This window comes from Mycolicibacterium novocastrense, assembly GCF_001570485.1.
GTDB classification, from domain to species: domain Bacteria; phylum Actinomycetota; class Actinomycetes; order Mycobacteriales; family Mycobacteriaceae; genus Mycobacterium; species Mycobacterium novocastrense.
In genome coordinates, this window is the sequence record NZ_BCTA01000051.1 from 1 (window position 1) to 56,576 (window position 56,576).

Annotated in this window: 55 protein-coding genes and 1 pseudogene (1 of these 56 running past the window's edge); 25 read left to right on the forward strand and 31 right to left on the reverse strand. The window is 68.0% G+C overall.

The window, feature by feature from the left end:
- Positions 1-200: 200 nt before the first annotated feature.
- The 9 genes from RMCN_RS18735 to RMCN_RS18775 form a co-directional block, all read right to left on the reverse strand.
- Positions 201-2,237, reverse strand: a complete 2,037-nt coding sequence (locus RMCN_RS18735; protein WP_067392346.1) for a substrate-binding domain-containing protein — start codon at positions 2,235-2,237, stop codon at positions 201-203.
- 37 nt (positions 2,238-2,274) lie between these two features.
- Positions 2,275-4,482 (reverse strand): malate synthase G, encoded by a 2,208-nt coding sequence (locus RMCN_RS18740; protein ID WP_064415250.1) that lies wholly within the window; start codon positions 4,480-4,482, stop codon positions 2,275-2,277.
- Between the two features lie 65 nt (positions 4,483-4,547).
- Entirely contained in the window at positions 4,548-5,444 is an 897-nt protein-coding gene (locus RMCN_RS18745) for a 3-methyladenine DNA glycosylase (RefSeq protein ID WP_084377573.1), read from the reverse strand.
- A complete protein-coding gene (locus RMCN_RS18750; RefSeq protein ID WP_064415235.1) occupies positions 5,437-6,489 on the reverse strand; it encodes a hemolysin family protein in 1,053 nt (350 codons plus the stop codon). The genes RMCN_RS18745 and RMCN_RS18750 overlap by 8 nt, the downstream gene beginning before the upstream one ends.
- Complete coding sequence (locus RMCN_RS18755) at positions 6,482-7,852, reverse strand: hemolysin family protein (RefSeq protein WP_064415234.1); 1,371 nt, start codon at positions 7,850-7,852, stop codon at positions 6,482-6,484. Before RMCN_RS18755 ends, RMCN_RS18750 begins: the two co-directional genes overlap by 8 nt.
- 196 nt (positions 7,853-8,048) lie before the next feature.
- Entirely contained in the window at positions 8,049-9,485 is a 1,437-nt protein-coding gene (locus RMCN_RS18760) for a GuaB1 family IMP dehydrogenase-related protein (protein ID WP_067392347.1), read from the reverse strand.
- 87 nt (positions 9,486-9,572) lie between these two features.
- Complete coding sequence (gene gndA / locus RMCN_RS18765) at positions 9,573-11,036, reverse strand: NADP-dependent phosphogluconate dehydrogenase (RefSeq protein WP_067392348.1); 1,464 nt, start codon at positions 11,034-11,036, stop codon at positions 9,573-9,575.
- Between the two features lie 56 nt (positions 11,037-11,092).
- The gene (locus RMCN_RS18770) at positions 11,093-12,034 is read right to left on the reverse strand and encodes a M56 family metallopeptidase (RefSeq protein WP_064415231.1); all 942 of its coding nucleotides are present in this window, start codon (positions 12,032-12,034) and stop codon (positions 11,093-11,095) included.
- Between the two features lie 14 nt (positions 12,035-12,048).
- A complete protein-coding gene (locus tag RMCN_RS18775; protein WP_064415230.1) occupies positions 12,049-12,465 on the reverse strand; it encodes a BlaI/MecI/CopY family transcriptional regulator in 417 nt (138 codons plus the stop codon).
- Positions 12,466-12,683: 218 nt separating this feature from the next.
- On the opposite strand from RMCN_RS18775, the gene RMCN_RS18780 reads away from it, so the two are divergent.
- On the forward strand, positions 12,684-13,460 hold the full coding sequence (locus RMCN_RS18780) for an iron reductase (protein ID WP_067392350.1): 777 nt from the start codon (positions 12,684-12,686) through the stop codon (positions 13,458-13,460).
- Positions 13,461-13,614: 154 nt separating this feature from the next.
- Here RMCN_RS18780 and RMCN_RS18785 read toward each other — a convergent pair whose 3' ends face one another.
- On the reverse strand, positions 13,615-14,007 hold the full coding sequence (locus tag RMCN_RS18785) for a rhodanese-like domain-containing protein (RefSeq protein ID WP_067392351.1): 393 nt from the start codon (positions 14,005-14,007) through the stop codon (positions 13,615-13,617).
- Positions 14,008-14,069: 62 nt separating this feature from the next.
- Between RMCN_RS18785 and RMCN_RS18790 the strand changes: the two genes are divergently transcribed.
- The 7 genes from RMCN_RS18790 to RMCN_RS18820 are packed head-to-tail and all read left to right on the forward strand — an operon-like array spanning position 14,070 to position 18,878.
- Positions 14,070-14,474: a PaaI family thioesterase gene (locus tag RMCN_RS18790; protein WP_064415227.1), complete on the forward strand. Its 405-nt coding sequence runs from the start codon at positions 14,070-14,072 to the stop codon at positions 14,472-14,474.
- Between the two features lie 50 nt (positions 14,475-14,524).
- Entirely contained in the window at positions 14,525-14,827 is a 303-nt protein-coding gene (locus RMCN_RS18795; RefSeq protein WP_064415226.1) for an urease subunit gamma, read from the forward strand.
- A gap of 8 nt (positions 14,828-14,835) precedes the next feature.
- Positions 14,836-15,150, forward strand: a complete 315-nt coding sequence (locus RMCN_RS18800; protein ID WP_064415248.1) for an urease subunit beta — start codon at positions 14,836-14,838, stop codon at positions 15,148-15,150.
- A gap of 28 nt (positions 15,151-15,178) precedes the next feature.
- Positions 15,179-16,912, forward strand: coding sequence for an urease subunit alpha (locus tag RMCN_RS18805; protein WP_064415225.1), 1,734 nt, complete (start codon positions 15,179-15,181; stop codon positions 16,910-16,912).
- A gap of 5 nt (positions 16,913-16,917) precedes the next feature.
- Positions 16,918-17,553, forward strand: a complete 636-nt coding sequence (locus RMCN_RS18810; RefSeq protein ID WP_064415224.1) for an urease accessory protein UreF — start codon at positions 16,918-16,920, stop codon at positions 17,551-17,553.
- A 24-nt stretch (positions 17,554-17,577) separates the two neighbouring features.
- On the forward strand, positions 17,578-18,252 hold the full coding sequence (gene ureG, locus RMCN_RS18815) for an urease accessory protein UreG (RefSeq protein WP_067392353.1): 675 nt from the start codon (positions 17,578-17,580) through the stop codon (positions 18,250-18,252).
- Positions 18,252-18,878, forward strand: coding sequence for an urease accessory protein UreD (locus RMCN_RS18820; protein WP_067392356.1), 627 nt, complete (start codon positions 18,252-18,254; stop codon positions 18,876-18,878). The genes ureG and RMCN_RS18820 overlap by 1 nt, the downstream gene beginning before the upstream one ends.
- Here the strand turns inward: RMCN_RS18820 and RMCN_RS18825 are convergent.
- The 3 genes from RMCN_RS18825 to RMCN_RS18835 form a co-directional block, all read right to left on the reverse strand.
- On the reverse strand, positions 18,875-20,248 hold the full coding sequence (locus RMCN_RS18825; RefSeq protein ID WP_064346378.1) for a type II NADH:quinone oxidoreductase Ndh: 1,374 nt from the start codon (positions 20,246-20,248) through the stop codon (positions 18,875-18,877). The genes RMCN_RS18820 and RMCN_RS18825 overlap by 4 nt on opposite strands.
- Positions 20,249-20,360: 112 nt before the next feature.
- Positions 20,361-21,290 carry an LLM class F420-dependent oxidoreductase gene (locus RMCN_RS18830; protein ID WP_067392359.1) on the reverse strand — a complete coding sequence of 310 codons (930 nt, stop codon included), beginning with the start codon at positions 21,288-21,290 and terminating at the stop codon, positions 20,361-20,363.
- Between the two features lie 65 nt (positions 21,291-21,355).
- Positions 21,356-22,027, reverse strand: coding sequence for an SDR family oxidoreductase (locus RMCN_RS18835; RefSeq protein WP_064415220.1), 672 nt, complete (start codon positions 22,025-22,027; stop codon positions 21,356-21,358).
- 137 nt (positions 22,028-22,164) lie between these two features.
- Between RMCN_RS18835 and RMCN_RS18840 the strand changes: the two genes are divergently transcribed.
- The 3 genes from RMCN_RS18840 to RMCN_RS18850 all read left to right on the forward strand — a co-directional run bounded on the left by RMCN_RS18840 (position 22,165) and on the right by RMCN_RS18850 (position 25,330).
- The gene (locus RMCN_RS18840; protein ID WP_067392361.1) at positions 22,165-22,968 is read left to right on the forward strand and encodes an ABC transporter permease; all 804 of its coding nucleotides are present in this window, start codon (positions 22,165-22,167) and stop codon (positions 22,966-22,968) included.
- The gene (locus tag RMCN_RS32115) at positions 22,965-24,017 is read left to right on the forward strand and encodes a sulfate/molybdate ABC transporter ATP-binding protein (RefSeq protein WP_067392457.1); all 1,053 of its coding nucleotides are present in this window, start codon (positions 22,965-22,967) and stop codon (positions 24,015-24,017) included. Before RMCN_RS18840 ends, RMCN_RS32115 begins: the two co-directional genes overlap by 4 nt.
- A 209-nt stretch (positions 24,018-24,226) precedes the next feature.
- Positions 24,227-25,330: an APA family fibronectin-binding glycoprotein gene (locus RMCN_RS18850; protein WP_067392364.1), complete on the forward strand. Its 1,104-nt coding sequence runs from the start codon at positions 24,227-24,229 to the stop codon at positions 25,328-25,330.
- Positions 25,331-25,404: 74 nt separating this feature from the next.
- On the opposite strand, the gene RMCN_RS18855 is transcribed toward RMCN_RS18850, so the two are convergent.
- Positions 25,405-25,650, reverse strand: a complete 246-nt coding sequence (locus RMCN_RS18855) for a CDGP domain-containing protein (RefSeq protein WP_067392460.1) — start codon at positions 25,648-25,650, stop codon at positions 25,405-25,407.
- Between the two features lie 272 nt (positions 25,651-25,922).
- On the opposite strand from RMCN_RS18855, the gene RMCN_RS18860 reads away from it, so the two are divergent.
- A complete protein-coding gene (locus RMCN_RS18860; protein WP_084377575.1) occupies positions 25,923-26,939 on the forward strand; it encodes a zinc-binding alcohol dehydrogenase family protein in 1,017 nt (338 codons plus the stop codon).
- On the opposite strand, the gene RMCN_RS18865 is transcribed toward RMCN_RS18860, so the two are convergent.
- Positions 26,936-27,412, reverse strand: a complete 477-nt coding sequence (locus RMCN_RS18865) for a hypothetical protein (RefSeq protein ID WP_110765881.1) — start codon at positions 27,410-27,412, stop codon at positions 26,936-26,938. The two genes, RMCN_RS18860 and RMCN_RS18865, sit on opposite strands and share 4 nt — an antisense overlap.
- Before the next feature lie 105 nt (positions 27,413-27,517).
- Here RMCN_RS18865 and RMCN_RS18870 point away from each other — a divergent pair, with 105 nt between their 5' ends.
- Positions 27,518-28,096: a CGNR zinc finger domain-containing protein gene (locus RMCN_RS18870; RefSeq protein WP_067392366.1), complete on the forward strand. Its 579-nt coding sequence runs from the start codon at positions 27,518-27,520 to the stop codon at positions 28,094-28,096.
- A gap of 2 nt (positions 28,097-28,098) precedes the next feature.
- On the opposite strand, the gene RMCN_RS18875 is transcribed toward RMCN_RS18870, so the two are convergent.
- Both RMCN_RS18875 and RMCN_RS18880 read right to left on the reverse strand, forming a co-directional pair.
- Positions 28,099-28,860, reverse strand: coding sequence for a CPBP family intramembrane glutamic endopeptidase (locus tag RMCN_RS18875; protein ID WP_067392369.1), 762 nt, complete (start codon positions 28,858-28,860; stop codon positions 28,099-28,101).
- 11 nt (positions 28,861-28,871) lie between these two features.
- Complete coding sequence (locus tag RMCN_RS18880) at positions 28,872-31,349, reverse strand: phosphoketolase family protein (protein ID WP_067392469.1); 2,478 nt, start codon at positions 31,347-31,349, stop codon at positions 28,872-28,874.
- An 82-nt stretch (positions 31,350-31,431) separates the two neighbouring features.
- Here RMCN_RS18880 and RMCN_RS18885 point away from each other — a divergent pair, with 82 nt between their 5' ends.
- From RMCN_RS18885 to RMCN_RS18895, 3 genes are read left to right on the forward strand one after another with little or no spacing between them, the layout of a single operon-like run.
- Positions 31,432-32,307: a TIGR03619 family F420-dependent LLM class oxidoreductase gene (locus RMCN_RS18885; RefSeq protein WP_064413133.1), complete on the forward strand. Its 876-nt coding sequence runs from the start codon at positions 31,432-31,434 to the stop codon at positions 32,305-32,307.
- A complete protein-coding gene (locus tag RMCN_RS18890) occupies positions 32,304-34,607 on the forward strand; it encodes a CaiB/BaiF CoA-transferase family protein (RefSeq protein ID WP_067392371.1) in 2,304 nt (767 codons plus the stop codon). Before RMCN_RS18885 ends, RMCN_RS18890 begins: the two co-directional genes overlap by 4 nt.
- Positions 34,607-36,076, forward strand: coding sequence for an acetyl-CoA acetyltransferase (locus RMCN_RS18895; RefSeq protein WP_067392374.1), 1,470 nt, complete (start codon positions 34,607-34,609; stop codon positions 36,074-36,076). The genes RMCN_RS18890 and RMCN_RS18895 overlap by 1 nt, the downstream gene beginning before the upstream one ends.
- A 46-nt stretch (positions 36,077-36,122) precedes the next feature.
- Here RMCN_RS18895 and RMCN_RS18900 read toward each other — a convergent pair whose 3' ends face one another.
- The 8 genes from RMCN_RS18900 to RMCN_RS18935 all read right to left on the reverse strand — a co-directional run bounded on the left by RMCN_RS18900 (position 36,123) and on the right by RMCN_RS18935 (position 44,318).
- Positions 36,123-36,920, reverse strand: coding sequence for an SDR family NAD(P)-dependent oxidoreductase (locus tag RMCN_RS18900; RefSeq protein ID WP_067392377.1), 798 nt, complete (start codon positions 36,918-36,920; stop codon positions 36,123-36,125).
- A gap of 18 nt (positions 36,921-36,938) precedes the next feature.
- Complete coding sequence (locus RMCN_RS18905; RefSeq protein WP_234787713.1) at positions 36,939-37,505, reverse strand: hypothetical protein; 567 nt, start codon at positions 37,503-37,505, stop codon at positions 36,939-36,941.
- A gap of 73 nt (positions 37,506-37,578) precedes the next feature.
- Positions 37,579-38,307 carry a DUF72 domain-containing protein gene (locus RMCN_RS18910; RefSeq protein WP_067392386.1) on the reverse strand — a complete coding sequence of 243 codons (729 nt, stop codon included), beginning with the start codon at positions 38,305-38,307 and terminating at the stop codon, positions 37,579-37,581.
- 4 nt (positions 38,308-38,311) lie between these two features.
- Complete coding sequence (locus tag RMCN_RS18915) at positions 38,312-38,959, reverse strand: HhH-GDP family DNA glycosylase (protein ID WP_067392391.1); 648 nt, start codon at positions 38,957-38,959, stop codon at positions 38,312-38,314.
- Complete coding sequence (locus tag RMCN_RS18920) at positions 38,940-39,311, reverse strand: TfoX/Sxy family protein (protein ID WP_064413250.1); 372 nt, start codon at positions 39,309-39,311, stop codon at positions 38,940-38,942. The genes RMCN_RS18915 and RMCN_RS18920 overlap by 20 nt, the downstream gene beginning before the upstream one ends.
- A 67-nt stretch (positions 39,312-39,378) precedes the next feature.
- Positions 39,379-41,703, reverse strand: a complete 2,325-nt coding sequence (gene lon, locus RMCN_RS18925; RefSeq protein WP_067392394.1) for an endopeptidase La — start codon at positions 41,701-41,703, stop codon at positions 39,379-39,381.
- Between the two features lie 161 nt (positions 41,704-41,864).
- Positions 41,865-42,869 carry an esterase family protein gene (locus tag RMCN_RS18930; RefSeq protein WP_064413141.1) on the reverse strand — a complete coding sequence of 335 codons (1,005 nt, stop codon included), beginning with the start codon at positions 42,867-42,869 and terminating at the stop codon, positions 41,865-41,867.
- 183 nt (positions 42,870-43,052) lie between these two features.
- Entirely contained in the window at positions 43,053-44,318 is a 1,266-nt protein-coding gene (locus RMCN_RS18935) for an alpha-hydroxy acid oxidase (RefSeq protein WP_067392472.1), read from the reverse strand.
- A gap of 76 nt (positions 44,319-44,394) precedes the next feature.
- Here RMCN_RS18935 and RMCN_RS18940 point away from each other — a divergent pair, with 76 nt between their 5' ends.
- Complete coding sequence (locus tag RMCN_RS18940; protein WP_064413142.1) at positions 44,395-44,856, forward strand: DUF1810 domain-containing protein; 462 nt, start codon at positions 44,395-44,397, stop codon at positions 44,854-44,856.
- Here the strand turns inward: RMCN_RS18940 and RMCN_RS18945 are convergent.
- From RMCN_RS18945 to RMCN_RS18955, 3 genes are read right to left on the reverse strand one after another with little or no spacing between them, the layout of a single operon-like run.
- A complete protein-coding gene (locus RMCN_RS18945) occupies positions 44,840-46,144 on the reverse strand; it encodes an alpha-amylase family protein (protein WP_067392397.1) in 1,305 nt (434 codons plus the stop codon). The genes RMCN_RS18940 and RMCN_RS18945 overlap by 17 nt on opposite strands.
- Positions 46,141-46,620 (reverse strand): nucleoside deaminase, encoded by a 480-nt coding sequence (locus RMCN_RS18950; protein WP_067392400.1) that lies wholly within the window; start codon positions 46,618-46,620, stop codon positions 46,141-46,143. The genes RMCN_RS18945 and RMCN_RS18950 overlap by 4 nt, the downstream gene beginning before the upstream one ends.
- A 17-nt stretch (positions 46,621-46,637) precedes the next feature.
- The gene (locus tag RMCN_RS18955; RefSeq protein WP_067392476.1) at positions 46,638-48,320 is read right to left on the reverse strand and encodes a tetratricopeptide repeat protein; all 1,683 of its coding nucleotides are present in this window, start codon (positions 48,318-48,320) and stop codon (positions 46,638-46,640) included.
- A 183-nt stretch (positions 48,321-48,503) separates the two neighbouring features.
- Here RMCN_RS18955 and RMCN_RS18960 point away from each other — a divergent pair, with 183 nt between their 5' ends.
- Positions 48,504-49,130, forward strand: a complete 627-nt coding sequence (locus tag RMCN_RS18960) for a PaaI family thioesterase (RefSeq protein ID WP_064413145.1) — start codon at positions 48,504-48,506, stop codon at positions 49,128-49,130.
- Here the strand turns inward: RMCN_RS18960 and RMCN_RS18965 are convergent.
- Positions 49,102-51,048, reverse strand: a complete 1,947-nt coding sequence (locus RMCN_RS18965; protein WP_110765883.1) for an FUSC family protein — start codon at positions 51,046-51,048, stop codon at positions 49,102-49,104. The two genes, RMCN_RS18960 and RMCN_RS18965, sit on opposite strands and share 29 nt — an antisense overlap.
- A gap of 432 nt (positions 51,049-51,480) precedes the next feature.
- Between RMCN_RS18965 and RMCN_RS18970 the strand changes: the two genes are divergently transcribed.
- From RMCN_RS18970 to RMCN_RS18990, 6 genes and pseudogenes are all read left to right on the forward strand, one after another.
- Positions 51,481-52,317 (forward strand): SH3-like domain-containing protein, encoded by an 837-nt coding sequence (locus RMCN_RS18970; RefSeq protein WP_067392403.1) that lies wholly within the window; start codon positions 51,481-51,483, stop codon positions 52,315-52,317.
- Positions 52,314-53,027, forward strand: coding sequence for a thiocyanate hydrolase subunit gamma (scnC, locus tag RMCN_RS18975; protein ID WP_067392405.1), 714 nt, complete (start codon positions 52,314-52,316; stop codon positions 53,025-53,027). The genes RMCN_RS18970 and scnC overlap by 4 nt, the downstream gene beginning before the upstream one ends.
- On the forward strand, positions 53,024-53,392 hold the full coding sequence (locus RMCN_RS18980) for a thiocyanate hydrolase (RefSeq protein ID WP_067392408.1): 369 nt from the start codon (positions 53,024-53,026) through the stop codon (positions 53,390-53,392). The genes scnC and RMCN_RS18980 overlap by 4 nt, the downstream gene beginning before the upstream one ends.
- 26 nt (positions 53,393-53,418) lie before the next feature.
- Positions 53,419-54,144, forward strand: coding sequence for an EthD domain-containing protein (locus RMCN_RS18985; protein WP_067392413.1), 726 nt, complete (start codon positions 53,419-53,421; stop codon positions 54,142-54,144).
- Between the two features lie 22 nt (positions 54,145-54,166).
- Positions 54,167-54,271, forward strand: a pseudogene (locus tag RMCN_RS31255) (pyridoxamine 5'-phosphate oxidase); the annotation flags it as partial.
- A 16-nt stretch (positions 54,272-54,287) separates the two neighbouring features.
- Entirely contained in the window at positions 54,288-55,055 is a 768-nt protein-coding gene (locus tag RMCN_RS18990) for an enoyl-CoA hydratase/isomerase family protein (protein ID WP_067392418.1), read from the forward strand.
- Here RMCN_RS18990 and RMCN_RS18995 read toward each other — a convergent pair.
- Entirely contained in the window at positions 55,033-55,260 is a 228-nt protein-coding gene (locus RMCN_RS18995) for a (2Fe-2S)-binding protein (protein ID WP_067392422.1), read from the reverse strand. The genes RMCN_RS18990 and RMCN_RS18995 overlap by 23 nt on opposite strands.
- A gap of 9 nt (positions 55,261-55,269) precedes the next feature.
- Entirely contained in the window at positions 55,270-55,902 is a 633-nt protein-coding gene (locus RMCN_RS19000) for a fatty-acid--CoA ligase (RefSeq protein ID WP_067392425.1), read from the reverse strand.
- Positions 55,903-56,143: 241 nt separating this feature from the next.
- On the opposite strand from RMCN_RS19000, the gene bfr reads away from it, so the two are divergent.
- Positions 56,144-56,576, forward strand: the 5' portion of a protein-coding gene (gene bfr / locus RMCN_RS19005; protein WP_064346351.1) for a bacterioferritin. It continues 53 nt past the right edge of the window; 433 of the gene's 486 nt are visible here — the first part of the coding sequence; the start codon lies at positions 56,144-56,146; its stop codon lies beyond the right edge, outside the window.

Consider the following 56,576-nt stretch of genomic DNA (forward strand, 5'->3'; position numbering starts at 1 on the left):
CTGCAACGCATCCAAGACACCCTCAACACTCGGCCCCGACCCACCCTGAACCTCGACACCCCCGCCGACCGCCTCAACGCACTGATCACCCAAGCAGCATGAACCCCGATGTTGCACTCACCACTTGACTTCGGAGTCGAAAAGCGTGCCGGTAACCCACGTTCGGCGGATAGCGCGGCAGGCTGAGTCGGCTCGAACCGCTAACCGAGGAAGTTCGCGATCGCGGCCGTCAGCTCGGGGGAGTCGGAGCTGGCGAGGTTCTGGTAGCTGCCGCCGCTGATCTCGGCCACCGCCTCCCACGTCGCACGATCGGAGTCCGGACCGAAGTCGATGACATTGACGGCCACCGGCCTGGCCTCGTCGAACGCGCCGCGGATGTACTGCTGCAACCCTTCTCCGTTGAGGGTCTGGTCGGTGTGCGGCCCGGTGGTGATCACGAGTACCGAATTCTGCTGCCCCTCACGGAAATTCGCCATCGCTTCGGTGTAGACCAGCCGCAGCGTGGTGAACGAGACCGCGCCCCCGCCGGAGGCGGACTGTTCGTCCAGCGCCGCCGTCAACGCCGCCGACCGGGGCTGGCCGTCGACCTGATCGCTCAGCGGTCCGGTGCTCACCTCCGACCGGCCCGCGGTGCCGTCGAACGTCCACAGCCCCACCGCCGACGAGGCCGGTAACGCCTGCAAACGGGCGTTGAGCGCGGCAACGACGTTCTGCAGCCGGCTTCGTCCGCCTTCGTCGGTGGGCATCGACTGGTCGAGCATGATCGTCACCGCCGGGTTGGCCGCCGGGGCGGTCAACGCGTCGGCCAGCAGCGCGCGTGTCTGCTCGTCGCCCACCGACAGCGGAGCAGGCACCGGCCCGATGTCCACGACGTCGCTGTCGGGCAACGTCCCCTCCGGGGTGCGGAAACCGGCCTTGGCCAGTTCCGCGAGTTGTTCGGGCTTGCGCATGAACCGGGCGAATTCGCTGGCGGCGCTCTTCTGCTCCTGCGACAGCCAATCGCCCGACACCAACACGGTCGGGTAATCGGCCACCGGCGCGGGGCCGGGCGGCAGCCATCCCGAGACCACACCCGCCGCATTCTGCAGACCGGTGCTGCGCTGATACAGCTGCTGTTCGGTGATCGCGACGGCATGCACGGGGGCCGCCGCCGGATCGGACGCGTTGACCAGCGCGTCGAACGCGGTAGAGGTCTTCTTGTCCGCCAGCTGGGGTTGACCCGCCACCACCGTGTTCACCGCGCGGGTGCCGTCACTGGCCGGCGCGCCGGCCGGTACCGACGCGGCCGCGATCGCCTCCGCGGCCAGGTACGACGCATCGCTGTCGCCGCTCAGCGGCAGCACCAGCCGCAACGAGCCCCAACCGGGCAGATTCAGCCCGTCCAACGACGAGGGATTGCTCTGCAAAGCCGGCAGGGTCGACCAGCTCTGTTGTGCCAGAGCGTTCTTCAACTCTGGTCGAACGGCCAGCATCACCGGTGACGTGGCCAGCGACCGGCTGTCGATGATGGTTTGCGCTCCCGACGAGGCCTCGAGCCGGGCCGCCGACACCGAGCTGCCCGGAACCCACAGCGCGGGGCGATCACCCAACTCCTGGGGCCAGGACTCGATGAAGCCGTTGACCACCTGATCGGATTCGGCGGGTTTGACGCCGATCTTCACGCATTTGTCGGCCACCGGGGCGGCGGTCTCGTTGTACCGGTTGGCCAGCGACTGGATCGGTTCGGCGATGTTCGGGTCGGCCACCACCGCGACCGACAGCTCACCGTCGACGCACCGCGCGGCCGCTTGATCGGTGCGGTCGGACAACGCGTCACCGAAGAACCGCCACAGGATGACCGCGCCGACGAGCACCACGACCGCGACCAGGGCCGCGATGACGCCGACGCTGACGCCGCGTCTGCCCGGGGTCACCGCTCGATGGCTACCGGTCCACTCGCCGCCCTCCCACTCGCCGCTGTGCTGCGGACCCGAGCGCGGCGGGGGAGTCGACCCACCGCTTCCGTGATCCGCGTAGTCGGGCTCGTGATCCGAGTAGCGCGGGTCTTCGGGGCCATCCGCATAGTCGCGACGGTCGACATCGCCGTACTCGGAGCCGTAGCCCGCGTCATGAGGTCCGGGCCCCGGTTCCGGACGGTCGCCGAGGTAGGCGAAGCGTTCGGTCTGCGACTCGTCGTGACGGTCGCCGAAATCGCCGCCTGCCGAATCTTCGGGATCCGGTTTACTGTGCCTGCCCACTTCCGCCCTCTACTTGCGACGCCGACCGGTCACCGGATCACGCACCGCCGTGTGCGGCCTTGTATTCGCGGCGGCGGCGGTGCAGGATCGGCTCGGTGTAGCCGTTCGGCTGTTCGGCGCCCGAGAGGATCAACTCCTGCGCGGCCTGGAACGCGATGTTGTGGTCCGGATCCGTTGCCATCGGCTTGAATTCGGGATCCTGCTCGTTCTGCTTGTCGACGATCGCGGCCATGCGCTTGAGGCTGGCCACCACGTCGTCGGGTGTGATGACGCCGTGGCGCAGCCAGTTCGCCAGCAGCTGGCTCGAGATACGCAGCGTCGCACGGTCTTCCATCAGCGCAACGTTGTGGATGTCGGGCACCTTCGAGCAGCCGACACCCGCATCGATCCAGCGCACCACGTATCCGAGGATCGACTGGCAGTTGTTGTCGACCTCTTCGCGGATCTCCTCGGGCGCCCACGCGAGCTCCTTGGCCAGCGGAACGGCCAGCAGCTGCTCGACGCTGGTGCGCTTCTGGCCTTCGAGGTCCTTGTGCACCGCGTACACGTCGACCTCGTGGTAGTGCATGGCATGCAGCGTCGCCGCGGTCGGCGACGGCACCCACGCGGTGGTGGCGCCGGCCTTGGGCTGGCCGATTTTCTGCTCGACCATGTCGGCCATCAGGTCGGTCATCGCCCACATGCCCTTGCCGATCTGGGCCTTGCCGGAGAAACCGGTGGCCAGACCGATGTCGACGTTCTGGTCTTCGTAGGCCTGGATCCACTGCGTGCTCTTCATCGCGCCCTTGCGGATCATCGGGCCGGCTTCCATCGAGGTGTGGATCTCGTCGCCGGTGCGGTCGAGGAAACCGGTGTTGATGAACACCACCCGGTCGGCGGCGGCCTTGATGCAGGCCTTCAGGTTGACGGTGGTGCGGCGCTCCTCGTCCATGATGCCGACCTTGAGGGTGTTGGCCGGCAGCCCGAGCACATCCTCGACGCGGCTGAACAACTCGACCGTGTAGGCCACCTCGTCGGGGCCGTGCATCTTGGGCTTGACGATGTACACCGAGCCGGTGCGGCTGTTGACCAACGGGCCGTTGCCGTCGCCCGACTTGAGGCCGTGGATCGCGATGAGGCTGGTGAACAGCGCATCCTGGATGCCCTCGAACACTTCGACCTCTTCGCCGTTGCCGTCTGTCCGCACGATTGCGTCGTTGGTCATCAGGTGACCGACGTTGCGCACGAACAACAGGCTGCGGCCGGGCAGGGTCAGCTCGCCTTCGCCGTCCGGGGTGGTGTAGGTGCGGTCCTCGTTGAGCTTGCGGGTGAAGGTCTCACCGCCCTTGGTCACCTCTTCGGTGAGGTCACCGCGGTTGAGGCCAAGCCAGTTCCGGTACCCGAGCACCTTGTCGTCGGCGTCGACGGCAGCGACCGAGTCCTCGAAGTCCATGATCGTGGTGACCGCGGATTCCAGGACGACGTCCTTGATGCCCGCCGCGTCGGTCGAACCGACGGGCGACTGCGGGTCGACGAGGATTTCGACGTGTAATCCGTTGTTGCGCAACAGCACCGACCACTGCGGCGAGCCGAGCTCTCCGGTGTAACCGACGAACTGCTCGGGCGCGGCCAGCCCGACCGAGTTGCCGTCGCCGAGGTCGACGAGGAGCTGACGGTCGTCGATTCGCAGACCGGTCGCCTCACTCCAGGAGCCGGACGCCAACGGTGCGGCGCCGTCGAGGAATCGACGGGCGTAGGCGATGACCTTGTCGCCACGAACCTTGTTGTAGCTGCCGCCCTTCTCGGCGCCGTCGTCCTCGGAGATCACGTCGGTGCCGTAGAGCGCGTCGTAGAGCGAACCCCAGCGGGCGTTCGCGGCGTTCAGCGCGAAGCGGGCGTTGAGGATCGGCACCACCAGCTGAGGTCCGGCGGTCGTGGTGATCTCGTCGTCGACGCCGGCGGTCGTGATCGTGAAGTCGTCGGGCTCGGGGAGCAGGTACCCGATCTCGGTGAGGAAGGCCTTGTACGCGTCGTGGTCGAGCGGCTCGATGACCCGCTGCCGGTGCCACTTGTCGATGCGGGCCTGCAGGTCGTCGCGCCTGGCCAGCAGTTCTTCGTTCTTGGGCGTCAGATCGGCGACGACCTTGTCCACGCCGGACCAAAAGGTGTCGGGGTCGATGTCAGTGCCGGGCAACGCCTCGTTGTTGATGAAGTCGTACAGCACCCGGGCCACGCGCAGGTTCCCCACCGTCACGCGATCGGTCATCATTCCTCCTAGAACTGTCGTCCCAGCTTACCCAGCGGTAACCCGGCTTTTCCGCAACCGGCTGGTCAGCCGTCCCGGAGAACCGCGGTCAGAAGCCGTTCGCACTGATCGGCGAGGGCGGCCCGCAGCGGCGCCGCCCGCTCCGCGATGGTCTGCTGGATCCGCACGTATTCGGCACGACCGGCCGGTGTCTCGATCGCGATCGGCTCGAATCCGTATTCGCGGAGATCATAGGGGCTGGCGCGCATGTCGAGTTCGCGGGCTTCGGCGGCCAGCTCGAGGCAGTCCATCACGAACTCGGATTCGACGAGCGGGCCGAGCTTGAAAGACCACTTGTACAGATCCATCGCGGCGTGCAAACAGCCGGGTTGTTCCGTGGCGACCTGGTTCTGCCGGGTCAGCTGTTCGGCGTTACGCGCGACGGCGGGCTCGGTGAAAAACCGGAACGCGTCGAAGTGACTGCAGCGCAAAGGCATCGACTCGACGACCGCGTCGGTGCCGGCGGCGCCGAGCCGTAGCGGCACCCGGTCGTGGCGCACCGTGGGCGACCGGTAGACCATCGCCCACTCGTGCAGCCCGAAACAGTTCAGCCGGGCCGGGCGCGCCGCTGTCGCCCGCAACAGGCGGCCGACGAACCGCACGGTGTCGACGCGCGCAGTCAGGTACTCGCGGCTGACCACCACACCGTCGGAGTCAGCGGCGTACCCCGTTCGGCCCAGGAAGCGCCGCGCGCCGCCGCCGGCCAAGGCGACCCCGAAGCCGGGGTGCCACACCCGCAGCCTGCCGGGCCGAAGGCTGTAATAGGTGAACAGGAAGTCCCAGACCGGGTGCTTCTCACCACACCGGGCCCGGCGACGATGCGGTGCGCAGAACGCGTCGACGCGGCGCTGATGCGCCCGCTCACGGGCGCTCCAATCCGACTCGCCGAGCACGATCACTGTGCGCACGGCGACGTCAGACACGGTGGGTCCCGTCGCGCACGGTGCCCACCAGGTCTTCGACGAGGTCCTCGAGCGCCACCATCGCCTCGACGCTGCCGTCGGGTGCAGTCACCAGCGCCAGGTGGCTGTTGGTGCGCCGCAGCCGCGACAACGCGTCGGGCAACGGCAGCGACGCCGGCACCACCGGCAGTGGGCGCACCATCGAGAGGTCCAGCACGGCGTCGGGGTCGTTGACGAACGCCAGCACGTCCTTGATGTGCAGATACCCCAGGTAGGTTCCGGACGCGTCGGTGATGGGGAAGCGTGAGTAACCCGTCTCGGCCAGCGCGTCTTCGACGGCACCCACCGTCGGCCCCGCCCCTTCGCGGGCCACGGACACCGTTCTGATGTCGCGCAGCGGGAATGCGACGTCCTTGACCGCGCGGTCGCGGATCTGCAGGGCGCGGGTGAGCCTGCTGTGTTCCTCGGGATCGAGCAGGCCCTCGGACAGCGATTCGGCGATCATCTCCGACAGCTCCACCGTCGACACGGTGACGTCGAGTTCATCCTTGGGCTCCACCCGGAACATCCGCAGGACGACGTTGGCGCACCAGTTGTAGAACGCGATCAGGGGCCGGGCCATGCGGATCCACACCAGATAGGTCGGTATCAGCAGCATGGCCGCCGACTCCGGGCCGGCGATCGCGATGTTCTTGGGCACCATCTCGCCGAGCAACACGTGCAGGACGACCACGATGGCCAGTGCGACGACGAAGGACACCGAGTGCAGCACCGCATCGGGCACGCCCACGGCGTCGAACGGCTTCTCCAACAGATGCGCGACGGCGGGTTCGCCGACGCGACCGAGCAGGATCGAGCAGATCGTGATGCCCAGCTGAGCGCCCGCGAGCATCAGCGACAGATGTTCACCGGCGCGGATAACGGTGACGGCGCTCTTCTTGCCCTGTTCGGCCAACGCCTCCAGCCGGTCGCGCCGCGCGGAGATCAATGCGAACTCCGACGCGACGAAGAAGGCGTTGACGGCCAGCAGCAGCACCGTCAGCAGCACACCGAAGAGGTCACCCATCGGCGCTTCTCCCGTCGGCCTCGCCGCTGCGGCCCAGTTCGGTCAACTCGAGCAGGTCGATGCGGCGCCCGTCCATCCGCAGCACGGTGGCCAGCCAGCGGTTCGGGTTCTCCAGCGGACCGTCGGGGTCGAACGCTTCGAGCTCGACCGATTCCCCCTCGTCGGGGATGTGCCCGAGCTTTTCGAGGACCAGGCCGCCGATCGTCTCGTAGTCGCCCTCGGGTGCGCGGAACGCCGTGGCGCTCGCAACCTCGTCGATGCGCAGTAGGCCCGATATCTGCCAGCCACGGCCCGCGGGCACCACGTCGGGCGCCTCGTCGTCGTGCTCGTCGCGGACGTCGCCGACGATCTCCTCGATCAGGTCCTCCACGGTGACCATGCCCGCGGTCCCGCCGTATTCGTCGACCACCAGCGCGGTCTGCAGGCCGTTGGCGCGGATCTGGGTCATCACGGTGTCGCCGTCCAGAGTCGAGGGCACCTTGGCGACCGGCAGCGCCAGCGTGGCCAGGCGGGTGGTCGCGCGTTCGTCGATCGGCACCTCGAACACCTGCTTGACGTGCGCGATTCCGATCGTCTCGTCGAGGTCTCCGCGGATGATGGGGAACCGTGAGTATCCCGTCCTGATCGCGGCGGTGACCAGGTCGGCGACCGTCGCATCGGCGTCGAGGGCCTCGATCTTCTGCCGGGGTGTCATGAGCTCCTCGGCGGAACGGTCCCCGAACCGCAGCGACCGGTCGACCAACACCGCGGTGACGGGGTCCAGTGCGCCGCTGCGGGCCGAACTGCGCACCAGCGACACCAGTTCCTGCGGGGACCGTGCCGAGCGCAGCTCCTCGGCGGGCTCGATGCCGAGGCGGCGCAGGATCATGTTGGCGGTCCCGTTGGTCAGCCGGATCAGCGGGGTGAACAGCGCGGAGAACAGCAGTTGCGGTCCGGCCGACCAGCGCGCCGTCGGCACTGGCCGCGCGACGGCGAGGTTCTTGGGCACCAGCTCGCCGAACACCATCGAGATCGAGGTGGCGATCGCGATCGCCAGAACCAGCGCCAGCCCGCCGGTGTAGCCCGGGGGAATCCCGATCGCGTCCAGGCCGGGGTGGATCAACCGCGCGACGACGGGTTCGGCCAGGTAACCGGTCGCCAGCGTGGTGATCGAGATGCCCACCTGGGCGCCGGACAGCTGGAACGACAGCGTCCGGTGCGCCCGCTGAACCATCTTGTCGCGCCGGTGGCCGCTGCGTGCGTTGCCGTCCACGGTGATGCGCTCGAGTGCGGTCAGCGAGAACTCGGCGGCGACGAACACCGCGGTCCCCGCCGTCAGCAACACGATTGCGAGCAGAGACAGCAACGTCGAAGCGACGCTCATCGGGGTGTCCCCGCGCAGGTGCCGGACCTGTTGTCCGGCCGTCTAGAGGAAGGCTCGGCGTCGGGGGGCTCGGGCCGCTCGGTCCGGTAGGCCCCCTCCGTAACCCGGGCCTCGACGGGTGCCTGCGGCACGGGATCCCTTTCGCGTAGAGGACTGAAGGAAACCCATGGTAACGGGTGATCTTGCGAGGGAGGGATCACCAGCCCGTGGGCAGCGGATGCCCCTCGGCGAAGCCCGCGGCCGACTGCACGCCGAGCACCACCTTCTCGTGCAGTTCGGTCAGATTCGCGGCACCGACGTAGGTGCAGGTGCTGCGCACCCCGGAGGTGATGTGGTCGAGCAGGTCCTCGACGCCTCCGCGGGACGGATCCAGACCCATCCGCGACGTCGAGATGCCCTCTTCGAACAGCGCCTTGCGGGCCCGGTCGAACGACCCGTCACCGGCGGTGCGTGCGGCCACAGCGCGTTTGGACGCCATCCCGTAGCTCTCCTTGAACGGCCGGTTGTCGCGATCGCGCATCAGGTCGCCGGGGGACTCGTAGGTGCCCGCGAACCAGGAGCCGATCATCACGTTGGACGCGCCCGCGGCCAATGCCAGTGCGACATCCCGCGGATGCCGGATACCGCCGTCCGCCCACACATGAGCGCCCAATTGCCTTGCCGCGGCGGCACATTCGACAACCGCGGAGAACTGGGGCCGCCCAACGCCGGTCATCATGCGGGTGGTGCACATCGCGCCCGGTCCGACCCCGACCTTCACGATCGACGCGCCTGCGCTGAGCAGGTCCCTGGTGCCGTCGGCGGAGACCACGTTGCCCGCGGCCAGCGGCAGCCCGAGGTCCAACGAGGAGACCGCCTCGATCGCGTCGAGCATCTTCACCTGGTGTCCGTGGGCGGTGTCGATCACCAGCAGGTCCACACCGACCTCGGCCAGGCTGCGGGCCTTGGCGCCGACATCGCCGTTGATCCCCACCGCGGCCGCGATCCGCAGCCGGCCCCGGTCGTCGACCGCGGGTGTGTAGATGCCCGCCCGGACCGCGCCGGTCCGCGTCAGCACGCCCGCCAGCGTTCCGTCGCTCTCGGTGAGCACCGCCACGTCGACCGGCGCGTGCTCGAGCAGGTCGAACACCTTGCGGGGCTCGGTGCCCACCGGCGCGGTGACGAAGTCCGAGACCGCGACGTCCCGCACCCGGGTGAACCGGTCGACGCCCTCGCAGTTCGCCTCGGTCACCAGGCCGATCGGCCGGCCCTCGAAGACGACGACCGCGGCGCCATGGGCGCGTTTGTGGATCAGGGCGGTCGCATCCGACACCGAGTCGTCGGGGGAGAGCACCACGGGGGTGTCGACGACCAGATCGCGGCTCTTGACGAAGTCGACGGTCTGTTGCACCGCGGAGATCGGCAGATCCTGCGGCAGCACGACGATGCCGCCGCGGCGGGCCACGGTCTCGGCCATCCGGCGGCCGGCGACGGCGGTCATGTTCGCGACCACGACCGGGATCGTGGTGCCCGAGCCGTCGGCGGTCGACAGATCGACGTCCATCCGTGATTGCACATCGGAGCGTCCGGGGACGACGAAGACGTCGTTGTAGGTCAGGTCATATGCGGGTTTGTGCCCGTCGAGAAATCGCATGTCGGCTCAAGTCTAGTTGTCGCCGAGACCGCACAGAGATCGCGATTGAGCCCGATACCGCGATCTGTGCGCAGTCTCGACGAGGGCTCAGGCCTCGACTTCGCTGAGGTCCCCGCTCCACAGCGTGTGGAACCGTTCGGCGGGGTCGGTGTCGATGCGCCCGTAGGTGTGCGCACCGAAATAGTCACGCAGGCCCTGGGTGAGCGCGGCCGGCAGGCGCTCCTGGCGCAATCCGTCGTAGTAGGACAGCGCCGAGGAGAAGCCGGGAATCGGGATGCCCAGTTCGGTGGCCGTGACGACGACGCGGCGCCAGCTGTCGATCGCCGCCTCGATCGCGCTGCGGAAGTACGGCGCGACGATCAGCGTCGGCAGGTCGGGGTTCTCGTCGAACGCGTCCTTGATGCGGTTGAGGAACTTGGCCCGGATGATGCAGCCGCCGCGCCAGATCGTGGCCAGGTCGCCGGGTGTGATGTTCCAGTTGTACTCGGCGCTGCCGGCCTGGATCTGGTTGAACCCCTGCGCGTAGGCGATGATTTTCGACGCGTACAGCGCCTGGCGGACGTCCTCCGTGAATTTCTGGGCGTCGCTGGGCTTTTCACCGAGGTCGCCGGAGGCCAGGCCGGTCGTGGCCTTGCGCTGGGTCACCGATCCGGACAGGGCGCGGGCGAACACGGCCTCGGCGATACCGGTCACCGGGACGCCGAGATCGAGCGCCGATTTCACCGTCCAGCGTCCGGTGCCCTTCTGCTCGGCCTCGTCGAGGATGACGTCGACGAGCGGTTTACCGGTCTTGGCGTCGGTCTGGCGCAACACCTTCGCGGTGATCTCGACCAGGAAGCTGTCCAGGTCGCCGGAGTTCCATTCGTCGAAGACGTCGGCGATCTCGCCCGCCGACTTGCCGAGCCCGTCGCGCAGCAGTTGGTAGGCCTCGCCGATCAACTGCATATCGGAGTATTCGATGCCGTTGTGCACCATCTTCACGAAGTGGCCCGCGCCGTCGGGACCGATGTGGGTGCAGCACGGGACGCCGTCGACGTGCGCCGAGACCTCCTCGAGCAGCGGGCCCAGCGATTTGTAGGACTCGGCCGGGCCGCCGGGCATGATCGACGGACCGTTGAGCGCGCCCTCCTCGCCGCCCGAGATGCCGGCGCCCACGAAGTGCAGGCCGCGTTCGCGCATCGCCTTCTCGCGGCGGATCGTGTCGGTGTAGAGCGCGTTGCCGCCGTCGATGATGATGTCGCCTTCCTCCATCGCGTCGGCGAGTTCGTTGATCACCGCGTCGGTGGGGTCGCCGGCCTTGACCATGATCAGCACACGGCGCGGCTTCTCGAGCGCGTCGAGGAATTCGGCGATGGTCTCGCTGCGCACGAACTTTCCCTCGGAGCCGTGCTGTTGCAGCAGCGCGTCGGTCTTGGCGATCGAGCGGTTGTGCAGCGCGACGGTGTACCCGTGCCGGGCGAAGTTGCGGGCGATGTTCGATCCCATGACGGCAAGCCCGGTCACCCCGATCTGAGCGGTACCGGTGGTGGATGCGGAAGCGTCAGAGCTCATACGGGCAGCCTTTCGTTGTTTTGTTGTGTGAACGCCTCATTCGCGCGGCTTGTCGCTTAGGCGCTGAACAGCCGCTGCAGTTCGGTCAGCCACGGCAGCACCACCGCGACGGTCGGCACCACGAGCACCGCCGCCGCGGCCGCGTACGCGCCTGCGGCCAGCGCCAGGCTGTTGGGCCGGCCCCCGAGCCGGCGCACCCGCAGCACGGTGGTCGGGCCGCCCGCGGCCAGCGCACCCGATGGCGTCCGGCCGGCCGCGCACGCGACGAGTGCGCGGGCCAGGGGAGTGGGACCGGCGATGCGGACCGCCGCGTCGTCGGCCAGCATCTCGACCAGCAGCCTCACCGCGTGCAGGGCGCTTCCGCTTCGGACGAAGCGCGGGAACGCGGCATTCACCGCGGTGAACATCTCCAGCACGAGATCGTGCCGGGCGCGCAGGTGCGCGCGTTCGTGAGTGAGGATCGCGGCGATCTCGTTGTCCGCCAACGTCGTCAGCGCGCCCTCGCTGACCACGACGCGGCTGCGCACACCCGGCAGGCAGTACGCGAGCGGCTGGTCCACGTTCAGGATGCGAAGTCCGCCACCGGCGTGGGCGTGGGCCCATTTCTGCGACTTGCCCACCAGGTCGACGACCATGCGGTGGTGGGCGCGACGGCGCCGTGTCGCGATGGCCACCTGCAGCACCGCCACGATCAGACGCGCACCGATCACCAGCGTCAGCGCGAAGACCACCACGTAGGCGATCCACACCGGCCAGCCCAGGACGGCGATCTCACTGGTGATGGTGGCGGTCGGCCGACCGTCGGGACCCGGCGCGAAAAGCCTGCTGGCGATGGCGATGCCGGCCGAGAAGGCCGACAGAACGGCGGCCAGCGCGATCGCCTGCCACAGCACGATGGCCGCTCGCGGTGCGCGGAACGGCCACGACGCGCGCGCCAGGAGGGCGGGCACCGGTCCCGACAGGACCAGCGCCAAGACGGTGAAGGCCAGCGCGGACACGCTGTCAGTCTCTCTCAGCCGGTACCCGAATTACCAGCGGGCGGCGCTACGCGAACCTTGCCTTCCAGTTCGGTCAGTGCACGCCGCAACGCCGCGGCTTCGTCTGCGCCGACCCGCTCGACGAAATGCACCAGCGCGGCTTCCCGGCTGCCCGAGTCGGCGGCCTGGTCGAGCGCGTCGACCATCAGGCCCGCGACGAGTTCATCGCGACCGTGGGTGGGTGCATAGCGGTGGGCGCGGTCATCGCGGTGCTGCACGACGAGGTTCTTCTTGGCCAGCCGCTGCAGCACGGTCATGATCGTGGTGTACGCCAAGTCGCGTTGGGCGGAGAGCGCCTCGTGAACTTGGCGCACGGTTTGGGGTTCGCGCGAAGACCACAGGTGATCCATCACCGCGCGCTCAAGTTCCCCTAAACGCGTCAACTTCGCCATGGTCCGTTCATCTCCCTAGAGCTATCGATCCAGCGTACTACGCCTTACTACGGTGCGTCGTATTTCGCCTGGTGGACAAGCCGGCATCGTCGCCGGCTCGGGCCTGCCTCCGTGGTCACCGCCCTTTCGAGGGATGGTGTGAAAGCAGTCACAGGGTCTGGTCGTCGTGACGCGCCTGGCTATAGTAAGCCTTACCTAACTTGAATATGGGAGGCCCTATGACGGTATTGGTCGACGATCCGCTCATCGCGAGCATGGCGATCCACCGGACGCTGCCGCTGCATGAGTCGAGTCGGCGGCTCCGTGAGCTCTACCCCGAGTGTCCACGGGTCTACGGCGTCGCGGTGATGCGGGATCTGTCCCGGCGGCGGTGGTGGCCGCTGGCCGATGCGTTGACCACGGACCGCCTGCAGACGATGTTCGATCTGGCCGCCGAGGAGACCGACAGCCGCGCGGCGGTGGCGCACCAGTTGGCGGCCACCCTCGCCCACGTGGTCGTCGGACGCGTCGTACCGCTGGTCGTACTCGAAGGGCGCGCATGGGATACCGGTCTGGAGAACCTGTGGGTGCACGTCGACTCCGAAGGTGCGATCGACTGGGTCGGCGTCGTCGACCCGACGCTGCGGGCCCTTCCCGACGATCCGTACTTCAATTGCAGGGCAAACCGCGCCGGACGCTCGACGCGCGACGGCATCGTGGCGCTGCCAAGCGAGGCGGCGTTGACGACGTGGGTCGCGCACCGCAGCCACCGTGCGCTGGCGCCGCTGTACGCCAAGCTGGCCGACATCAGCGGGGGCGCGATGTCGGTCCCCTCGATGTGGCACGTCGTGGGCGGCGCGGTCGTCAGCGCCGCCACCCAGGTACCGCTCCTTGCCGGATCCAGCGAGTGGACGAGCATGCGGCGCGGGCAGGCCGTGCTCGATGCGCTCGTCGGCTTCGGGCTTCCGGTCCGCGGCACCTCGCGGTCAACCCCGGGGAAGGTCTTGCTTAATTAGGCAAGCCTTGCCTATGCTCTTGACCAGAGAGTGACACGAACCACCGGACCGCGCCGGAGTCCTGAGGGCTGCAGAGACCCCCGGTCCACACGGAGGACGGGCCCCGCACCATTGGTGCGGGGCCCGTCCGCATGTGTGCCGATTTCCAGATACGTCAGGTGTTTTCGCTGCCGGCCTGTTCGACGGCGCCACCGCTGTCGGCCCACTCGCCGAACGCTCCGAGGTTGTACACCTCCTGATACCCGAGCTCCTTGAGCGCCTGACCCGAGAGCGCCGAGCGCCCACCGGAGGCGCAGTACACGATCACCGGCTTGTCCTTGGAGAAGTTCTGGTCGTGGTACGGCGACTCCGGGTCGGCACGGAACTCGAGCATGCCGCGGGTGACGTGGACGGCGCCCGCCACCTTGCCGCTCTTGTCCAGTTCGGGGGCGTCGCGGACGTCGACGACCAACGCGCCCCTGGCGATCAGATCCTTCGCCTCGTCGTGGGAGATCTTCGGCACCACGGCATTGGCGGCTTCAACGAGTTCTTTCGCGGTCTTGGCCATGGCTGACCTAACTCCGCGCACCCGGCGCGGTCACGGCGTCGGACAGCGTGTAGACACGTTCCGTGACTTCCGACCTGCCTTCCGACCTGGGTAAGGGCTTCGACACCGAACTCGGCCTGACCTATCTCGAACTCGGTCCCGACGGCGGCCGGGCACAGCTGACGGTCACGGACAAGCTGCTGCAGCCGTACGGCATCGTGCACGGCGGTGTGTACTGCTCGATCGTGGAGAGCCTGGCCAGCGTGTCCGCCGCGGTCTGGCTCGCCGACAACGGTGGCGGGAACGTCGTCGGCGTCAACAACAACACCGACTTCCTGCGGGCCATCTCCTCGGGAACCGTCACCGCGGTGTCCACACCGATCCACCGCGGCCGGCGTCAGCAGCTGTGGCAGATCACCGTCACCGACGACGACGACCGGCTCGTCGCGCGCGGACAGGTGCGGCTGCAGAACATGCCCGCGGAGTAACAGGTCGCGTGCGCTGCTGATCGCCGCGCTCCGTGGCAATATCGCCCACTATGCGTTTATCCCCGCATGAGCAGGACCGCCTGCTGATGTCCTACGCGGCCGAGCTCGCCCGGCGCCGGAAGGGCCGTGGCTTGAAGCTCAACCACCCCGAAGCGGTCGCGCTGATCACCGACCACCTCCTCGAGGGCGCCCGCGACGGCCGCACGGTCGCCGAGCTCATGGCCAGTGGCCGCGAGGTTCTGCGCCGCGAGGACGTCATGGAGGGCGTACCCGAAATGCTCGAGGACGTCCAGGTCGAGGCGACGTTCCCCGACGGCACCAAGCTCGTCACCGTCCACCATCCGATTCCGTGACCGGACCGATGGTGCCCGGCGAAATCCTGTACGGGGACGGCGAAATCGAGATCAACGCGGGCGCCGAGCGGCTCGCGATGGAGGTCCTCAACACCGGGGACCGACCGGTACAGGTCGGCAGCCACGTCCATCTGCCGCAGGCCAACGCCGCACTGTCCTTCGACCGCGCGGCCGCGCACGGCCACCGGCTCGACATCCCGGCGGGCACCGCGGTGCGGTTCGAACCCGGTGTCGCCCAGACTGTCTCGCTCGTCCCGCTCGGAGGCTCGCGCGAAGTGCACGGGTTGAACCTGTCCCCGCCCGGGCGGCTGGACCCGCGATGAGCACGTCCGCCGAGAGCAGAGGAGCCCGATGACCCGGTTGCCACGCGCCAGGTACGGCGCCCTGTTCGGGCCGACCACCGGCGATCGGATCCGACTGGCCGACACTGGCCTGTTCATCGAGATCACCGAGGACCGCAGCGGCGGACCCGAACTCGCCGGGGACGAGGCGGTCTTCGGCGGGGGCAAGGTGCTGCGCGAATCGATGGGGCAGGGACGTGCGACACGCGCCGACGGGGCGCCCGACACCGTCATCACCGGCGTGGCGATCCTGGACTACTGGGGAATCATCAAGGCCGACATCGGCATTCGTGATGGCCGCATCAGCGCGATCGGCAAGGCCGGCAACCCCGACATCATGTCGGGCGTCCATCCCGGCCTCGTGGTCGGGCCGTCGACCGAGGTCATCGGGGGCAACGGCCGGATCGTCACCGCCGGCGGCATCGACTGCCACGTGCACCTGATCTGCCCCCAGACGATGGCCGAAGCGCTCGGCGGCGGCATCACCACGATGATCGGCGGCGGTACCGGCCCGGCAGAGGGCAGTAAGGCCACCACCGTCACCCCCGGCGCATGGCACCTGGCCCGCATGCTCGAGTCGCTGGACTCCTGGCCGATGAACATCGCGCTGCTCGGCAAGGGCAACACGGTCAGCGCCGAGGCCATGTGGGAGCAATTGCGCGGGGGCGCTTCTGGATTCAAACTGCACGAAGACTGGGGCAGCACGCCCGCCGCGATCGACGCCTGCCTCACGGTGGCCGACGCGTCGGGCGTACAGGTCGCCCTGCATTCGGACACCCTCAACGAGGCGGGCTTCGTAGAGGACACCGTCGGCGCGATCGCCGGCCGGTCGATTCACGCCTACCACACCGAGGGCGCCGGTGGCGGGCACGCTCCCGACATCATCACCATCGCCGCACACCCGCACGTGCTGCCCAGTTCGACCAATCCGACGCGGCCGCACACGGTCAACACGCTCGACGAGCACCTCGACATGCTGATGGTGTGCCACCACCTCAACCCCAGCGTCCCCGAGGATCTCGCGTTCGCCGAGAGCCGCATCCGGCCGTCGACCATTGCCGCCGAGGACCTGCTGCACGACATCGGGGCGATCTCGATGATCGGCAGCGACGCCCAGGCGATGGGCCGCATCGGCGAAGTGGTCATCCGCACCTGGCAGACCGCGCACGTCATGAAACGCAGACGCGGCGCACTGGAGGGCGACACCACGGGGGCCAGGGCCGCCGACAACAACCGCGCGCGACGCTATGTCGCCAAGTACACGATCTGCCCGGCGATCGCGCACGGCCTCGACGCCGAGATCGGATCGATCGAGGTGGGCAAGCTCGCCGATCTGGTGCTGTGGGAGCCCGCATTCTTCGGTGTGCGGCCGCACGCAGTGCTCAAGGGCGGCATGATCGCCTGGGCCGCAATGGGAGACGCCAACGCGTCGATCCCGACCCCGCAACCGGTGCTGCCGCGCCCCATGTTCGGCGCGGCGCCGTCGGCGGCCGCCGCCACGTCGGTGCACTTCGTTTCTCAGCAGGCCGTCGACGACGGACTGGCCGACCGCATCGATGTGAAACGCCGCCTCGTGCCGGTCAAGGATGTTCGCAACGTCGGTAAGGCCGATATGCCGCTCAACGACGCGCTGCCACGCATCGAAGTCGATCCCGACACCTTCACCGTTCGCATCGACGGAGACGTCTGGCAGGAGCAACCTGCGGCCGAATTGCCGATGGCACAACGATATTTCCTGTTCTGAACCCGATGACGAATCTGACCTCACTCCTCGCACTGGCCGACTCGCGGTTACCGACCGGCGGGCACGTGCACTCCGGCGGCGTCGAGGAGGCGGTCACCAGCGGACTGGTCGCCGACGTGACCACGCTGCGCGCGTATCTGCGCCGACGCATCCGAACCCAGGGCCTCGTCACCGCATCATTGGCCGCCGCGGTGCACACCGGGACACTCGGACCCTCCCAGGCCGACCACGAAACCGATGCCCGCACACCGGCGCCCGCCGCCCGCCAGGCGTCGCGCGCCCAGGGGCGAGGCCTGGTTCGGCTGTCCCGCCGGGTGTGGCCCGACGAAGACTGGAGCGCACTCGGCGCGACCCCGCACCTCGCGGTCGCGGCAGGATGGGCCGGGCGCGCGGCGGGGTTGACTGCGCAGCAGACCGCCCTCTCGGTGGTCTACACCACGATGACGGGTTCCGCGACGGCCGCGCAGCGCCTGCTCGCGCTCGATCCGGGTGACGTCGCCGCGCTCACCTTCGAGCTGTCGACGCTGTGTGACCTCACCGCGGCCTCGGCGGCAAAAGAACTGGCCGACCTGTCCGATCCCGTGCTCGACGTGCTGGCTCAGCGTCACAGCAGGCGTGAGCGCCCCTTGTTCGCCTCGTAGTCCGCGCCCCCCGAAAGGATCGTCATGCCACCGCATTTCACCGACGGCGAGCCACACCGCCATCTCGAGCGGCCCAAGCGCGCGCGACAGCCCGGGGAGCCGTTGCGCATCGGCGTCGGCGGTCCGGTGGGTTCGGGTAAGACCGCCCTGGTCGCTGCGTTGTGCCGGCAGCTGCGCGACGAGGTGTCGCTGGCCGTGCTGACCAACGACATCTACACCACCGAGGACGCGGACTTCCTACGGCGCCATGCCGTGCTGCCCGACGAGCGGATCGCCGCGGTGCAGACCGGCGGCTGCCCGCACACCGCGATCCGCGACGACATCACCGCCAACCTCGACGCCATCGACGACCTCATCGCCGGAAACGACCGGCTGGACCTCATCCTCGTCGAATCCGGGGGAGACAACCTGACGGCGACGTTCTCCTCAGGGCTGGTCGATGTCCAGATCTTCGTCGTCGATGTGGCCGGCGGCGACAAGGTTCCCCGCAAGGGCGGTCCCGGGGTGACCTACTCAGACCTGTTTGTGATCAACAAGACCGACCTCGCCCCACTGGTCGGAGCCGACCTCGACGTGATGCGGCGCGACGCGACGGCCGTGCGCGGTGAGCGCCCGTTCGTGATGATCTCGCTGACCGAGGACCCCGCGGCCTCCGCGGTGCTGGACTGGGTGCGCGCCCAACTCCGGGTGCCCGTCTAGTGCGATCCGAGGTCCTGATCGTCGCGCGGCGGGACCGCCGCCCGCGCATCGAATGCGCCGGCGGTCTGGCTGCCCGGCTCACCGGGCCCGACACGGTCCATCTCGTGTCGGCGGCGGCGACCCCGTTGGGTGGCGACGTGCTCCATTTCCGCGTCGTCGTCGAACCGGACGCTCGGCTGCGGATACGCACCGCCGCCGCGACCATGGCTCTGCCCGGTACGAAAACCCCTGAATCCCATGCGATCTGGGAGCTCGATGTGGCGGGCTTGCTGGACCTCGACCCGGAGCCCACGATCGTGGCCGCCGACTCACGCCACCACAGCTCGGTCCGCCTCGATCTCGGCGCATGCGGACGGGTCAGGATCCGCGAGCGGGTGCAGATCGGCAGATCCGATGAACGTGATGGGTTCTGGTCGGGATCGCTGCACGCCGACGTCGACGGCGCTCCACTGCTGCGGCACCGCATCGAGCTGGGCAGGGGATCGGTCACCGACGACGAGATCGGCGCGCCGATGGCGGCGATCAGCGAACTGAGCTACCCGGACGCCGACGTCGACACCACGGGTGAACCGCTGGCGCTGGCTGCGGGCGGCTGCCTTGCGACGTGGCAGGGCGCGCGACTCTAGCCTGCGACCTTCTCGGTGTCGCGTACGCCGGCCGCGATCTCCTCGAGCTCCTCGATTCGGGTGCGGGCGTAGGCCTGCTGCTCGGTGATCGTGAGGTTGCCGCGCTGCGTCGACAGGAACGTCACCGTCCACGACACCAGCGTGGTGAGCTTGCGCCGGAAGCCGACCAGATACACGAGGTGCAACACCAGCCAGGCCAGCCACGCGATGAAGCCACCGAACTCCAGCGGGCCGATCTTGGCGACCGCGGAGAACCGCGAGACCGTGGCCATCGAACCCTTGTCGAAGTATTGGAACGGTTCGCGCTGCGTGGGGTCGGCGCCCTTGAGCTCGGCCCTGATCGCGTTGGCGGCATACCGTCCACCCTGAATGGCGCCCTGCGCCTGCCCGGGTACGCCCTCCACATGGGCCATATCGCCCACCACGAACACGTTCGGATGGCCGGGCAGCGTCAGGTCCGGGTTCACCAGCACGCGCCCGGCCCGGTCGACCTCGCCCTCGGACTGCTCGGCGAGGTCCCGGCCCAGCGGGCTGGCCTGCACACCGGCCGACCACACCTTCGTCGCGGACTCGATACGCCGGATCGTGCCGTCGGAGTCCTTGACGGTGATGCCGTTGCGGTCGACGTCGGTGACCATGGCGCCGAGCTGGATGTCGACGCCCATCTTCTCCAGCCGGGCCTGCGCCTTCTTGCCGAGCTTTTCGCCCATCGGGGGCAAGACCGCGGGCGCGGCGTCGAGCAGGATCACCCGCGCGGTGGTCGAATCGATATGGCGGAACGCACCTTTGAGGGTGTGGTCCGCCAATTCGGCGATCTGTCCGGCCATTTCGACGCCGGTCGGACCCGCACCGACCACCGTGAACGTCAGCAGCTTCTCGCGCCGGGCCGGATCACTGGAACGCTCCGCCTGCTCGAACGCGCTGAGGATGCGCGCCCGCAGCTCCAGCGCGTCGTCGATGGACTTCATGCCCGGTGCCCACTCCGCGAAATGGTCGTTACCGAAGTAGGACTGGCCGGCGCCGGCGGCGACGATGAGCGTGTCGTAGGGGGTGACGTAGGTGTGGCCCAGCAGCTCCGACTTGACCGTCTGGTTGGCCAGGTCGATGTGGGTGACATCCCCGAGCAGCACCTGACAGTTCTTCTGCTTGCGCAGGATCATCCGCGTCGGGGGAGCGATCTCGCCGGAGGGGATGATGCCGGTGGCCACCTGGTACAGCAGCGGCTGGAAAAGATGGTGGGTGGTCTTGGCGATCAACTTGACGTCGACGTCGGCTCTCTTCAGCCTTTTGGCAGCGGTCAGCCCGCCGAACCCTGACCCGATGATGACGACCTTGTGCCGATCAGATGCAGTGGCTCCGGGATGGCTCATTCTGGGCTCCTCGACGGTGCTTCCACGTGCAGTTCACTACCCGTAACGGTAGTCGCCTGAACACCCGATCAGTGAACGGGTTCGCTGTGTTATATCCCACCCGGTGCAGCGATCACCCACCGAGCAGCGGTCGAAGCGCTTCGCCCACCGCGGTGACACGGCCGGGGTGGTAGCCGTCGAGGCTCGTCACCGGGCTCAAGATCACCCCGTCGACACCGGCGTCGAGGACCTTGGTCTTGATCTGCTCGGCGATCTGATCGGCACCGCCGAACACCGCTTGCTGTTTGAAGTCGTCCGGGATGACGTCGCCGGTGACGTTCTCGTCGATGATCGCGACGACGAGCATGCTGGTCTCCAGCGTCGCGGGGTCGCGGCCGATCTCCTCGCAGCGTTCCTTGACCACCTGTATCTTGCGCGGCAGCTCGTCGAAGCCCGCGATGATGTTGAGGTGGTCGAAGTGCCTGGCCGCCAGCGGGATCGTCTTCTTCTCGCCGCTGCCACCGATCATCAGCGGAATGTGGTCGCGGAACCGCGGTTCGGCCATGGCCTCTTTGGCGCGGTAGTACTTGCCCTCGACCGTCGGGCGCTCGCCGCGCAGCATCGGCAGGATGATCTCCAACGCCTCGCCGAGCTTGTTGAAGCGGTCGGTGAAGGTCCCGAACTCGTATCCGAGGCTGTCGTGTTCGAGCTCGTACCAACCGGTGCCGATGCCGAGGATGGCGCGTCCCTGGCTCATCACGTCCAGTGTGGTGATCGCCTTGGCCAGCAGCGTCGGATTGCGGTAGGTGTTGCCGGTCACGAGGGTCCCCAGCTGAACCCGCTCGGTGGCCGTCGCCAGACCGCCCAGCGCCGTGTACGCCTCGAGCATGGGCTGGTCCGGCGTGCCGAGTCCGGGCAATTGATAGAAGTGGTCCATCACGAAGACCGAGTCGAAACCGGCCGCCTCGGCCTCCTGCGCCTGCGCGATGACAGTGGGGAAGATCTCGGCCACGCCCGTGCCGTAGGAGAAGTTGGGGATCTGGAGCCCGAGTTTGATGGTCATGAGAGCACGTAACCACACCTAAGCGGAGCGGTCACCCCGTTTAGCTTCGGGCGAAAGGCGGAATATCAGCCGAAGTTTGCGAGCGCGCCCTTGCTGACATGCAGAACCTGGCCGGTGATGTGGCGCGCGGCCGGCGTGGTGAGGAACAAAGCGAGCCGCGCGATCTCGTCGGCGACCGGCGGAGGTGTGCGCGACAGGCCCTCGTACCCGGGCTCGGCGCTTCGGCCCGAGGCCACCGCATTGACGGTGATGCCGCGCGTGCCGAAGTACTCGGCCTGACCGGCGGTCCAGTCGGCGAGCGCAGCCTTGACCGCCGCGTCCGCGCTGCCGACGGCCGGGTTCTCGGGGACCACGTTGACGATCGAACCGCCCGATCGCAGATGGTCGCCGAGGATCTGCACCGTCAGCACGGCCGACACGACCGTCGAGTCCAGCGCCGCACGCCACGCCCTGGCCAGGTCGGACAGCGAATAAGTGCGGGGATCGCCGCCGTCCCACCCGGGGGCGGGCACGTTGACGATCGTGTCGAGGTGGTGCGGAAACTGCTGTCGGGCCGCTTCCAGGCTGTCGGGATCGGTGTTGTCGAGCACGATCGCGTCGACGTCGAGTTCCTTGGCGGCGACTTCGAGTTCGTCGCGGCGGGCGCCCACGATCACGACGCGGTGACCGGCGTCGCGGAAGCCTTCGGCGATCGTGCGGCCCAGATCGGTGTCACCTGCGGTGACGAGCACCTCCATCGCGAGGACCTCCCTGTCGTGTTCGACGCTGAACGCAGCGATCCTCCAAATGTTACTGGACAGTAGCTACAGCACGAAACCGGCGCGCAGGCGCATGTCCCATAGGGTTTGGCCTGTGAGGTGCGAGGCGGGGCGGGTTGAGTAACCCGGCTGGTCTTCCGCGCTGGCTGTATCTGCCCGCGGCGGTCGGCGCGCTGTTCGTCGCGGTGCCGCTCGCCGCGATCGCGGCCAGGGTCGACTGGCCGAACATCCTGCAGCTGATCAGCAGCGAGTCCTCGGTGAACGCGCTGCTGCTGAGCCTGCGTACGGCGACCGCGAGCACGGTGCTGTGTCTGATATTCGGCGTTCCGATGGCGCTGGTCCTCGCGCGCAGCGACAGCCGGGTGGTCCGGGCCGCGCGACCCCTGATCCTGTTGCCGCTCGTGCTGCCCCCGGTGGTCGGGGGGATCGCGCTGCTGTACGCATTCGGCCGCCTCGGTCTGATCGGCCAGTATCTGGACGCCGCGGGCGTGCAGATCGCGTTCACGACGACGGCGGTCGTGCTTGCTCAGACGTTCGTGTCGCTGCCGTTCCTGGTGATCGCGCTCGAAGGGGCCGCGCGTACGGCCGGGACCGGCTACGAGACGGTGGCCGCCACGCTCGGTGCCCGCCCGTCCCGGGTGTGGTGGCGCGTCACGCTTCCGCTGCTGACGCCCGGCCTGGTCTCCGGCGCGGTGCTGGCGTTCGCCCGATCCCTCGGCGAGTTCGGCGCGACGCTCACGTTCGCCGGCTCACGCGAGGGTGTTACCCGCACACTTCCGCTGGAGATCTACCTGCAGCGGGAGAGCGACCCCGACGCCGCGGTGGCGTTGTCGCTCCTGCTGGTGGTGGTGGCGGCCGTGGTGGTGCTGGGGTTGGGCACTCGACGGTTGCGCGGTGACAGCGCGTGGAGCGCGGCGTGACCGGCGTCAGCGTGCGCGCGGTCGTCGAACAGCGCGGCGTCGACGTCGCGTTCGACGTCGGCGCCGGCGAAGTGCTGGCCGTACTCGGCCCCAACGGTGCGGGCAAGTCGACGATTCTGCATGTCATCGCCGGACTGGTACGGCCCGACGACGGTCTCGTGCGGGTGGGCCCCCGGGTGCTCTCGGACACCGAAGCGGGTGTCCATGTGGCGACCCACGACCGCCGCGTCGGGCTCCTGATGCAGGATCCGCTGCTGTTTCCGCATCTCGACGTCGCCGCCAACGTCGCCTTCGCACCCGCAAGCAGGCGTCCCGAGCATTGGCTCGCGCAGGTCGACGCGACCGGCCTGGCCGACCGCAGGCCGCGTCAGCTGTCCGGGGGACAGGCGCAACGGGTCGCGCTGGCACGGGCGTTGGCCGCCGAACCCGACGTGCTGTTGCTCGACGAGCCGTTGGCCGGGCTCGACGTCGCGGCCGCCGCCGCGATGCGCAAGGTGCTGCGCGACGTGCTCACACGCGACGGTCGGTCCGCGGTGATGGTGACCCACGACGTGCTCGACGTGGTCACCCTCGCCGATCGGGTGCTGGTGCTCGAATCCGGTCGTATCGCCGAAATAGGTTCTGCTGCAACGGTGTTGGCTGCCCCGCGGAGCGATTTCGGCGCCCGGTTGGCCGGGGTCAACCTTGTTCGCGGGACGGCGGACGGCCACGGTGTGCTCACCACCCGGTGGGGCGCGGCATGGCATGCGAGCCCGGCGCCGGATACCGCGACCGCAGGGCCGGCGGTCGCCCTGTTTCACCCTGCAGCGGTTGCGGTGTACCGGGACCGGCCGCACGGCAGCCCCCGTAACACCGTCGAAGTCACCGTCGCTGAACTCGACGGCCGCGGAACCGCTATTCGGGTCCGGGCCGAGGAGCAGCCCGACGGCAGCCCGGGGCTCGCGGCCGACATCACCGCGGATTCCGCGACCGAGTTGAGGCTCGCCCCCGGGGAACGGGTGTTCTTCGCAGTGAAGGCACAGGAGGTCACGCTTCATCCGGCCCAGTAACGGTTACCGGAGCGGCTGCGAAAAACAAGCGAGTCACCGGCAGCGACAGCGGTTCGTCCATCCCGCGCCACGCGCGGGTACTGTGCTGTGTCAGCAAATCGTGGTGTCACTGCTATCAGCGCTTATCGTCTTCTCAGCTATGTCTTATTTATCCTCATTTTGAGCAATTCACACTTGCGTCACGGCGGTAACACGGTAGTTTCTTTTCCATGGATCAGCCGGATGCGTTTTCAGCCCCGCGCAGGGGGCTCTCCAGGACTTTGGCGGTTGCGGCGGCGACCGGGGCAACGGCCATAGCGCTCGCGCTCCCGACGGTGGCCCAGGCGCAGCCCGAGCCGACGCCTCCGCCGCCCCCGCCGCCGCCGACGGGGAACACCTTCCTGCAAGGTCCTCCGCCGCCTCCGGCACCAGGGGCGCCGGCACCCGCTCCGGCACCGGGTGCGCCCGCTCCTGCTCCCGCGCCCGGCGCGCCAGCCCCCGCCCCTGGGGATCCGAACGCAGCGGCGCCCGCACCCGGCGATCCGAACGCACCGGCCCCGGCGCCCGGCGATCCGAACGCTCCGGCCCCGGCGCCCGGCGACCCGGGCCGCGTGGACTCGGCCGCCGGTGGCCTCAGCTACGTCGTGCCCGCGGGGTGGAAAGTCGCGGACTCGACGCAGCTCTCCTACGGCCAGGTGTTGCTGACCAAGGACGCCCCCGAAGGCGCCGAGCCACCCAACGACACCAGCATCCTGCTCGGCCGCCTCGACCTCAAACTCTTCGCGGGCGCCGAGACGGACAACACGAAAGCCGCACAGCGGTTGTCCTCCGACATGGGCGAGTTCTTCATGCCGTTCCCCGGCACCCGGGTCAACCAGGAGACCGTCGAGCTCAACGCCGACGGCATGCCGGGCGTCGCGTCGTACTACGAGGTGAAGTTCACCGACACGAACAAGCCCAACGGCCAGATCTGGGCCGGCGTGGTGGGCAACCCGGTCGAACCCGGTACGCCGCGCGGTCAGCGCACACCTGAGCGGTGGTTCGTGGTCTGGCTCGGCACCGCGAACAACCCTGTGCCCAAGGAAGAAGCGGTGACGCTGGCCAATTCGATCCGGCCCTACACCCCACCCGCGGCCCCTGCGGCCCCGCCCGCGGATCCCAACGCGCCGGCACCCCCGCCCGCGGACCCCAACGCACCGCCTCCACCGCCGGCCGATCCCAACGCGCCGCCGCCTCCGCCCGCGGACCCCAACGCGCCTGCGCCGCGGCCCGCGGTCGGCGAGCCCGTCCCGGTCGCGCCGGAGAACGCGCCCGGGATGACGCCCCCGGCCTGACGTACAGCGAGAGCTTCCTCCACGGCATCAAGCCGTGGAGGAAGCTCTCGAATTCTTCTGCGCTGCCGCGCCTGTCAGGGGCCGACCCGCGGCGGGTTGGCGTTCGAAACGTTCACGATGAAACAGTTCGTGCCGCCGAATCCCATGGCGCCGGCGGTTTGGCACCGCTCGAAGTTGCCGTCGGCCCCCACCGGTCCGTCGCATATCGTGCCGCCGCCCCACGGCGTCCATCCGCCCTGACATCCGGCGTTGGCCGGAGCGGCGAAGGCGATGCCACGGGCCGCCAACGCTCCAACCGCCAGTGCAACAAGTGTTTTCATCTCTTCCACCCTCTCCTTCGCGGTACCGGTCGTCGGGTCCGGTACTGAGTCTTCGCCGTAGCCGTAGGACGGTTCGTCGTTATCTACAGGTTATGCCGTTGTTATCACAGAGGAATCGGGATTTCCCCTACAAGTGATCGGGCCGACGTACAGGGACGACGTGCCCGCCCACCACGTCTGTCCGCTTCGCCGCCGCGGGCGTTAGCGTTGTTCGCTGTCAGTGAAGACGCCCCGGGGTGGTGGCCCGGTCAGCGTGGGGCGACGATGTGGTGATGGATGTCTCCACCATGACCGCCTGGCAGGTGCAGCGCCCGGGTCCGATGACCACGCGGCCATTGGAACGCGTGCGGGTCGAGGTTCCGCGCCCGGGCGCCGGCGAGCTTGCGGTGGCGGTGCGGGCATGTGGCGTGTGCCGCACCGATCTTCACGTCGCCGAAGGCGATCTACCCGTGCATCGGCCCGCGGTCGTACCGGGCCACGAGGTGGTCGGCGAGGTCGTCGAGGTGGGGGAGGACGCGGGTACGGAGTTCTCGGTCGGTGACCGCGTCGGCATCGCCTGGCTGCGACATACGTGCGGGCGCTGCCGGTACTGCGTCAGGGGTGAGGAGAACCTGTGCCCGGAATCGCGTTACACGGGATGGGATGCCGACGGCGGGTACGCCGAATTCGCCACGGTCCCAGCGGCATACGCGCATCAGCTGCCCGCGGGCTACTCCGACACCGAGCTGGCGCCGCTGTTGTGCGCCGGAATCATCGGCTATCGCGCGCTGCTTCGCGCGGACCTACCGTCGGGCGGCCGGTTGGGCATATACGGCTTCGGCGGCAGCGCGCACCTGACCACCCAGGTGGCCGTCGCGCAGGGCGCCGAGGTTCACGTCATGACGCGCGGGGAGGCCGCGCGTGAGCTCGCACTGAGCCTGGGGGCGGCGTCGGCCCAGGGCGCGGATGAGCGTCCGCCCGTCGACCTCGATTCCGCGATCCTGTTCGCACCCGTCGGAGAGCTCGTCCTGCCGGCACTCGAAGCGCTCGATCGCGGTGGCACGCTTGCGATCGCGGGGATTCACCTCTCCGACATCCCGGTGCTGAACTACCAACGTCACCTCTTCCAAGAGCGTCAGGTCCGGTCGGTCACCGCCAACACTCGCGCCGACGCCCGAGCCTTCCTGGCTTTCGCCGGCGAACACCACATCGAGGTGACCAGCCCGCCATACCCGCTCGATCGGGCCGACGCCGCGCTGAGCGATCTAGCCTCCGGCCGGGTATCGGGGGCCGCCGTGCTGGTCGTCTAGAGCTCGGCCATCGCGGCGCCGAGCCGACCCACGAGATCCCCGCGGCCGTACCGGTATACGGGTCCTGCCCCGTCCGCCAGCAGTATGCGAAGCCGCGCCATACCTCGCGCCCCGACCGGCCGGGGAGAGTGCAGCCGCAGCGTTATCTCGTCGATCACGTCCTCGGCGGCGGCGATGTTCGGTACGTGCAACGGCACCCGTGAGGACATCAGCGGGCCGTGCCCGCGGGCATCTCGCACGATCCGCCGCAGTGCCCTGGCCACCGCCTCACGCTCGGCGGTGGACATCAGCCGGGCGCAGTGCGCGGCGTACGCGTCGCTCTGGGGTGCGACGCCGCCGACGGCCGCCATCCGGTCGAACTTGTTCGCTCTCAGCCGCGCCACCATCCGCGCCCGCCGAGACGGGGCCCCGCGCTCGCTTCCTATGCCCGCCGACGGCGGCAGCAGGGTGTGCGGCTTCGCGTTGTCCGACATATCAGTCCTCGATGACGATCGGATGTGTGACCATCGAAAACTTTATAACGGTCATGCATGACCGGTCAAATTGAAATACCGGTCATCGAAAGCTAGCCTCTCTATATGACTCGCACGCGGTGGCTCGGCGACCAGGAGACAAAACCGGCGCCACCGCGTCTCGCGCTGGTCCAAAGCCTGGTCAACACGGCGGAGTTGCCGTCGGGCCCGGACCGTTTGGCTGACCCGGACGACGCGCAGCCGTGGCTGCAAGACAGGGGACTACTGGCTCCCGGAGTGGGTGTCGAGGAGGCCGACCTCGAACTGCTGCGTGGCGTGCGCGAGGCCCTGCGCGCGATGCTGGTCCACAACGCCGGCGGTCCGCCGCCCAGCGCGGCGGCGTTGGCGCCGCTGCGGGCCGCAGCCGGTGGCCCCGCACGTGCCGAGGTCGACGATTCGGGGCGGATACGCCTCTCGGCGGTGGGCACCTCGTTGCGCGACCGCCTGACCGGACTCCTCCTGGTGATTCACGACGCGCAGCGCGACGGCACCTGGTCACTGTTGAAGGCGTGCGCCAACGAGGAGTGCCTGTGGGCGTTCTACGATCGCTCCCGCAACCACGGCGGAACCTGGTGCAGCATGGCGACCTGCGGTAACAAACTCAAGAATCGGGAGTTCCGCGCCCGCAAGCGCGCCTCGCACTGACGTCAGCTCAGGTGCCACACCAACGCGGCGGCCAGGGCGCCGAGCCCGTTCAGCGACCAGTGCAGCGCGATCGGCGCGATCAGGCTGCCGCTGCGGCGCCGCAGCCAGGTGAAAACGAAGCCCGCGAAGCCAGTGGCGACCACCGCCAACGTCACACCGGCAACGGTCCCCATCACACCCCCGCCGAAGATCCGGGTGAATCCGACGTTGCTTGCGGTCAGGCCCAGCGAGGTGGCGATGTGCCAGAGCCCGAACAACAACGAGCCGGCCGCGGCGACACCACGCCAGCCCCAGGCGCGGTCGAGCGCTCCGTGCAGCACCCCGCGAAATGCCAGTTCTTCGGGGATCACGGTCTGCAGCGGAATGATGACCATCGACGCGATGAGGGCGCCCGAGATCGTGGCGTAGTTGTTGTTCATGAACATCGGCCGCGTCCACGGCAGCAGCGCACCGATCGCGATGACCGACACCACCAACGCGACGGCGCCCAGCGCGTAACCGGTCCCTGACTTCCAGTGCTCGCGGCTCAGGCCCAGTTCGGCCCACCCCAGACCGCGCGAGCGCACCAGCGCCACCAGCAGCAGCGCCGCCGCCGGGACCGTCGCCACACTGGCCCACGGGGTGGTGAAGTGCGCGATCAGGTTCGTCAGCGCCAACACCACCACAACCACCGCGATGTCGACGTACGTGCGGAAGTGGTGCAGCGCGGAAAGCTGTTCGACCAGCGGATGCGGGCGCTCGGCTAGGGCGGCTTGGTCGGACACGAAAATCCAGTTTACCGGTCGTGTTCGCTGAGGGTGTCCTGCGACAGCGACGGCGCCTGGTAATCCGGGTCCCACGTCCACCCCGAGATCGCCGGATCGTCCTCGCCGTGCTCCCGGGTGTAGCGCCGGGCGGCGAGCCGGGCATCGGCCATCTCCTGACGCAGCCCGGCCACGCTGCTGCCCAGCCCGTCGACGCGGTCGATCACGTCCATGACCAGGTGGAACCGGTCCAGGTCGTTGAGCATCACCATGTCGAACGGGGTTGTCGTGGTACCGCGTTCCTTGAAGCCGCGCACATGTAGCTGGGCGTGGTTGGCGTGCCGGTAGGTCAGCCGGTGGATCAGCCAGGGATAGCCGTGGTAGGCGAAGATGATCGGCTTGTCCGTGGTGAAGATCGAGTCGAACTCGCGATCGGACAGGCCGTGCGGGTGCTCGGACTCCGGTTGTAGCCGCATGATGTCGACGACGTTGACCACCCGCACCTTCAGCTCGGGCAGCCGCCGGCGCAGGATGTCGGCGGCCGCAAGCGTTTCCAGGGTCGGGATGTCGCCGGCGCACGCGAGCACGACGTCGGGCTCCCCGGTCGTGTTGCTCGCCCACTCCCAGATCCCCAGGCCTCGGGTGCAGTGCGCGATCGCCGAATCCATGTCCAGGTAGTTCAGCGCCGGCTGCTTACCGGCGACGATCACGTTGACGTAGTGGCGGCTGCGCAGGCAGTGGTCGGCCACCGACAGCAGCGTGTTGGCGTCGGGCGGCAGGTACACCCGCACGACCTCCGGTCGCTTGTTGGCGACGTGGTCGATGAAACCGGGATCCTGGTGCGAGGCGCCGTTGTGGTCTTGCCGCCAAACATGAGATGTCAGAAGGTAATTCAGTGACGCGATCGGCGCCCGCCAGGACAGCTCCCGACTGCTGTTGAGCCACTTGGCGTGCTGGTTGAGCATCGAGTCGACGATGTGGATGAACGCCTCGTAACAGTTGAACAGCCCGTGTCGGCCCGTCAACAGGTAACCCTCGAGCCAGCCCTGGCAGAGGTGTTCGGACAGCACCTCCATCACCCGGCCCTCCGGACCGAGGTTCTCGTCGTCGGGGGTGACCTCGGCGAGCCACGCCTTGTCGGTCACCTCCAGGGTCGCCGACAGCCGGTTGGATGCGGTCTCGTCGGGACCCATCAACCGGAACCGGTCGGTATTACGCGCGATGACGTCGCGCAGAAAGGTCCCGAGCACCCGGGTCGCCTCGGCCGATTCCGAGGCGGGCTGGTCGACCGGGACCGCGTAGTCGGTGAACGGCGGCAGGTCCAGATCCCTGAGCAGCAGGCCGCCGTTGGCGTGCGGGTTGGCGCTCATCCGCCGCTGTCCGCGCGGGGCGATCGCGCGCAACTCGGGTCGTAGCGCGCCGTCGTCGTCGAACAGTTCCTCGGGTCGGTAGCTGCGCAGCCACTCCTCGAGCTGGGCACGGTGCTCGGGGTTGGTGTGGGTGCCCGACAACGGAACCTGATGGGACCGCCACGTGCCCTCGACCTTCTTGCCGTCGACCTCCCGGGGGCCGGTCCAGCCCTTCGGTGTCCTCAACACCAGCATCGGCCACACGGGCCGGAAGGTCTCACTCCTCGACGCGGCTGGTTCCTCGCCGCTTGATCGTCGTGCCACGGGCCTGCCCTGCTCACCGTCGAGGCGAGCGGCGCGCTGGATCGCGGCGATCTGGTCGAAGGCCTCGTCGAGGGCGGTCGCCAGTTGCTGATGCACGTTGGCCGGATCGTCCCCCGCCACCGTGATGGGCCGGTAACCGTAGCCGAACATCAGCGACTCGAGCTCTTCCTGCGGAATCCGCGCGAGGACCGTGGGGTTGGCGATCTTGTAGCTGTTCAGGTGCAGGATGGGCAGCACCGCACCGTCGGTGACCGGGTTGAGGAACTTGTTCGAATGCCAACTCGCCGCCAGCGGGCCGGTCTCGGCCTCGCCGTCGCCGATGACACAGGCCACCACCAGGTCCGGGTTGTCGAACGCGGCGCCGTAGGCGTGCACCAGCGCGTACCCCAACTCACCGCCCTCATGGATCGAACCGGGGGTCTCGGCGGCGACGTGGCTGGGGATACCCCCGGGAAAGGAGAACTGGCGGAACAGTTTTCGCATCCCGTCGGTGTCTTCGGAGATGGCCGAGTACACCTCGCTGTAGGTGCCTTCGAGATATGCGTTGGCGACCAGGCCCGGCCCACCGTGCCCCGGGCCGGTGATGTAGATGGCGTCGACGTCGCGGTCACGGATGACGCGGTTCAGGTGCGCGTAGACGAGATTGAGCCCCGGTGTGGTGCCCCAGTGGCCGAGCAGTCGGGGCTTGACGTGCTCCGGCGCCAGCGGCTCGCGCAGCAGCGGATTGTCCAGCAGATAGATCTGGCCGACGGACAGATAGTTGGCGGCGCGCCAGTAGGCGTCGATCAGGTCGAGTTCATCGGCGGACAGCGTTGGGGACAGGGCCTCGGCAGTCATCTGGCTCATCATCGTCGATACGGGCGAAGGGGTGCCACTCCTGTACCCGGTGCGCGTGAAGCTACCCATTAGCCTGTCTGGCGTGTTGGGATTCGCCGTGCCGCAGTTCGGGCCGTCCGCCCGGGCGGACCTCGCGCGCTACGCCGCCACCGCCGAAAACCTGGGCGCGGACAGTCTGTGGGTGGGAGACCGGCTGCTGACGGCGGTGCACCCCAGCATCGGATACGCGGGTCAAGACACCATTCCCGAGCAGTTCCGCGCGGCACTGGATCCGTTCATCGCGCTGGCGGTGGTGGCCGCCGCGACGTCACGCGTCCGGTTGGGCAGCAGCGTGTTCGTCGCACCGTGGTATCCGCCGGCGCAGCTGGGCCGGCAACTGACCGCCATCGATGTGGTCAGCGGGGGCAGGCTCGTTCCGGGTTTCGGCATCGGGTGGTCGCCGGAGGAGTTCTCGGCCGCCGGTGCCCCGTTTCGCGCCCGCGGAGCCCAACTGGACGAGGTGCTCGACGCCCTCGAGCAGCTGTGGACGACGAATCCGGTGGAACACGACGGCAAGCGGTGGTCGATCCCGCTGTCGTGGGTGGACCTCAAGCCGGTCCAGCAACCGCGCCCGCCGATTTATCTGGGCGGGTTCACTGGAGCGAGCCTGCGGCGCATCGGGAGGCGCGGCGACGGGTGGCTCCCGGCGGTGCTGGTGCCAGGCGGGGTCAGCCCCGAGTTCCTGGCGATGCAGCGCCGCACCATCGACGACGCCGCCCGCGAGGCCGGCCGGGATCCGTCGGCCATCCACACCTACGTACGGATCAACGTCGCCGGGGGCACACCGATCGACGCGGTCGCCGAGGCGGTGCGGACGCTGGCCGACGCCGGTTATCCCGATGTCTTCGTCGACCTGATGTATGTGGCCACCGACGCCGACGACCACCTGCGGTGGGTCGAGGGCCTCCTCGCGGCATGACCGAACCACTGCTGGCCTCCGTGCGGGTGCTCGACCTCGGCGGCGCCGAATCCGACACCGTGGGCCGGCTGTACGCCGACCTCGGGGCCGATGTGCTCAAGATCGAGCCCCCCGGCGGGCGGTCCGCCCGGCAGGCGTTGCCGACTGTGGCTCGAGCGAGTATCCCGTTCCGGTTGAACAACGCGAACAAGCGGTGCGCGGTTCTCGACCCGGCCGACCCCGACTGCCGTCGGACGCTGTTGGACCTGGCGAGCACCGCCGATATCGTCATCGACAGCGGAAGATCCGGCGGGACAGTCGAATTCGGAACATCGTGTGCTGCGCTGGCGCAACAGTTCAGCCACCTCGTGGTGCTGTCGGTCACGGACTTCGGCGCCGACGGGCCGTATGCCTGCTGGCAAGCCACCGATCCCGTGCTGTACGCGTTGTCGACCGCGCTGTCTCGTACCGGGCCGACCGCGGGCGCCCCGGTACTGCCGCCAGCCGGGCTGGCATCAGGAACCGCTGCGGCACAGGCGGCATGGGCGGCGCTGGCCGCCTACTACCGCCGGTTGCGCACCGGCACAGGCGAGTACATCGACTTCTCCCGGTTCGAGGCGGTACTTCAGTCGCTGGATCCGCCGTTCGGATCGGAGGGTCAGGCGGCTGTCGGCGTCAAGAAGACCACCGAAATCTGGCGCGGCAGGCCCCGTAACCAGAACATCTATCCGATCTTCGCCTGCAAGGACGGCCACGTGCGGATCTGCCTGCTGTCTCCGCGTCAGTGGCGGGGCATGCGCGCCTGGCTCGGGGAACCCGAGCGGTTCGCCGACCCCGAGTTCGATACGATCGCCGCGCGGTACGCGGCATCTGACGAACTCAACACGCTGATCGGCGATTTCGTCGCGACTCAGACCATGGAGGCCCTGGTCGCCGAGGGACAAGCGCGGGGGGTGCCCATCGCCGCCGTGCTCACCCCCACCGAGACGTTGGCCTCCGAGCACTTCGGTGCTGTCGGTGCGCTGACCACCGCCGAGTTCGCTCCGGGAGCGGATGTCGTCACGCCGGTGGGGCCGTTCGTCGTCGACGGGCACCATCGCGGCCTGAGGCGGTTGGCCCCAGATTCCGGCGCCGACGAACCTGTCTGGGCCACACCGTCATCGGTGGTCTCATCGCCGGACACCGCCGCATCGCAGCGTCCCTTCGACGGGATGCGCATCCTCGACCTCGGCGTCATCGTCGCCGGGGGCGAGCTCGGCAGGTTGTTCGCCGACCTCGGCGCCGAGGTGATCAAGATCGAGAGTGCCGCATACCCCGACGGGTTGCGCCAGGCGCCGCCCGGTCAGGTGATGAGCAGATCCTGGGCGCTGACCCACCGCAACGAGGAGAGCCTGGGAATCGACCTGCGGACCGCCGCGGGCGCCGGCCTGTTCTCCCGGCTGGTCACGGGCGCCGACGCGGTGTTCGCCAACTTCAAGCCGGGAACGCTTGCGTCGCTGGGGTTCTCCTACGACCGTCTGCGGGAACTGAATCCGCGCATCGTTCTCGCCGAGAGCAGCGCCTTCGGCGCAACCGGTCCGTGGAGCGGCCGCATGGGGTACGGGCCGCTGGTGCGCGCAACCACCGGGGTCACCTCGCTGTGGGCGTCTGCCGACGGCGGCTTCTACGATGCGACGACGATCTTCCCGGACCACGTGTCGGCGCGGCTCACCGCGATCGCCGCACTGGCTGCGCTGATCCGGCGCGACCGATCCGGAGAGCCCGCACACGTCCACGTCTCGCAGGCCGAGGCCGCAATCAGCCAACTGGCGACCCGTTATGTCGCCGAATCCGCGCGGGCGGCAGGCCTGCCTGTCGCCGACGACACCGCCGCACACCATGTGTATCCGTGCGCCGGCGACGACGAGTGGTGTGTGATCTCGCTGCGCTCCGAGGCCGACCACGCCGCGCTGGAATCGATCACCGGCGGCGACACCGCCGAATGGACCCGCACCCGCGACAAGACCACGGTGGCGCGCACGCTCCAAGATGCGGGAATCGCCGCCGCACCGATGAACCGTGCCGTCGATGTGCCCGACGACCCGCAGGTGCGTTACCGAAAGCTGTACTCCGACATGGTGCATCCACTTTTCGATGCGCCCATGCTCACCGAAACGGGGCCGGCGCCGTACACGAGTATTCCGCCCGCCCGGCTGAGGCCCGCGCCGATGCCGGGGCAGCAGACCCGTCGGATCTGCCGGCAGATCCTCGACATCTCCGCCGAGGAGACCGATCGGCTCATCGCCGAGGGCACGCTCTTCGCATACCGAGAAAGGCCGTGATGGAACCCAGGACTCCGGTGTTGGTTGGCTACGGACAAGTCAACCAGCGCGACGACAACCCCGACGTGTCGCCGATCGACCTGATGGTCGCCGCAGCACGCGAAGCTGCCGATCCCAGGGTCCTGGAGGCCGCGGACTCGGTTCGTGTGGTCAACCTTCTTTCGTGGCGGTTTCGCGATCCGGGATTGCTTCTCGCACAACGCCTCCACGCCGGCAACGCTGCGACCCGCTATACCGGGGTCGGCGGCAACACGCCGCAGTCGCTGGTCAACGAGGCGTGCCGAGACATCCAGAACGGTCGGGCCGAGGTGGTGCTGATCGCAGGCGGTGAGACCTGGCGCACCCGGAGTCGGCTGCGCGCCAAGGGAATCAAGCCGGACTGGCCGCGCCAGGACGAGTCCGTCCCGATGGCCCAGGGCGCCGACGAAGGCGTTCCCATGGCCGGTCCCGCCGAAATCAAGATCAACCTGGACCGGCCCGCCTTCGTCTACCCGATGTTCGAACAAGCCGTGCGGATCGCCGCGGGCCGGTCCGACGACGAGCACCGGCGCCGGATCGGTGAACTGTGGGCGCAATTCAGCACGGTCGCGGCGAGCAACCCGCACGCGTGGGTCCGGGACGCGTTGCCGGCCGAGGAGATCTGGCAGGCCGGTCCGAGCAACCGGATGATCAGCTGGCCCTACCCGAAGTTGATGAACTCCAACAACATGGTCGACCAGGCCGCGGTGCTGGTCCTCACCTCGGCCGAGAAGGCCACGCATCTGCAGATTCCCAGGGACCGCTGGGTGTTCCCGTACTCGGGCACCGACTCGCATGACACGTACGCGATCGGCGAGCGCGCGGAGTTCTACACGTCTCCCGCGATCCGGATCGGTGGGCGGCGGGCGCTGGAGCTGGCCGGGATCGGCGTCGACGATGTTGAACTCATCGACGTCTACTCGTGCTTCCCTTCGGCGGTTCAGGTGGCTGCCAACGAACTTGGCCTCCCGATCGGGGACCCTGCCAGACCGCTGACGGTGACCGGCGGGCTCACCTTCGCGGGCGGGCCGTGGAACAACTACGTGACCCACTCGATCGCGACCATGGCCGAGCGGCTCGTCGCCGCCCCCGGAACGCTCGGGCTGATCACCGCCAACGGCGGCTACCTCACCAAGCACAGCTTCGGGATCTACGGCGCCGAGCCGCCGCCACGCGAGTTCCGTTGGGAAGACGTGCAATCCGAAGTCGATAGGGAACCGACCCGGACGGCGCTGGTCGACTGGGCCGGGGTGGGCACCGTGGAGACGTGGACGACGCCGTTCGACCGCGAGGGCTCGCCGGAGAAGGCGTTCCTGGCGGTCCGCACGCCTGACGACTCCCGGGTCCTGGCGGTCATCCCCGATGCGGCCGCGGCGGCGGCGACGGTCGAGGAGGACATCGCGGGCGCCAAGGTCCAGGTCAACTCGAACGGTACGGCCGCAATACTGTAGGCGGTACGGCCGCAATACTGTAGACGGTACGGCCGCATTACTGTAGTCAGTCGAGTTCTGCCAGCAGCGCCTCGACACGCTGACGGGCGGCCGGCGCGGCGCCCGGTCCGACCACGGCATGTACCCTTCCTGCCTCCACGGCGGCGATCGCGGCGTCGGCCACCACGGCGGGGCTGATCGCACCGCGCATCGCGTCGTCGTCGCGGTCGTTGGGAATGCTGACCGCTCCCGGCGGGGTCAGGCTCGCCGAGTTGGGCCCAAGGGGCGTGTCGACCATGCCCGGGCACAGCACAGTGGCACCCAGATCGGTTGATACGGAACGCAGTTCGATGTCGAGCGTCTCTGTGAGCCCGACGACGGCGTGCATGGTCGCGTTGTACGGCGCGAGGTGGGGTAGCGGAATGAGCCCGCCGGCGGACGCGGTGTTGAGGAAGTGCCCGCAGCGTTGCGCGATGAACAGGGGAGTGAAGGCCTTCACCCCGTGCACGACACCCATCAGCTTGACGTCGATCAACCACCGCCACGTCTCGATGCTCTGCTCCCACGTCGGCGTCTGCTCGCACACCACTCCGGCGTTGTTGCACACCAGGTCGACGCGTCCGAATCGGTCCAGGGTGTGTGCCGCCAGCGCGTCGACCTCGGCCGCGTCACGCACGTCGACGCGCAGGCCGGTCACCGTCCCGGGGTGCGAGGACAGCGCCTCGATCGCTGGGGGTATCGCGTTCTCGCGGATGTCGGCGATCACCACGTCGACGCCGCGACGCGCCAGATGCGCGGCGAGCGCGAACCCGATTCCGCTGGTTCCGCCGGTGACGACGGCGACCTTTCCGGCCTCGATCCTCATGCGGGCCTGCCTTTCTGGCTACGGTGCGTTGGCCGGCACCTCGGTGTATCGCGGCGCAAAGCCGTCGGGGGCGAAGGTGAATCCGTTGCCGGTCGCCTCGCTCATGCACGAGACACCGGCCTCCTGCACATTGCAGCGGAACCCCGCGACAGCCAGAATCCGGTTGAACTCCAGCACCTTCGCGTCGTCGAGGACGAACTGCGGCTGTTCCAATGCGACGAAGCGGGGTTCACCGTTGCGCTCGATGACGATCGCGTTCGGCGCGGCCTGCTCACCGTCGTCGTTGTCCACTGTGTCCGGTTCACCGGTGATGTTCATGGAGGACTGCGGTGAGGTGGCCGATTGGCAGCCGGCCACCTCACGCGGCACGACGGCACACGCCCAGCGTCCGCTGGGGGTGGTGAAGTAGTACACGGCCGACCCGGCCGGATGAGCGACGTAGTCGAATGCGTCCACCAGGTGCTTGTTCGGCGGTGGAGGAGGCGGTTCGGAGGTTGTCGAGGTCGGCGACGCCACGAACGGTTCGTCGGTGGTGACGATCCGCTCGGCCGAGCAGCCCGCGACCAGGATCGCGACGGCCGACATCAGACAAAGGACACGCATCTCGGGTCCTAAGCGTGCCGGAACCGGTTTTCGTCCGCGCAGCGGGGTGGCGGATTCAGCCGGCCAGCATCGCCTTCAGCGTTTGCGCGTTCCACACCGCGTGCCCGCCCAGGTCGTTGTTGAAGTAAACGAGGATCCGCCTGCCTTCGGCCTCCCACGCCAGGATCCGATCGGCCCAGCGCCGCAATGCGTCGTCGGGGTAGGAGCCCGCGTACATCGAATCCTGGTCGGGTCCGTGCATCCGGATGTAGACCAGCTCGCTGGTCGCTCGCGGAACGCAGCGCAAGCCCGCACCGCTCATCACCACGTAAGCGGCGCCGTGCCGCTCCAGCAGCGCGTAGACGGCCGGGTCGTCCCACGACGGATGCCGCAACTCCATTGCCACCGGAATCCGATCGGGCATGAGCTTCAGGAAGTGCTCCAGGCGGGCGTCGTCGCGCTCCAACTCCGGGTGCAGTTGCACGAGCAACGCTTCGCTGCGGTCGCCGAGCAGCATCCAGCATCGGTCGAAGCGCTCGATCCACGGCTCCGGTTCCCGCAGCCGGCGGTAGTGCGTCAGTCCGCGCTGGGCCTTGACCGACATCGTGAACCCGTCGGGCAGCCGCTCCCGCCAGCCCGCGAACGCACCGTCCTTGGGCCAGCGGTAGAAGCTGGCGTTCAGCTCGACGGTGTCGAACTCCTCGACGTAGCGGGCGAGCCGTTTGGCGCTCGGCAATCCCGCCGGATACAGCACGTCCTTCCAATGGTCATACGACCACCCGGATGTGCCGACCCGGATCACCATCGCGTCATCCCCGCGCCATGACGGCGTCGCGCAGGTCGTCGTCGAGCGACACCTTGACCAAGGCGGCGGCGAGCTTTGCACACTTGCGCGGCGCCAACGCGGCGAGCTCATCACTGTCGCTTGGCAATCCGAGCTCGCGCGCGGCGCTGACGGCCCGCGCGTCGAAATACGGGCGAACCCATGTCCAGGTGTCCTGCACCTCGCGCAGGAAGATGTCGGCGCCGGTGTCGCCGATTCCCTTGAACCCCTTGAGAGAACGCGTCAGTGCGGTCGCGTCGTGATCTGTTGCCCCGTCGAGATTGCGGAGGTCCCCGCCATATTCGTCGTCGACGGTCTCGGCGATATCGGTCAGCCTGGTCGCCGAGCTCTCGTCGTAGCGGACATAGTGGGCACGGCCGAACGCGCGAATCATGTCGGCGCGCTCGGCCTCGAGGACGGCCTTGGGGGTGCGCAGGCCCGCGCGGAACAACTCCCGCGCGGCGTCGACCGCGATGGAGGCGTCGATCGGTTTGCTCGACAGCATGCACAGGGTCAGCAACTGAAAGAGCGGCATGGGCTTGTCCGCCAACCGGATACCGGCGTCTTCGGCGTAGGTCGTGCCCGCCTCCTCGAGGAGGCGTTTGACCCGCTTCTTACGTGCTGCGGCGTCCACGTCGGCTGGCGTACCCGCGCTCTTTGGGGGGCAAACTCCTGGCGAAATCGACACCGCGGTCGACCCACGGCCGCAGTTGCCGCGTGGTCCTCACACCGTCGGCGCCGATGAGCACCCACCCGCGCATCTCACGGTCTGCCATCGTCATCGGCTCGACGAACCGGCGCGACAGTAACGTCGGGTACTCGTCGCGCGGCACCCGGACCATCAGACCGCCGGTCCCGCTGACGGCCACCGCCATATGGCCGTCGACCAGAAAGGCCAGCCCGCCGAACATCTGCCTCTCGTCGACACCGGGTTCGGTGCCGAGCAATTCGCGGATGCGGTGCGCGAGGTCCTCGTCGTAGGCCACGTCTTCGACGGTAGCGCTCAGGGTCGTGATCCGTTGCCAGACCACGACCCTGAGCGCAATCTCGGGGTCAGGCGGCGGCGGTGGCCGCCACCTCTGCGGGCTGCAGAGCCTGCTCGACGATGTCGGCGACATCGGTCATCGGCTTGACCTCCAGCGCGTCGAGCACGTCGGCCGGGACGTCATCCAGGTCGGGCTCGTTGCGCTGCGGGATGAAAACGGTTGACAGTCCGGCTCGTTGGGCCGCCAGCAGCTTCTGCTTGACGCCGCCGATGGGCAGCACCCGACCGTTCAACGTGACCTCGCCGGTCATCCCGACGTCGGCACGAACCTGCCGGCCGGTGGCCATCGACACCAGCGCAGTCACCATCGTCACGCCCGCCGACGGACCGTCCTTGGGCACGGCGCCCGCGGGCACGTGCACGTGGATCCGGCGGTCCAGCGTCTTGGGGTCGACGCCCAACTGCGCGGCGTGCGAGCGCACGTAGGACAGCGCGATCTGCGCCGACTCCTTCATGACCTCGCCCAGCTGGCCGGTCAGTTGCAGCCCGGGCTCACCGTCGGTCGCCCCGGCCTCGATGTAGAGCACATCGCCGCCGAGGCCGGTGACCGCCAACCCGGTGGCCACGCCCGGCACCGCCGTGCGCTCCGCCGATTCCGGCAGGAAGCGCGGACGACCCAGGTACTCAACGAGATCCGGCTCGTCGACGGTGAGGCTGGTGATGTCGTCGGAAGCCAGCTTCGTGGTGACCTTACGCAGCGCCTTGGCCAGCAGCCGCTCGAACTGCCGCACCCCCGGCTCGCGGGTGTAGTCGGCGGCGATCTTGCGCAGCGCCGCCTCGGTCACGACCACCTCGTCCTCGGTCAGCGCCGCCCGCTCGCGCTGCCGGGGCAGCAGGAAGTCGCGCGCGATGGCGACCTTGTCGTCCTCGGTGTAACCGTCGATCTGCACCAGTTCCATGCGGTCCAGCAGGGCCGAGGGAATGTTCTCGATGACGTTGGCCGTCGCCAGGAACACCACGTCCGACAGGTCCAGATCGAGATCCAGGTAGTGGTCGCGGAACGTGTGGTTCTGCGCGGGGTCCAAGACCTCCAGCAGCGCCGCCGCGGGGTCCCCCCGGAAGTCGGAGCCGACCTTGTCGATCTCGTCGAGCAGCACGACGGGGTTCATCGAACCCGCCTCACCGACGGCACGCACGATGCGGCCGGGCAGCGCGCCGACGTAGGTGCGCCGGTGGCCTCGGATCTCGGCCTCGTCACGCACGCCGCCGAGGGCCACGCGAACGAACTTGCGGCCCAACGCCCGAGCGACGCTCTCACCCAGCGACGTCTTGCCGACGCCGGGCGGACCGGCCAACACCATCACCGCACCCGAACCGCGACCGCCGACGACCTGCAGTCCGCGCTGGGCACGGCGTGCCCGCACGGCCAAATACTCGACTATGCGGTCCTTGACGTCCTCGAGACCGTGGTGGTCGGCGTCCAGGATCTCGCGCGCCGCGTTCAGATCGGTCGAGTCCTCGGTGTGGACGTTCCACGGCAGGTCCAGCACGGTGTCCAGCCAGGTGCGGATCCAACCGCTCTCGGGGCTCTGGTCGCTCGCCCGTTCGAGCTTGCCGACCTCGCGCAGCGCGGCCTCGCGCACCTTCTCGGGAAGGTCCGCGGCCTCGACGCGGGCCCGATAATCATCAGAAGACCCCGTGCCGTCGTCATCTCCCAATTCCTTGCGGATGGCGTTGAGCTGCTGGCGCAGCAGGAATTCCTTCTGGGTCTTCTCCATGCCCTCGCGCACGTCTTCGGCGATCTTCTCGGTGACCTCGACCTCGGCCAGCTGAGCTCCCGTCCACTCGATCAGCGCACGCAACCGCTCGGCCACGTCCGGCGTCTCGAGCAGCTGCCGCTTCTGGACCTGGGTCAGGTACGACGCATAGCCCGCGGTGTCGGCCAGCGCCGACGGATCGGAGAGCTGGTTGACGAAATCGATGATCTGCCAGGCCTCGCGCCGCTGCAGCATCGCCAGCAGCAGCTTCTTGTACTCGGCCGCGAGCTGGTATGTCTCCTCTGTGGGCTGGGTCTCCTCGACCTCGGTCACCTCGACCCACAGCGCCGCGCCGGGTCCGGTGGCGCCGGCGCCGATGTGCGCACGGCTCTCGCCCCGCACCACCGCGGCGGGTCCGCCGACCATGCGTCCGATCTGCACGATCGAGGCCAGCACCCCGTGCGAGGGATAGCGATCCTCGAGACGGGGTGCGATCAACAGTTCTCCGGACTCGCTGGCGCGGGCGGCGTCGACCGCGGCGCGCGCGGCATCGTCGAGTTCGATCGGCACGACCATGCCGGGCAGCACGATCGACTCGCTCGAGAACAAGACCGGAACTGTCTTGGTTTGAGCCATCAATCCTCCAAAGTTTGAGTCTGTTGCGCTCAACCTTTAGATGGACTGTTTTGTTCCCTGCCGCGTCGCGCGCGGGGTTCGTAGCTACCCCGCACGGCAGGAAGCCTGCCGTTCGGGGTAAACGGCAGGCTTCCTGTTGTGGGTGGATCTATGCGCTGCGGTCAGGCACTGGCCTGTGCACCCAGCACCCGCTGGATGTCAGGCTTCATCATCTCCAGCTGCTGACCCCAGTAGCCCCAGCTGTGGGTCCCCTGTGGCGGGAAGTTGAACACACCGTTGGTGCCACCCGCGGCGACGTAGTTGTCCTTGAAGGTGACGTTGGTCCGCAACGTGAACCCTTCGAGGAACTGGGCCGCCATCAGGTTCTGGCCGGCCGTGCCGCCATCGAGATCCGACGGCGTACCCGTGCCGCAGTAGATCCAGATGCGGGTGTTGTTGGCCACCAACTGGTTGATGTTGACCATCGGGTCGTTGCGCTTCCACGCCGGATCCGACGACGGACCCCACATGCTCTCGGCGTTGAACCCGCCGGCGTCTTGCATCGCCAGACCGATCAGCATCGGCCACCAGCCCTCGGACGGATTCAGGAAGCCCGACAGCGAGGCGGCGTAGATGAACTTCTGCGGGTGGTAGATCGCGTACGTCAGCGCGGTGCTGCCGGCCATCGAAATACCCACCACGGCGTTGCCGTTCTGCGACACGCCCCTGTTGGCTTCCAGCCACGCCGGGAGCTCCTGGGTCAGGAACGTCTCCCACTTGTAGGTGTAGTCCTGGCCGTTACCCCGCGACGGCTGGTACCAGTCGGTGTAGAAGCTGGACTGCCCGCCGACCGGCATGACGACCGAAAGCCCGGACTGGTAGTACCACTCGAAGGCGGGGGTGTTGATGTCCCAGCCGTTGAAATCGTCCTGGGCGCGCAGACCGTCGAGCAGATACACCGCATGCGGTCCACCGCCCTGGAACTGGACCCTGATGTTGCGGTTCATCGCGGGGGAGAACACGTCCAGATACTCGACGGGCAACCCGGGCCGCGAGAAGGCCCCGGCGGTGGCCGAACCGCCGGCGATGCCGATCAGTCCGGGCAGCGCCGCCACGGCGAACGCCACCACCGCCATTCGGCGAAACAGCTTTGTACCGGTACCCCGGTACCTCTGGAAAATCTTCATAACGGCAACCAACCCACCTTTCATCGCTTCCACAAGCAATTGCCGTTTGCTGTGCGTGGGTAATGAAACACGTACTCGCACCGGGACTGTCGCCCCGACATGCGGTTGCCACATCGCGGTTGGCTAACGATTGCGACTCAGCGAGGACTCACGAACCCCGGAAACCGACTGTGACCTGTGTGATCAGAGTGACTCAGGAGGTATCCGCGCCGAGCGCGCAACGCTAGGCCGTAGCCGGTGCAACTGTGTGACGTGTCGCGGGCCGAGCTCGCTCAGCGACGTCACTCCCAGTAGCTGCATTGTCCGTCTGACCTGCTGCGAAAGGATCTCGACGGCCCGGTCGACACCCGCTTCGCCGCCGGCCATCAGCCCGTAGAGGTAGGCGCGGCCCACCAGTACGAAGCGGGCGCCCAGCGCGACCGCCGCGACGACGTCCGCGCCGGACATCACCCCGGTGTCCAGCAAAATCTCGGTGGTATCGCCCAGTTCGGCGGCGACACTCGGCAGCAGATGGAACGGTACCGGCGCGCGATCCAGTTGGCGGCCACCGTGATTGGACAGCACAATGCCGTCGACCCCGAGTCCGGCCACGGCCCTGGCATCATCGAGTGTCTGAATTCCCTTGACCACCAACTTGTTCGGCCACTGCTCCTTGATCCACACCAGATCGTCGAAGTTCACCGTGGGGTCGAACATGGTGTCGAGATACTCGGCCACGGTGCCCGGCCAGCGGTCCAGCGAGGCGAACGACAGCGGTTCGGTGGTGAGCAGGTCGAACCACCACCGCGGACGGGGAACGGCATCGAGCACCGTGCGCAGCGTCAGCGTCGGCGGGATCGACATGCCGTTGCGGGTGTCGCGGTGGCGGGCCCCTGCGACCGGCACGTCGACGGTGGCGAGCAGCGTGTCGTAACCCGCGGCGGCGGCCCGTTCGACGAGCGCCATCGAGCGGTCTCGGTCCTTCCACATGTACAGCTGAAACCAGTTGCGGCCGTCCGGGTTAGCCGCCTTGACGTCTTCGATCGAGGCGGTGCCCAGCGTCGAGAGCGCGAACGGGATGCCGGCTCGCGCGGCGGTGCGGGCACCCGCGATCTCGCCCTCGGTGTGCATCAGTCGGGTGAAGCCGGTCGGCGCGATGCCGAACGGTTGCGCGACAGGCCCACCGAGCACCGTTGCGCTGGTATCGACACTCGAAACGTCGCGCAAGATCGTGGGATGAAACTCGATGTCGCGGAACGCTTGTCGCGCACGAGCCAGCGACAGTTCCTCCTCGGCGGCACCGTCGGTGTAGTCGAATGCCGCCTTCGGGGTCCGTCGCTTGGCGATTCGGCGCAGGTCCTCGATCGTCAGCGCCGCCGCCAGCCTGCGCTGCGTCGCGTTCAGCTGCGGCTTCTTGAACTGCAGCAGCGGCGCCAGCTCCCGCGGACGCGGGATGCGGCGGCGTGTCACGTTTGCGTCCCTGTCGGACTGCCGCTGATAGTCGTCATTGAATCGCACAGGTTAGCTTGTCAGACTGGCCGATGACATGGCTAAAGACAGATCGGCATCCGGCGACCCCTTCGACCTGCAGCGCTTCGTCGACGCCCAGGAACGCGTGTACGGCGCGGTGCTCGACGAACTACGCGCCGGCCGTAAACGCAGCCACTGGATCTGGTTTGTGTTCCCCCAGCTGCGTGGGCTGGGGAGGAGCCCGACTGCGCAGCGGTACGGGATCGGCTCCCTCGCCGAAGCCCGGGCGTACCTGGCCCACGACGTGCTGGGAGCGCGCCTGCGGGAGTGTGCGGATCTGGTCGCCCGTAGTGAACAGCCGTCGGCCGACGACTTGTTCGGGTGGCCGGACAACCTCAAGGTGCGCTCGTCGATGACGTTGTTCAGCCGCGCCGCCGACGACCCCGATGACGAGGCGCTCTTCGGCCGTGTACTGACGAAGTACTACGGAGGCGAACCGGATCCGCTGACGGTTGAACTGCTCAGCGGGGAGCCATGATCAGCCAGCCGTGGGGCCCGACCTCGTAGGTGCTGACGACCTCGGACGGCGGCGCGCCCGAGCCGGCCAGGACTTCACCCCGATCGAAACCCAGGCGGGGCAACGAGATCGCGAGCGGGCCCTCATCGATGTTGAGCGCGACGATCAGCGACTCGGATCCGGCACGGCTGTGATAGACGTACTGGCGGTTGGTCAGCAGCAGCGGCGACGTGCGTGCCGTGTGCAGCCACGCGTGGCGTCGGCGCAACCCGATCAGGAACTTGTGCAACCGGAACACATCGGCGCCGTGTTCGTCGACGTCGAGCGGGGGAGTCGCGAACGCGGGCCGCACCGCGTCGTCGCCGCCGAGGCGTTCCTCTTTGATACCCCGAAAGGCGAACTCGTCCCCGGCGTAGACGCTGGGCGTACCACCGGTCGTCATCTGCAACACCAAGGCATGCTCGAGGTGGCGGATGTCGTCGAGTCGGCTGGCGATTCTGGTGACATCGTGGTTGCCGAGGAAGGTCGTGGGCACGAAGGTGTCCAGAAATTCGTTGTGCCGCAGCAGCGCCCAATCCAGCTCGTGGAAGTTGCCGTCGTTGAGCGCGCTCCAGGTCGCCTTCCACAGTTCGTACTGGGTCACCGAGTCGAAGCCCGACGATCGCACTCGTTGCGCGTAATCGCCGTGGATGATCTCGGCAAGGAAGTACGCATCGGGAAACTGCTCGCGAACGCGCGGGAGGACCCGGGCCCAGAACCGGTCGGCGACCGCGTAGGCGGCGTCGAGGCGCCAGCCGTCGGCGCCGCGCCGCAACCAGTGCGTCATCACGTCGACGACGTAGTCGGCCACCGCCGGGTTGTCATGGTCCAACGCCACAAGGTCGTCGTGTCCCTCGAATACGTCGACGCGCTCGCCTCGAGTGCGGAGCCATTCGGTGCGGGCGAAATCGGTTCCGACGTGGTTGAAGACGCCGTCGAGCAGAATCCGGAGCCCGCGCCGGCGCGCCTCGCCGATCAGCGTGTCGAAGTCGTCGTCGTCCCCGAGTCTCGGGTCGATGCGGAGGTGGTCGGTGGTGTCGTAGCCGTGGGTGCGTGAGGAGAAGATCGGCCCCAGCGCGAGTCCTGACGCCCCGAGTTCGATCGCGTGGTCGAGCCAGTCGACGATGCGCAGCAGCCTGTGCTCGTCCGGGCCGGGGGACGGGTCGGCGGGATGCGCGCCGACGAAACCCAGTGGGTAGACGTGCCACCAGATGACGTGCTCGACCCAGCCCGGTTCACAGACGGCCGCGGTGTGCGAGGAGTCCGTCACGGCCGGAACTTCGCTTCGTAGAGGGTCTTCATCGCCTCTCTGAACTGCTCGGCGGGCCCGTCCAACTCGACGTCCGGGGCGATCGCGGTGATCGGCAGCGACACCACCGGCGGGGGCGGCGCACCCCATTCGGTGAGCCATCGGGTCAATTGCTCGGACGACGCCGCGTACACGATTCGGCCGAGCCCCACCCAGCCGTGGGCGGCCGAACACATCGGGCAGTGCTCACCGGAGGTGTACACGGTCGCGGCGGCCCGCGCTTCGGGGGTGAGGTTGGCGGCCGCCCATCGGGCGATCGCGAACTCCGGATGGCGCGTGTGGTCCCCGTCCTTGACGCGGTTGCGGTCCTCGAACAGCGTGCGGCCTGCGTCGTCGACGAGAAGGGAGCCAAACGGCTCGTCACCGTCATCGAGCGCTTCTCGCGCCAGCTCTACGCAGCGGCCCAGGCGGGCGAGATCGTCATCGCTGATGGCCACATGTCGGAGTCTACGGATCAGTGGCAGCAGTCCGGGGGAACGTCCAGCCGGCAGGCACAGGAGGCGCGGACCGGGACGTCGGCGCGCGCCACAGCCAGGGCGAGCTGTTGACCGATGATCGACGCCTCGGCGTCGCGACCCAGGCGCTGCAGGCATTCGTGATAGCCGTGCAGGCTCCACACGTTGTTGGGATGCTGGCACGGCCGGGGCAGCGTCGGATCGAGTCCGAGGTCGGCGGCATAGACCGCCGCGGCCTCCTCGACGCGACCCTGTTCGAGCAGCAGGGCACCGTAGGCGTGGCGGGTCGGCTGCATCCAGCCCCAGGGTTCGTCGTAGGGCAGCGCGTCGTCGAGCTCGATCGCTCGGCGCAGATGCACAAAAGCGGTGTCGTAATCTTCTGCTCGGTAAGCGATCTCACCGTCGAGCATCTCGCGGGCGATCGCCAGGATGTCGATCACGGTGTTGTTGAACAGGTATCGGCTCTCGGGTATGCGGCCGTAGGCTTCGGTGAACGCCTCGCGCTCGGCGCGGGCTTGTTCGAGGTTGCCCATGGCGGCGTGCGCGACGCCGCGCCCGTAATGGATCGTGGCCACAGTGCTGCAGTACAACTGCCGATCATCGGGCAGGGGTTGGGCTATCAGGTCGTCCCAGCGACCGAACCTCACCATCACATGGGTGCGCAGCGGCACGAACGCCTCCAGCCAGTCGGCCATCGGTGGGGACTCGATGGCCAGCAGTTCGGGGCTCAGCTGGGCGGCCAGCTCATCGGCGGCGGCGAACGCGGCGCGTGAATTGCCTTCGAACATCGCTGAATACACCACGAAGTGCAGGTTGTGAGCGCGGTACAAGGAGTAGAAGTTCAGCGGCCCCTGCTGTTCGACGAACCGGCGATCCACCTGTATGGCCGCCTGATTGGCCACGACCGAGTCGCGGTAGTTGCCGCAGAGCACGTCGATGTGGCTCGGCATGTGCTGCAGATGGCCGGCGTCGGGCACCAGATCGCGCAGCAGATCTGCGGCGGGCAGCGCATCCTGCGGGGCCGCCGACATCTCCATGGTGTGCACGTAGAGGTGCAGGATGCCGGGATGGGTGCGGCCCGCCGCGGTGGCCAGCGCGTCGTCGAGGATCCGTTTGGCCGCCACCACACGCGAGCCCGGTGCGGGTTCACCGGTTCTGGTGTCCCACAACGCCCATGCCGTCACGTTCACCAGCGCATCGGCGGCAAGGGCCTGCACATCGACGTCGTCGGGATGGGCCTGCGCCAGCGCCGTCATCGTGTCGGCATAGTGGGCGCCCCCGGCTTCGAGCGCCTCGGTGTCGTCCGGGTCATCAGTGGGAAAGCGGGTCTGCAGCGCTGCGATCAGGCCACGCTCGACCGGTGAGGCGCGATGGTCGGCCGCCAGATGCAACTCCATCCTGGCGCGTGCCAGCGATGCGGCCGCATCGACGGGATCGAAGGCGTCCCAGCCCTTGTTGTAGTTCGGCCCGATCGCGTACGCGATGCCCCAGCGCGCGATCCCCAACCCCGGATCCAGTTCCAGGGCCCGCTCGAAGCAGCGGATGGCCTCCTCGTGGTTGAACGCGTAACACCACACCATCCCGCGGTCGAACCACACCTGCGCCTGCGGCGACGGGGTGTCAATCGGCCGGTGATACGACCCGAGGTCGTAATAGGTCTCGTCGCCGAGCGAGATGCTCATGAACGGGACCATAATTCACCCATGCTGCGGCCGCGAGGGCTGCGCAGACATCGCCGCGGCCTCGCGGGGTCTCAGCGCACACCCTGGTACGGTCTCGGGCCCGCGACCCGTACCTGATCGAGCGCCCGCGCCCAGGCGACGAGCGATTCGACAACCCGCGCTGGAACGTGTTCTAGTGCTTGCGTGGTGGAGTTCACCGATATCGGGGATATACCGGCAGCGGAGATCGACCGCATGCGCGCTGTCTACGGCCCGCTCGCCGAATCGGTCCGACAGCTGATCGACGCGACGATCCGCACCGAGGTGGACGCCGATACGGTCTCGGCGATCCGCGAGCAGATCGACAACGCGACGGCGGTTCTGCGGTCACGACAGATCGACGGGCCCTTCGGCGTGCGCTTCACCACCGGTGGCGACCGGCTGCCGTGGGGCAACCCGGTGATCGGACTCCGCAACCCGATCGCACCGCCGCTGACCATCGAGCACGGCCCCGACGGGAGGGTGTACACCGACTTCGAGCTCGGCGCCGCCTACGAGGGCCCGCCGGGACATGTGCACGGTGGAATCTCGGCGCTGATCCTGGACCACGTGCTCGGTGAGGTGGCCGCCAACTCGATCAATCCCCGCTTCACCGGAACCATCACGCTGCGGTATCTGCGCCCGACACGCCTTGGGCGGCTACACGCCGAGGCGACGACCACGAGGTCCGAAGGCATCAAGTCCTATGCGACGGGTTTTCTCGCCGACGACGAGGGTGTGACGGTGGAAGCCGAGGGCGTGTTCATCGAGCCGAAGTGGGCTCGCGGATAGCGGCGATCCCCGACAAGCTGCGGGTGATCGCCCCGATCTCGGCGACCAGTACGCGGGCGGCGCCGTCGTCACCGGAGAGCCCGTCGGCCTTCTCCCGCACCTGCTGATCGGCCGCGGCCAGGGCCGCGATGTCCACGGTCCACGGTGTTCCCGGATTCGGCGGCGCCCCGCGCAACGCATCGACGAAATCGTCGACGGCGGCGATGAATTCGGGAGTCAACGTGGGCGGCGGCCGATTGGGCAGATTGGCCTCCAGCGCGGTGCACGAGATCGTGACGGCATTGAGCGCGGTGCGGTACGACCGCAACCACCGCCGCAGCTCGCGGGATTCCATGCGGGTCGCACCCGATGCGGCTTCGAATCCGGCGCGGGCGCGGTAGGCGTGTTGCCACGCCGATGACACGGCGTCAGCCGGACGGTCGAGGGAATGGACGTAAGCCCTGACTACCGTTGCGGCGTAATCGATCTCAGTTTTGAGAAGTTCGCCGGCGCGATGATGCAGCCGGGTCAGCGCATGGTCGGGCAACGCGACGTGCACCACGACCGCGAGGCCGCCACCGACCACGATCGAGAACAACCGGTCCTCGAGTGTGGCTCCGGAGGTGGCCGCGTCGATCTCGAGAAGGAACACAACCGATGCGGCCAGGGCCGCGCTGGTGGCGATGTAACCCGTCCTGGTCGCGGCGTATGTCGCCGCCAGGCCCAGCGTCGCAAGTGCGGCGGCGATCAGACCCGTGGGATGTGCCAGCATCACGATCACCGAAGCGACGGCGACCCCGGTCCCGATGCCGGCAAGCCGGCCGACACAACGCGTGTAGGTGTGGGCGGTCTCCGGGCGCAACACCATGAGCACGGTCAGCGCGATCCAGTAGCCGTGCGCGACAGGAGCGAGTCGGTCCGCGCACGCAGCGAGCGCGACCGCCGCAGAGAGCCGGACGGCGTGCCGGAAAAGCGGCGAGGTCAAGGTCATGTGAGAACGTACGGAGTCCAGCGCCCCACGCGCGGGGCTGATCAGGTCGGGCCGGTACAGATCCGGAAAACGCAACTCCGCCGCTTCGTGCAGTTGCTGCGAAAGCCGTTTCACGTCGGGGCTTTCCGGCTCGTCCAGTGCGTCGGCCGCGGCATCCAACCGAACCAGGCCGTGCTCGGCGTTGCGCCGCGCGACATGGGTGTGGTCGGCGATCGCGTCGAGCACTTCGGCCGCGGCCGCCAGCACCCGGGCGACGTCGTCGCGGTCGCCGACCGGGGTGCCACGCAGCATCTGCAGTGTCGCCATGATCCGTTCGGGCAACCGGTGTCCACCGCGGTACGCCTCGGGTCGGCGGCCTGCCTGGGTGTCGATGAACGCATCGCGCAACGACGGTTTCAGCGTCGCGCCAGCGGGCGTCTCCGCGTCGTGGGCGAGCTCACGCGCGTCCGAGGCCAGCGCCCCGTATGCGTCGGCCAGCGCCTCGCGTTGAGTGCGCCATCGCTGCGGCGGCCAGACCGCGATCAACCCCGCCTGCAGGGCACCGGCGACGATCGTCAGGGCGGTCGGGACGAGGACCGAGGACATCGACGGAGCCAGCGGCGGCGCGATCGCGAACAGGGCTCCTCCCGCGGCGGCCACCAGCCCCGCGTTGTTCCCGACAGCCCACTGCAATCCAGCCCCGAAACACCAGAGCGCCAGCACCACGATGAACGCGGCGTCCACCGAAGACAGCAGGGATCCGAGGAAGACGGCCAGGCTCATTTGCACCGCGACGACGAGCACCCGGGCGATCCGCCCGCCCGGGCTGTCCTGCAGGGCGACTGCGCCGGCGACCGCCCCCGCGCCTGCTACCCACACAGCGGTCGCGCCGGAGTCCCACAGCAGCGTGATCGAGGCGACCGCCAAAACCCCGAGCAGGCTCCTGACCACCGCCCACGGTTCGGGCATGGTGGGCCGGAGGGCGTCGATGACCCTGCTGCGGGTGCTCACGTACTCATTCTGACGGTTGGGCACGGCATCGCCGGCCCATCACACGCGTCAATTTTCCGATGTTGCGGGGATGTGACCGGCCACCGCCGGACTGCCGCGCACCGCGATCTCAAAGCTCATGTGCCACAGCACAAGCCCGCCACCCGTGTGAGCCGGTCGGGACCCTCGCTCGATTCGCCTGCACCGACTCGGGTCCGGCGTTAGAGTCAGCCGACGGGGTCGGCGGGTGACAGCATCGGAGGTGCCGGTGGCGGATATCGCTGTCGCGTGTGCATCGACAGCCGATGACAGTCCGCCGTTACGTATCACGAGCACCCCGTCCCATGGGAACCACCGAGTTGACCCGTGCACATCGACGGTGGCTCGGCCAGGGCAACGAAGGGAATCGTCATGAGCACGGCGGCCGAGCGAGCAGCGCAACTCGACCTGGTGGCCCGGTTGAAATCGGCTTATCCCGAACTGCCGGATGCGCCGACACCGGATCTACTCGATCACAACCGGATCACCGCATATCTCAAACCCGTCCACGACGTCGGCGGGGAACCGGATGCGCCGATCAAGTACGAGAACAAGCAGTACGAGCTCTGGGAGCACATGACGTATGTCATCTGCGAAGTGCTGGCCTGGCGCGGGATCTGGCTCTCCGAGGAACGCCGCCGCATCGGCAACGTCGATGTGGGCAGAGCCGAGTATCTGGGGCTGCCGTACTACGGCCGCTGGCTGTTGGCCGTCGCCCGCGTGCTGGTCGAAAAGCACCACATCGGCCTGACCGAGTTGAGTGAGCGAATGGCAGAGGTCAAGGCGCGCTACGAGGGTGGGCTGGCCGGTAAGAAGCTGGAAGCCAAGCCGAAGTGCGAAGGCGACGGGGCGGACGTCAAGCGCAACGCCCACCACAAGCACGCGGTGGGCAAAGGCGACCCGCAGGTTTATGCCGGGCAGGCCGGTGAACCCAAGTTCAAAGCCGGCGATGCGGTGCTGGTGCGCGAGCTCCCGGTGATCTTCTACACCCGCACACCCGAATACGTGCGCGGGGCACGCGGCGAGATCGCGACCGTCGCCTATGAAAGCCCGGCGGCCGAAGACGAGACCTGGGACCGCCCGGCCAAACCGGAATGGTTCTACGTCGTGCGGTTCAACATGTCGGAGTTGTGGCACGGCTACACCGGCACCGGCAACGACGTCATACAGACCGAGATCCCCGAGCACTGGCTGGAGGCCGCCTCATGACAGACCACGACCACGATCACGATCACGATCGGACGGTGGCACCGATGGTCGACGAGATCACCGACTTCGAGGTCCTCGAGATCGCGTTGCGCGAACTGTGCATCGAGAAGGGCATCTTCACCGCCGAGGAGCATCGCCGCTTCACCGAGTTCGCCGAACAGATCGGGCCGACACCCGCGGCCACACTGGTCGCCAGGGCATGGCTGGATCCCGAGTTCAAGAAGCTCGCGCTGGCCGAACCAATGACCGCAAGCAAGGAGGTCGGCGTCGACTGGATGGAGCCGACCGGGTTCGGAACCCCCAGTGATTTCACGGCTTTCGAGATCCTCGCCGACACACCCGACGTGCACAACGTGATCGTGTGCGCGCTGTGCTCCTGCTATCCGCGGCCGATCCTGGGCAACTCACCGGAGTGGTACCGCACACCCAACTACCGCCGACGGATGGTGCGGTGGCCGCGTCAGGTGCTGGCGGAGTTCGGCCTGTACCTGCCCGACGAGGTCACGGTTCGCGTGCAGGATTCCAACCAGAAGCACCGCTTCATGGTGATGCCCATGCGCCCCGAGGGCACCGAGGACTGGACCGAGGAGCAACTCGCCGAAATCGTGACGCGTGACTGTCTCATCGGCGTCGCCCTGCCCAAGCCGGGCGTCACCACCAACGTCATCACCGACACCCGTCCGGCCGTCCACCCCGCCTCGGAAGCATGAGCGGCACACCGGATCCCGGTATCGAACAGACCACGGTCGCCCCGCTCGAGGAGATCGTCGAGCGCAATCAGGTCTGGTCGCGCATGGCGGCGAAATACGGGGTGCAAAACCCTGTGCCGCCGTGGAAGACGAGCCTGGACGGACTGTGCGACGCCCTCGACCGGGCGACCTGCGAGGCCGGCGTCCCGGACTTCAAGGCGCGCCGCGACGAGGAGGACGTGTTGACGGCGACGCGCTACGCCCAGTTGCCCTACCCCGAGAGCCAACTGGTGGCGCTGGCGCATTCGCTGGTGGCCCGGGGCGTCATCGACGAGATCGAGCTGAGGCAGCGGCTGGCGCGCATCCGCGAGCGGTTGGAAGCCTGACCGCCGCGACGCGTTAGGTTCGCTTCGTGGAGAAAGTCGTCATCACGCTGCGGGGCGCCGACACCGACGACGCCTGGTGTGCGCGTCTGCACCAGCAGGTCGTCCCCGATCTGCTGAGCCTGGGCACTCCTGGTGTGACGGTCAACGTGCGCGACGGCGTGGTCCGCGACTCGCTGATGACGCTGACCACCCTGGACCCGCCTGTGGTCGGCTTCGTCAGCCTGTGGACCCAGCAGTCCTACGGCGTTCAGGTCACCGACGCCGTGGCACGGCTCCGGCAGGAGGCCGACGAGGTGGCCGCTTACCTGGTCACCGAATCGGTGCCGCTGGACCCACCGGATACCGCGCCGGGGGAGCGGACCGAGGGCTTCGCCAACGTCGCACTGCTGCGCAGGCCGGCCGACCTGGACGAGGCGACCTGGTTGACCCGCTGGCACATCGACCACACTCCCGTGGCCATCGAGACCCAGTCGACGTTCGGCTACACCCAGAACGCCGTCGTGCGTGCTCTCACGCCGGGCGCACCGCCGGTCGCGGCGATTGTCGAGGAACTCTTTCCCTCCACTGCGCTGTCCGATCTGCACGCGTTCTTCGCCGCGGCCGACGACGACGAGTTACGCAGGCGCATGGAGCGCATGGTGGCCAGCACGTCGGCATTCGGCGCGAATCGGGACGTCGACACGGTCCCGACCAGTCGCTACGTGTACCGGACTCCGTTCACCAATAGCGCAGTGACACAGGGCGAGTCATGACATCACTCGACGATGCCGTCGCGCTGGCCGTCCCCACGGTGACAGGGCGGAATACGACCGCGACATGGCCGAGGAGCGCCGCACCGTGGTGCTCGTCGCACCCACCCGGGTCTACAACAACGGGTAGCGCTTAATCTGCTTCGGTGGCTGAAACGACCCTGCGGATCGCCGACGACAACCGGATTCGCACGCTGACCCTGAACCGGCCCGAGGTGCTCAACGCGTTCAACGAGGAGATGTACCTCGCGACCGCGACCGCGCTGAAGGATGCGGCCGCCGACGACGAGGTCGCGGTCGTCCTGCTGACCGGACAGGGGCGCGCGTTCAGCGCCGGCAACGACCTCAACGAGATGCACAGGCGCATCACCGATCCCGCGTTCAACGAACAGGGCAGCCACTTCACCGCGATGATCGACGCGCTCGCTGATTTCCCCAAACCGTTGATCTGTGCCGTCAACGGTGTCGGCGTCGGCATCGGAGCAACGATCCTCGGCTACGCCGATCTGGTCTTCATGTCGACCGACGCGCGGCTCAAGACCCCGTTTACCAGCCTCGGTGTGGCACCCGAGGCGGCATCGTCGTATCTGTTGCCGCGGCTGATCGGTCGGCAGAACGCCGCATGGCTGCTGATGTCGTCGGAGTGGGTGGACGCGGCCGAGGCGCAGCGGATGGGCCTGGCTTGGAAGGTGTGCCCACCCGAGGAGTTGTTGGCGGAGGCCCGGCGGCACGCCGAAGTTCTCGCGTCGCGGCCCATCGCGAGCCTCATGGCCGTCAAGCAGACGATGACGGCACCCACCCGCGAAGGGATCAACGCCGCCACGGCAAGGGAGAACGAACATTTCGCGGTGTTGATGGGCGCAGCGGCGAACGCGAATGCGCTTGCCGACTTCACCGGCAAGCGCGACCAGTGACGCGACTCGAGTGGCTCACCGCTTTGGGCGCTGCGTCGCCGGCCTCGCAGTGCGCCGCGATGATCGCTCGCAGGGTGCGCCGGCACCGCCCGCAGTCGCCGCCGGCGCCGCACGCCTCGGCGATCTGCTTGGAGGTGCGCGCCCCATTGGCAACGCATTCGCTCACATCGTGGCTGGTGATCCCCATACACAGACAGACGAACATGGCGCCCCGTCACCCCTGCCCGTCGATGCTCATCAAGTGGGCGAACCGACCGATGAAGTGGCTCGGATATGGACCCAGTCCCACATTGGACATCCACTCCGCGGCCGCGTCCGGGTGATCGATCCACTGCCGGGCGGCGGCTTCGTCCTCGATCTCCTGCAGGATCATGACTTCCTGCCCGTCGTCGAGCGCACGGTAGACCCAGATCTTGCGCACTCCGCCGCGCTTGAAGCGTTCGACACCGTCGTGGATCTTCACCATCAGGGCCGACACGTCCTCCACCGACGACATGACGCCCACGACCACCCGGCCGACGTGGTCGGCGGGCGAAGGCGGGTAGAGGTCGATCTTCTCGACGACTTCGCCACCGAAGATCGGCGGGATGTCATCGACCCCAGCGGTGTCGAACCACTCGAAAACCGCCGATGACCGAAGAACGTCACGAATTGACCGCGCGTTGCGAATTCCAATTGTCACCAGGACGCGATTCGGCTCCCAGATCGACTCATACACGACGACATGATGGGCGCCAATCGACTGCAAATTATCGCGCCGCTTTTTAAGCCATTTCCACATTCGTTCGACGTCGGCGACGCGAAAGTCGCACGCCAAAATCAATGAGTGCAGATCGTACTGACCCATCGATTCTTCCCGTCTCGCTCATGCCCTCGCCAATGGTTAGCGCAGTCTAACCTTACTTAGCCTAGGCAGTCCAGAGTAGGTCTCGGATCTGCGCCTGGAGTTGCCGGAGCGGTTGAGAATCCACGGGAAAACACGCCTCGCGCAGCTTTTAAAGCGCGCTTACGCGCCGTAACTGCACTAGCGTGGAAGATGCACGAGCGACAGCGATTCTTGACCAGCCCTCAAGTGCCTAGGAGCGATCATGCAAGGCGATCCGGACGTCCTCAAACTGCTCAATGAGCAATTGACGAGCGAACTGACGGCCATTAACCAGTATTTCCTGCATTCGAAGATGCAGGCGAATTGGGGCTTCACCGAACTCGCCGAATACACGCGCAAAGAGTCGTTCGAAGAAATGAATCACGCGGAGGACATAACCAACAGAATTCTCCTCCTCGACGGGCTGCCCAACTATCAGCGGCTCTTCTCGCTGCGCATCGGCCAGACCCTGCGTGAGCAGTTCGAGGCCGACCTCGCGATCGAGTACGAGGTCCTCGAGCGTCTGCGCCCGGGCATCATCATGTGCCGCGAGAAGGGCGACGCGACCTCGGCCACACTGCTCGAGAAGATCCTCTATAACGAGGAGGAGCACATCGATTACCTCGAGACGCAGCTACAACTGATGGACAAGCTGG

Excerpts from the sequence above, each read along its gene's own strand:
- RMCN_RS18740 (WP_064415250.1), bottom strand. The coding sequence starts at position 4,482 with ATGACCGATCGCGTGACGGTGGGGAACCTGCGCGTGGCCCGGGTGCTG.
- RMCN_RS18750 (WP_064415235.1), bottom strand. The coding sequence starts at position 6,489 with ATGGGTGACCTCTTCGGTGTGCTGCTGACGGTGCTGCTGCTGGCCGTC.
- RMCN_RS18755 (WP_064415234.1), bottom strand. The coding sequence starts at position 7,852 with ATGAGCGTCGCTTCGACGTTGCTGTCTCTGCTCGCAATCGTGTTGCTG.
- RMCN_RS18760 (WP_067392347.1), bottom strand. The coding sequence starts at position 9,485 with ATGCGATTTCTCGACGGGCACAAACCCGCATATGACCTGACCTACAAC.
- gndA (WP_067392348.1), bottom strand. The coding sequence starts at position 11,036 with ATGAGCTCTGACGCTTCCGCATCCACCACCGGTACCGCTCAGATCGGG.
- RMCN_RS18775 (WP_064415230.1), bottom strand. The coding sequence starts at position 12,465 with ATGGCGAAGTTGACGCGTTTAGGGGAACTTGAGCGCGCGGTGATGGAT.
- RMCN_RS18780 (WP_067392350.1), top strand. The coding sequence starts at position 12,684 with ATGACGGTATTGGTCGACGATCCGCTCATCGCGAGCATGGCGATCCAC.
- RMCN_RS18785 (WP_067392351.1), bottom strand. The coding sequence starts at position 14,007 with ATGGCCAAGACCGCGAAAGAACTCGTTGAAGCCGCCAATGCCGTGGTG.
- RMCN_RS18795 (WP_064415226.1), top strand. The coding sequence starts at position 14,525 with ATGCGTTTATCCCCGCATGAGCAGGACCGCCTGCTGATGTCCTACGCG.
- RMCN_RS18800 (WP_064415248.1), top strand. The coding sequence starts at position 14,836 with ATGGTGCCCGGCGAAATCCTGTACGGGGACGGCGAAATCGAGATCAAC.
- RMCN_RS18805 (WP_064415225.1), top strand. The coding sequence starts at position 15,179 with ATGACCCGGTTGCCACGCGCCAGGTACGGCGCCCTGTTCGGGCCGACC.
- RMCN_RS18810 (WP_064415224.1), top strand. The coding sequence starts at position 16,918 with ATGACGAATCTGACCTCACTCCTCGCACTGGCCGACTCGCGGTTACCG.
- ureG (WP_067392353.1), top strand. The coding sequence starts at position 17,578 with ATGCCACCGCATTTCACCGACGGCGAGCCACACCGCCATCTCGAGCGG.
- RMCN_RS18825 (WP_064346378.1), bottom strand. The coding sequence starts at position 20,248 with ATGAGCCATCCCGGAGCCACTGCATCTGATCGGCACAAGGTCGTCATC.
- RMCN_RS18830 (WP_067392359.1), bottom strand. The coding sequence starts at position 21,290 with ATGACCATCAAACTCGGGCTCCAGATCCCCAACTTCTCCTACGGCACG.
- RMCN_RS18835 (WP_064415220.1), bottom strand. The coding sequence starts at position 22,027 with ATGGAGGTGCTCGTCACCGCAGGTGACACCGATCTGGGCCGCACGATC.
- RMCN_RS18850 (WP_067392364.1), top strand. The coding sequence starts at position 24,227 with ATGGATCAGCCGGATGCGTTTTCAGCCCCGCGCAGGGGGCTCTCCAGG.
- RMCN_RS18855 (WP_067392460.1), bottom strand. The coding sequence starts at position 25,650 with ATGAAAACACTTGTTGCACTGGCGGTTGGAGCGTTGGCGGCCCGTGGC.
- RMCN_RS18860 (WP_084377575.1), top strand. The coding sequence starts at position 25,923 with ATGGATGTCTCCACCATGACCGCCTGGCAGGTGCAGCGCCCGGGTCCG.
- RMCN_RS18865 (WP_110765881.1), bottom strand. The coding sequence starts at position 27,412 with ATGTCGGACAACGCGAAGCCGCACACCCTGCTGCCGCCGTCGGCGGGC.
- RMCN_RS18870 (WP_067392366.1), top strand. The coding sequence starts at position 27,518 with ATGACTCGCACGCGGTGGCTCGGCGACCAGGAGACAAAACCGGCGCCA.
- RMCN_RS18880 (WP_067392469.1), bottom strand. The coding sequence starts at position 31,349 with ATGACTGCCGAGGCCCTGTCCCCAACGCTGTCCGCCGATGAACTCGAC.
- RMCN_RS18890 (WP_067392371.1), top strand. The coding sequence starts at position 32,304 with ATGACCGAACCACTGCTGGCCTCCGTGCGGGTGCTCGACCTCGGCGGC.
- RMCN_RS18895 (WP_067392374.1), top strand. The coding sequence starts at position 34,607 with ATGGAACCCAGGACTCCGGTGTTGGTTGGCTACGGACAAGTCAACCAG.
- RMCN_RS18900 (WP_067392377.1), bottom strand. The coding sequence starts at position 36,920 with ATGAGGATCGAGGCCGGAAAGGTCGCCGTCGTCACCGGCGGAACCAGC.
- RMCN_RS18905 (WP_234787713.1), bottom strand. The coding sequence starts at position 37,505 with ATGTCGGCCGTCGCGATCCTGGTCGCGGGCTGCTCGGCCGAGCGGATC.
- RMCN_RS18910 (WP_067392386.1), bottom strand. The coding sequence starts at position 38,307 with ATGGTGATCCGGGTCGGCACATCCGGGTGGTCGTATGACCATTGGAAG.
- lon (WP_067392394.1), bottom strand. The coding sequence starts at position 41,703 with ATGGCTCAAACCAAGACAGTTCCGGTCTTGTTCTCGAGCGAGTCGATC.
- RMCN_RS18930 (WP_064413141.1), bottom strand. The coding sequence starts at position 42,869 with ATGAAGATTTTCCAGAGGTACCGGGGTACCGGTACAAAGCTGTTTCGC.
- RMCN_RS18940 (WP_064413142.1), top strand. The coding sequence starts at position 44,395 with ATGGCTAAAGACAGATCGGCATCCGGCGACCCCTTCGACCTGCAGCGC.
- RMCN_RS18955 (WP_067392476.1), bottom strand. The coding sequence starts at position 48,320 with ATGAGCATCTCGCTCGGCGACGAGACCTATTACGACCTCGGGTCGTAT.
- RMCN_RS18965 (WP_110765883.1), bottom strand. The coding sequence starts at position 51,048 with ATGCCCGAACCGTGGGCGGTGGTCAGGAGCCTGCTCGGGGTTTTGGCG.
- RMCN_RS18970 (WP_067392403.1), top strand. The coding sequence starts at position 51,481 with ATGAGCACGGCGGCCGAGCGAGCAGCGCAACTCGACCTGGTGGCCCGG.
- scnC (WP_067392405.1), top strand. The coding sequence starts at position 52,314 with ATGACAGACCACGACCACGATCACGATCACGATCGGACGGTGGCACCG.
- RMCN_RS18980 (WP_067392408.1), top strand. The coding sequence starts at position 53,024 with ATGAGCGGCACACCGGATCCCGGTATCGAACAGACCACGGTCGCCCCG.
- RMCN_RS18995 (WP_067392422.1), bottom strand. The coding sequence starts at position 55,260 with ATGTTCGTCTGTCTGTGTATGGGGATCACCAGCCACGATGTGAGCGAA.
- RMCN_RS19000 (WP_067392425.1), bottom strand. The coding sequence starts at position 55,902 with ATGGGTCAGTACGATCTGCACTCATTGATTTTGGCGTGCGACTTTCGC.